Source organism: Streptomyces sp. NPDC029296, from assembly GCF_055569255.1.
In genome coordinates this window covers 57,672-115,342 of sequence record NZ_JBVHXT010000035.1, presented here as the reverse complement: position 1 = coordinate 115,342, position 57,671 = coordinate 57,672, and the positions used below count along the sequence as shown (strand labels likewise).

General features: G+C 72.9%; 44 protein-coding genes and 1 pseudogene (1 of these 45 only partly in view). 30 read left to right on the top strand and 15 right to left on the bottom strand.

Annotated features, from left to right (window positions below):
* Window positions 1-90 precede the first annotated feature (90 nt).
* The 4 genes from rlmN (at window position 91) to ACZ4W9_RS28140 (ending at window position 5,154) form a co-directional block, all read left to right on the top strand.
* Window positions 91-1,197, top strand: a complete 1,107-nt coding sequence (gene rlmN / locus ACZ4W9_RS28155) for a dual-specificity RNA methyltransferase RlmN (RefSeq protein ID WP_467940450.1) — start codon at window positions 91-93, stop codon at window positions 1,195-1,197.
* Window positions 1,198-1,411: 214 nt separating this feature from the next.
* Window positions 1,412-2,485, top strand: a complete 1,074-nt coding sequence (locus tag ACZ4W9_RS28150; protein WP_467940448.1) for a thiamine ABC transporter substrate-binding protein — start codon at window positions 1,412-1,414, stop codon at window positions 2,483-2,485.
* A gap of 47 nt (window positions 2,486-2,532) precedes the next feature.
* Window positions 2,533-4,134 (top strand): ABC transporter permease, encoded by a 1,602-nt coding sequence (locus ACZ4W9_RS28145; protein WP_467940464.1) that lies wholly within the window; start codon window positions 2,533-2,535, stop codon window positions 4,132-4,134.
* Window positions 4,135-5,154, top strand: a complete 1,020-nt coding sequence (locus ACZ4W9_RS28140; RefSeq protein ID WP_467940446.1) for an ABC transporter ATP-binding protein — start codon at window positions 4,135-4,137, stop codon at window positions 5,152-5,154.
* 60 nt (window positions 5,155-5,214) lie between these two features.
* Here the strand turns inward: ACZ4W9_RS28140 and ACZ4W9_RS28135 are convergent.
* The 5 genes and pseudogenes from ACZ4W9_RS28135 to ACZ4W9_RS28115 all read right to left on the bottom strand — a co-directional run bounded on the left by ACZ4W9_RS28135 (window position 5,215) and on the right by ACZ4W9_RS28115 (window position 10,340).
* Window positions 5,215-5,924 (bottom strand): annotated as a pseudogene (locus ACZ4W9_RS28135) (LAETG motif-containing sortase-dependent surface protein).
* Between the two features lie 233 nt (window positions 5,925-6,157).
* Window positions 6,158-7,522, bottom strand: coding sequence for a hypothetical protein (locus ACZ4W9_RS28130; RefSeq protein WP_467940445.1), 1,365 nt, complete (start codon window positions 7,520-7,522; stop codon window positions 6,158-6,160).
* The gene (locus ACZ4W9_RS28125) at window positions 7,504-8,244 is read right to left on the bottom strand and encodes an ABC transporter ATP-binding protein (protein WP_467940444.1); all 741 of its coding nucleotides are present in this window, start codon (window positions 8,242-8,244) and stop codon (window positions 7,504-7,506) included. The genes ACZ4W9_RS28130 and ACZ4W9_RS28125 overlap by 19 nt, the downstream gene beginning before the upstream one ends.
* A gap of 190 nt (window positions 8,245-8,434) precedes the next feature.
* Complete coding sequence (locus ACZ4W9_RS28120) at window positions 8,435-9,799, bottom strand: aspartate aminotransferase family protein (protein WP_467940442.1); 1,365 nt, start codon at window positions 9,797-9,799, stop codon at window positions 8,435-8,437.
* A gap of 19 nt (window positions 9,800-9,818) precedes the next feature.
* Entirely contained in the window at window positions 9,819-10,340 is a 522-nt protein-coding gene (locus ACZ4W9_RS28115; protein WP_185149123.1) for an Lrp/AsnC family transcriptional regulator, read from the bottom strand.
* A 170-nt stretch (window positions 10,341-10,510) separates the two neighbouring features.
* Here ACZ4W9_RS28115 and ACZ4W9_RS28110 point away from each other — a divergent pair, with 170 nt between their 5' ends.
* From ACZ4W9_RS28110 to ACZ4W9_RS28100, 3 genes are all read left to right on the top strand, one after another.
* Complete coding sequence (locus ACZ4W9_RS28110) at window positions 10,511-11,950, top strand: gamma-aminobutyraldehyde dehydrogenase (RefSeq protein WP_467940440.1); 1,440 nt, start codon at window positions 10,511-10,513, stop codon at window positions 11,948-11,950.
* A gap of 176 nt (window positions 11,951-12,126) precedes the next feature.
* Window positions 12,127-13,320, top strand: coding sequence for a polyamine ABC transporter substrate-binding protein (locus tag ACZ4W9_RS28105; protein WP_467940462.1), 1,194 nt, complete (start codon window positions 12,127-12,129; stop codon window positions 13,318-13,320).
* 48 nt (window positions 13,321-13,368) lie between these two features.
* Window positions 13,369-13,848: a hypothetical protein gene (locus ACZ4W9_RS28100; protein ID WP_467940438.1), complete on the top strand. Its 480-nt coding sequence runs from the start codon at window positions 13,369-13,371 to the stop codon at window positions 13,846-13,848.
* Between the two features lie 24 nt (window positions 13,849-13,872).
* Here ACZ4W9_RS28100 and ACZ4W9_RS28095 read toward each other — a convergent pair whose 3' ends face one another.
* Window positions 13,873-14,553 (bottom strand): IclR family transcriptional regulator, encoded by a 681-nt coding sequence (locus ACZ4W9_RS28095; RefSeq protein ID WP_467940436.1) that lies wholly within the window; start codon window positions 14,551-14,553, stop codon window positions 13,873-13,875.
* 85 nt (window positions 14,554-14,638) lie between these two features.
* On the opposite strand from ACZ4W9_RS28095, the gene ACZ4W9_RS28090 reads away from it, so the two are divergent.
* Complete coding sequence (locus ACZ4W9_RS28090; RefSeq protein WP_467940435.1) at window positions 14,639-15,283, top strand: nitroreductase family protein; 645 nt, start codon at window positions 14,639-14,641, stop codon at window positions 15,281-15,283.
* Between the two features lie 31 nt (window positions 15,284-15,314).
* The gene (locus ACZ4W9_RS28085) at window positions 15,315-15,848 is read left to right on the top strand and encodes a hypothetical protein (RefSeq protein WP_467940433.1); all 534 of its coding nucleotides are present in this window, start codon (window positions 15,315-15,317) and stop codon (window positions 15,846-15,848) included.
* On the opposite strand, the gene ACZ4W9_RS28080 is transcribed toward ACZ4W9_RS28085, so the two are convergent.
* The 3 genes from ACZ4W9_RS28080 to ACZ4W9_RS28070 form a co-directional block, all read right to left on the bottom strand.
* A complete protein-coding gene (locus tag ACZ4W9_RS28080) occupies window positions 15,838-17,037 on the bottom strand; it encodes a serine hydrolase domain-containing protein (protein ID WP_467940431.1) in 1,200 nt (399 codons plus the stop codon). The two genes, ACZ4W9_RS28085 and ACZ4W9_RS28080, sit on opposite strands and share 11 nt — an antisense overlap.
* Before the next feature lie 234 nt (window positions 17,038-17,271).
* A complete protein-coding gene (locus ACZ4W9_RS28075) occupies window positions 17,272-17,955 on the bottom strand; it encodes a glycerophosphodiester phosphodiesterase (RefSeq protein WP_467940429.1) in 684 nt (227 codons plus the stop codon).
* A gap of 115 nt (window positions 17,956-18,070) precedes the next feature.
* Window positions 18,071-19,276, bottom strand: a complete 1,206-nt coding sequence (locus ACZ4W9_RS28070) for an adenosine deaminase (RefSeq protein ID WP_467940461.1) — start codon at window positions 19,274-19,276, stop codon at window positions 18,071-18,073.
* Window positions 19,277-19,294: 18 nt separating this feature from the next.
* Here ACZ4W9_RS28070 and ACZ4W9_RS28065 point away from each other — a divergent pair, with 18 nt between their 5' ends.
* Window positions 19,295-20,380: a DUF4190 domain-containing protein gene (locus ACZ4W9_RS28065; protein WP_467940427.1), complete on the top strand. Its 1,086-nt coding sequence runs from the start codon at window positions 19,295-19,297 to the stop codon at window positions 20,378-20,380.
* Between the two features lie 234 nt (window positions 20,381-20,614).
* On the opposite strand, the gene ACZ4W9_RS28060 is transcribed toward ACZ4W9_RS28065, so the two are convergent.
* The gene (locus tag ACZ4W9_RS28060; protein ID WP_467940425.1) at window positions 20,615-21,178 is read right to left on the bottom strand and encodes an NADAR family protein; all 564 of its coding nucleotides are present in this window, start codon (window positions 21,176-21,178) and stop codon (window positions 20,615-20,617) included.
* Between the two features lie 206 nt (window positions 21,179-21,384).
* On the opposite strand from ACZ4W9_RS28060, the gene ACZ4W9_RS28055 reads away from it, so the two are divergent.
* The 8 genes from ACZ4W9_RS28055 to ACZ4W9_RS28020 all read left to right on the top strand — a co-directional run bounded on the left by ACZ4W9_RS28055 (window position 21,385) and on the right by ACZ4W9_RS28020 (window position 31,061).
* Entirely contained in the window at window positions 21,385-22,920 is a 1,536-nt protein-coding gene (locus ACZ4W9_RS28055) for a gamma-aminobutyraldehyde dehydrogenase (RefSeq protein ID WP_467940424.1), read from the top strand.
* A 53-nt stretch (window positions 22,921-22,973) separates the two neighbouring features.
* The gene (locus tag ACZ4W9_RS28050; protein WP_467940422.1) at window positions 22,974-24,221 is read left to right on the top strand and encodes a polyamine ABC transporter substrate-binding protein; all 1,248 of its coding nucleotides are present in this window, start codon (window positions 22,974-22,976) and stop codon (window positions 24,219-24,221) included.
* A gap of 5 nt (window positions 24,222-24,226) precedes the next feature.
* Window positions 24,227-25,378 carry an ABC transporter ATP-binding protein gene (locus ACZ4W9_RS28045; RefSeq protein WP_467940421.1) on the top strand — a complete coding sequence of 384 codons (1,152 nt, stop codon included), beginning with the start codon at window positions 24,227-24,229 and terminating at the stop codon, window positions 25,376-25,378.
* Complete coding sequence (locus ACZ4W9_RS28040) at window positions 25,378-26,307, top strand: ABC transporter permease (protein WP_467940419.1); 930 nt, start codon at window positions 25,378-25,380, stop codon at window positions 26,305-26,307. The genes ACZ4W9_RS28045 and ACZ4W9_RS28040 overlap by 1 nt, the downstream gene beginning before the upstream one ends.
* The gene (locus ACZ4W9_RS28035; protein WP_467940417.1) at window positions 26,308-27,108 is read left to right on the top strand and encodes an ABC transporter permease; all 801 of its coding nucleotides are present in this window, start codon (window positions 26,308-26,310) and stop codon (window positions 27,106-27,108) included.
* Between the two features lie 48 nt (window positions 27,109-27,156).
* Window positions 27,157-28,587: an NAD(P)/FAD-dependent oxidoreductase gene (locus tag ACZ4W9_RS28030; protein ID WP_467940416.1), complete on the top strand. Its 1,431-nt coding sequence runs from the start codon at window positions 27,157-27,159 to the stop codon at window positions 28,585-28,587.
* 111 nt (window positions 28,588-28,698) lie between these two features.
* Window positions 28,699-29,157: a hypothetical protein gene (locus ACZ4W9_RS28025; RefSeq protein WP_467940414.1), complete on the top strand. Its 459-nt coding sequence runs from the start codon at window positions 28,699-28,701 to the stop codon at window positions 29,155-29,157.
* Window positions 29,158-29,243: 86 nt separating this feature from the next.
* Complete coding sequence (locus tag ACZ4W9_RS28020) at window positions 29,244-31,061, top strand: chitinase (RefSeq protein WP_467940412.1); 1,818 nt, start codon at window positions 29,244-29,246, stop codon at window positions 31,059-31,061.
* Here ACZ4W9_RS28020 and ACZ4W9_RS28015 read toward each other — a convergent pair.
* Both ACZ4W9_RS28015 and gabT read right to left on the bottom strand, forming a co-directional pair.
* On the bottom strand, window positions 31,000-31,638 hold the full coding sequence (locus ACZ4W9_RS28015; RefSeq protein ID WP_467940410.1) for a phosphatase PAP2 family protein: 639 nt from the start codon (window positions 31,636-31,638) through the stop codon (window positions 31,000-31,002). The two genes, ACZ4W9_RS28020 and ACZ4W9_RS28015, sit on opposite strands and share 62 nt — an antisense overlap.
* Window positions 31,639-32,036: 398 nt before the next feature.
* Complete coding sequence (gene gabT, locus ACZ4W9_RS28010; protein WP_467940408.1) at window positions 32,037-33,371, bottom strand: 4-aminobutyrate--2-oxoglutarate transaminase; 1,335 nt, start codon at window positions 33,369-33,371, stop codon at window positions 32,037-32,039.
* A 314-nt stretch (window positions 33,372-33,685) separates the two neighbouring features.
* On the opposite strand from gabT, the gene ACZ4W9_RS28005 reads away from it, so the two are divergent.
* The 3 genes from ACZ4W9_RS28005 (at window position 33,686) to ACZ4W9_RS27995 (ending at window position 39,083) form a co-directional block, all read left to right on the top strand.
* A complete protein-coding gene (locus tag ACZ4W9_RS28005) occupies window positions 33,686-35,818 on the top strand; it encodes a type IV secretory system conjugative DNA transfer family protein (protein WP_467940407.1) in 2,133 nt (710 codons plus the stop codon).
* Between the two features lie 86 nt (window positions 35,819-35,904).
* Entirely contained in the window at window positions 35,905-37,482 is a 1,578-nt protein-coding gene (locus ACZ4W9_RS28000) for a PucR family transcriptional regulator (protein ID WP_467940405.1), read from the top strand.
* 155 nt (window positions 37,483-37,637) lie between these two features.
* Window positions 37,638-39,083 (top strand): aldehyde dehydrogenase family protein, encoded by a 1,446-nt coding sequence (locus ACZ4W9_RS27995; protein WP_467940403.1) that lies wholly within the window; start codon window positions 37,638-37,640, stop codon window positions 39,081-39,083.
* A gap of 183 nt (window positions 39,084-39,266) precedes the next feature.
* Here ACZ4W9_RS27995 and ACZ4W9_RS27990 read toward each other — a convergent pair whose 3' ends face one another.
* Window positions 39,267-42,101, bottom strand: a complete 2,835-nt coding sequence (locus ACZ4W9_RS27990) for a glycoside hydrolase family 3 C-terminal domain-containing protein (protein WP_467940402.1) — start codon at window positions 42,099-42,101, stop codon at window positions 39,267-39,269.
* Window positions 42,102-42,437: 336 nt separating this feature from the next.
* Between ACZ4W9_RS27990 and ACZ4W9_RS27985 the strand changes: the two genes are divergently transcribed.
* The 7 genes from ACZ4W9_RS27985 to ACZ4W9_RS27955 all read left to right on the top strand — a co-directional run bounded on the left by ACZ4W9_RS27985 (window position 42,438) and on the right by ACZ4W9_RS27955 (window position 53,399).
* Window positions 42,438-44,120, top strand: a complete 1,683-nt coding sequence (locus ACZ4W9_RS27985; RefSeq protein ID WP_467940401.1) for an extracellular solute-binding protein — start codon at window positions 42,438-42,440, stop codon at window positions 44,118-44,120.
* A complete protein-coding gene (locus ACZ4W9_RS27980; protein WP_467940399.1) occupies window positions 44,117-45,133 on the top strand; it encodes an ABC transporter permease in 1,017 nt (338 codons plus the stop codon). The genes ACZ4W9_RS27985 and ACZ4W9_RS27980 overlap by 4 nt, the downstream gene beginning before the upstream one ends.
* Window positions 45,130-46,077 (top strand): carbohydrate ABC transporter permease, encoded by a 948-nt coding sequence (locus ACZ4W9_RS27975; protein ID WP_467940397.1) that lies wholly within the window; start codon window positions 45,130-45,132, stop codon window positions 46,075-46,077. The genes ACZ4W9_RS27980 and ACZ4W9_RS27975 overlap by 4 nt, the downstream gene beginning before the upstream one ends.
* Before the next feature lie 237 nt (window positions 46,078-46,314).
* Entirely contained in the window at window positions 46,315-48,495 is a 2,181-nt protein-coding gene (locus tag ACZ4W9_RS27970) for a WD40/YVTN/BNR-like repeat-containing protein (protein ID WP_467940395.1), read from the top strand.
* On the top strand, window positions 48,492-50,462 hold the full coding sequence (locus ACZ4W9_RS27965) for a beta-galactosidase (protein ID WP_467940394.1): 1,971 nt from the start codon (window positions 48,492-48,494) through the stop codon (window positions 50,460-50,462). Before ACZ4W9_RS27970 ends, ACZ4W9_RS27965 begins: the two co-directional genes overlap by 4 nt.
* Window positions 50,459-52,651 (top strand): glycosyl hydrolase family 95 catalytic domain-containing protein, encoded by a 2,193-nt coding sequence (locus ACZ4W9_RS27960; protein ID WP_467940392.1) that lies wholly within the window; start codon window positions 50,459-50,461, stop codon window positions 52,649-52,651. The genes ACZ4W9_RS27965 and ACZ4W9_RS27960 overlap by 4 nt, the downstream gene beginning before the upstream one ends.
* Before the next feature lie 34 nt (window positions 52,652-52,685).
* The gene (locus tag ACZ4W9_RS27955; RefSeq protein ID WP_467940391.1) at window positions 52,686-53,399 is read left to right on the top strand and encodes a glycoside hydrolase family 12 protein; all 714 of its coding nucleotides are present in this window, start codon (window positions 52,686-52,688) and stop codon (window positions 53,397-53,399) included.
* A gap of 44 nt (window positions 53,400-53,443) precedes the next feature.
* On the opposite strand, the gene ACZ4W9_RS27950 is transcribed toward ACZ4W9_RS27955, so the two are convergent.
* A complete protein-coding gene (locus tag ACZ4W9_RS27950; protein ID WP_467940389.1) occupies window positions 53,444-54,457 on the bottom strand; it encodes a LacI family DNA-binding transcriptional regulator in 1,014 nt (337 codons plus the stop codon).
* 305 nt (window positions 54,458-54,762) lie between these two features.
* Between ACZ4W9_RS27950 and ACZ4W9_RS27945 the strand changes: the two genes are divergently transcribed.
* Window positions 54,763-56,700, top strand: a complete 1,938-nt coding sequence (locus ACZ4W9_RS27945; RefSeq protein WP_467940387.1) for an acyl-CoA dehydrogenase family protein — start codon at window positions 54,763-54,765, stop codon at window positions 56,698-56,700.
* Here ACZ4W9_RS27945 and ACZ4W9_RS27940 read toward each other — a convergent pair.
* Window positions 56,697-57,155, bottom strand: a complete 459-nt coding sequence (locus ACZ4W9_RS27940; RefSeq protein ID WP_467940386.1) for a lamin tail domain-containing protein — start codon at window positions 57,153-57,155, stop codon at window positions 56,697-56,699. The genes ACZ4W9_RS27945 and ACZ4W9_RS27940 overlap by 4 nt on opposite strands.
* Before the next feature lie 156 nt (window positions 57,156-57,311).
* Between ACZ4W9_RS27940 and dxr the strand changes: the two genes are divergently transcribed.
* Window positions 57,312-57,671, top strand: partial view of a 1-deoxy-D-xylulose-5-phosphate reductoisomerase gene (gene dxr, locus ACZ4W9_RS27935; protein ID WP_467940384.1) — the 5' portion only. The gene runs 909 nt beyond the window's last position; only the first 360 of its 1,269 coding nucleotides appear in the window; the start codon lies at window positions 57,312-57,314; its stop codon lies beyond the right edge, outside the window.

The following is a 57,671-nucleotide window of genomic DNA, read 5'->3' as shown; positions in this document are numbered from 1 at the left end:
CTCAACGACGACCGCTGATGACCACTGCCGACAGTCGTGACGGACGACAGCCGCAGGTCACGCGATTCGATCTGCGACACTGGTAACGCCATGCCTAAGCCCGGAGAACTCACTTTCGTCGCGCCGCGCGGAGCCAAGAAGCCGCCGCGGCATCTCGCCGACCTCACGCCCGCCCAGCGCAAGGACGCGGTGGCCGAGATCGGCGAGAAGCCGTTCCGTGCCAAGCAGCTCTCGCAGCACTACTTCGCGCGGTACGCGCACGACCCGGAGCAGTGGACCGACATCCCCGCCGGTTCGCGTGCCAAGCTCCAGGAAGCGCTGTTCCCGGAGCTGATGACCGTCGTCCGGCATCTGTCCACCGACGAGGGGACCACGCGCAAGACGCTGTGGCGGCTGTTCGACGGGACGCTGGTCGAGTCCGTGCTGATGCGCTACCCGGACCGGGTGACCATGTGCATCAGCTCGCAGGCCGGATGCGGGATGAACTGCCCGTTCTGCGCGACCGGGCAGGCGGGGCTGGACCGCAACCTGTCCACCGCGGAGATCGTCCACCAGATCGTGGACGGCATGCGGGCGCTGCGCGACGGCGAGGTGCCGGGCGGTCCGGCGCGGCTGTCGAACATCGTCTTCATGGGGATGGGCGAGCCGCTCGCCAACTACAACCGGGTCGTCGGGGCCATCCGGGCGCTCACCGACCCCGCCCCGGACGGACTCGGCCTCTCGCAGCGCGGGATCACCGTCTCCACCGTCGGTCTGGTGCCGGCCATCCACCGGTTCGCCGACGAGGGCTTCAAGTGCCGGCTGGCGATCTCCCTGCACGCCCCCGACGACGAGCTGCGCGACACCCTCGTCCCCGTGAACACGCGGTGGAAGGTGCGCGAGGTGCTGGACGCCGGCTTCGAGTACACCGAGAAGTCGGGCCGCCGGCTGTCCATCGAGTACGCGCTGATCCGGGACATCAACGACCAGGCATGGCGCGGCGACCGGCTCGGCCGGCTGCTCAGGGGCAAACCCGTGCACGTCAACCTCATCCCGCTCAACCCCACGCCGGGGTCGAAGTGGACCGCGTCGCGGCCGGAGGACGAGAAGGCGTTCGTGGAGGCCATCGCCGCCCACGGGGTGGCCGTGACCATCCGGGACACCCGCGGTCAGGAGATCGACGGAGCCTGCGGTCAGCTCGCGGCCACCGAGCGGTAATCTGACCACGTCCACATATCTTCATATTCCGACAGGGGAGCGCCACAGCGCTGAGAGTGCGGCGACCGGGCCGCAGACCCTCTGAACCTCGCCCAGGTCATTCTGGGTAGGAAGTTCGGTCATCACTCAAGCTGTTGCGCCCTGCCCGGGCCGCCCGCGCGGCGGTCCGGGCAGGGCCGCGTCTCTTCCTGGCCAACCCCCAGGAGGACATCCAGTGCACAACAAGACCCTCGTGGCCGTGGCGGCGGGGCTCGGCCTGGTCACGCTGTCCGCGTGCGGTGCGTCGGGGTCCGGGTCGTCCTCGGACTCCAAGACCGTCACCCTCGTCAGCCACGACTCGTGGAGCGTCTCCAAGAACGTCGTCGAGGACTTCGAGAAGCGGTCCGGGTACAAGCTCAGGGTCCTCAAGGACGGCGACGCCGGGCAGGCCGTCAACAAGGCGGTCCTGACCAAGGACAACCCGCAGGGCGACGTCTTCTTCGGCGTCGACAACACCCTGCTCTCCCGGGCCCTGGACAACGGGCTGTTCCAGTCCTACGAGCCGAAGGGCGCCGGCTCCGTCCGGCCGGAGAACCGCGTCGACCAGGACAGGCACCGCGTCACCCCCGTCGACACCGGCGACATCTGCGTCAACTACGACAAGGCCTGGTTCAGCGCGCACAAGCTGACCCCGCCGCGGTCCTTCGACGACCTCGCCAAGCCCGCGTACAAGAACCTCCTCGTCACCGAGAACGCGGCCACCTCCTCGCCCGGCCTCGGCTTCCTGCTCGGCAGCGCCGCGCGGTTCGGCGACAAGGGCTGGCCAGAGTACTGGAAGAAGCTCCGGGCCAACGGCGTCAAGGTCGTCAACGGCTGGGAGCAGGCCTACTACCAGGAGTTCTCCGGCTCTTCCGAGGGCAAGAAGGCCGGTGGCGACCGCCCGCTGGTGGTGTCGTACGCCTCCTCCCCGCCCGCCGAGGTGATCTACGCCAAGAAGCGGCCCGCGACCGCCCCGACCGGGGTGGCGTACGGCACCTGCTTCCGGCAGACCGAGTACGCCGGGCTGCTGAGCAACGCGAAGAACCCCGCGGGCGGCAAGGCGTTCCTCGACTTCCTGCTCACCCGGGAGTTCCAGCAGGACATGCCGCTGAACATGTTCGTCTACCCGGTCGTCGAGGGGGTCGCCGTGCCCGCCGACTTCACCGAGTACGGTCCGGCCGCCAAGGACCCCGAGACCCTGGCCCCCGGCAAGATCGCCGCCAACCGCGACCAGTGGGTCTCCGCGTGGACGTCGCTCGTACTGAAGTGACCGCCAAGGCGCGGGGCCGGCGCGGGAGCGCGGCGCGGCTCGGGCTGATGGCCCTGCCCGTCGCGTTCTTCGCGCTGTTCTTCGCCTGGCCCGTCGCCGCGATCGTCACGCGCGGGCTGCGGACGGACGGCACCTGGCGGTTCGGGCGGATCGTGGAGATCGCCACCCGCCCCGACATCCGGCACGTGCTGTGGTTCACCACGTGGCAGGCGCTCGCTTCCACCGCGCTCACCCTGCTGCTCGCCCTGCCCGCCGCGTATGTCTTCGCCCGCCTCGACTTCCCCGGCAGACAGGTGCTGCGGGCCGTCGTCACGGTGCCGTTCGTGCTGCCGACCGTCGTCGTCGGCAGCGCCTTCCTGGCGCTGGTCGGGCGGGGCGGCCTGCTGGACGAGCTGTGGGGGGTACGGCTGGACACCACGGTGTGGGCGATCCTGCTCGCCCATGTCTTCTTCAACTACGCGGTCGTCGTCCGCACCGTCGGCGGGCTGTGGGCCCAGCTCGACCCCCGGCAGGAGGAGGCCGCGCGCATGCTGGGCGCCTCCCCGCTGACGGCCTGGCGCCGGGTCACCCTCCCGGCGCTCGGGCCCGCCGTGGCAGCCGCCGCCCTGATGGTGTTCCTGTTCACCTTCACCTCCTTCGGCGTGGTCCAGATCCTCGGCGGCCCCGCCTTCTCCACCATCGAGGTGGAGATCTACCAGCAGACCTCCGAGGTCTTCGACCTGACCACGGCCGCCGTCCTCACCCTCGTCCAGTTCGCCGCCGTCGGCGCGATCCTCGCCGTGCACGCCTGGACGGTACGGCGGCGGGAGACCGCGCTGCGCCTGGTCGACGCCGCCGGGACCGCGCGCCGGCCGCGCGGGGCCGGACAGCGGGCGCTGCTGGCCGCCGTCCTCGCCACCGTCGCCCTGCTGCTGGTGCTGCCGCTCGGTGTCCTCGTCCGCCGCTCCCTCGACGCGCCCGGCCTCGGCTACTACCGGGCGCTGACCGACCCCGACGGCGGTACGTTCGTGGTGGCGCCCGTGCACGCGGTGTGGACCTCGCTCCAGTACGCCGCCGTCGCCACCGCCATCGCCGTCGTGATCGGTGCCCTCGCCGCCGCCGCGCTGGCCCGCCGGGACGCCGGACGGCTGGTCCGGGGCTTCGACGCGCTGCTGATGCTGCCGCTCGGCGTGTCCGCCGTGACCGTCGGGTTCGGTTTCCTGATCGCGCTCGACAAGCCGCCGCTCGATCTGCGCCAGTCCTGGATCCTGGTGCCGCTCGCCCAGGCGCTGGTCGGCGCCCCCTTCGTCGTACGGACCATGCTGCCCGTGCTGCGCGCGGTGGACGCGCGCCTCAGGGAGGCCGCCGCCGTGCTCGGGGCCTCCCCCTGGCGGGTGTGGCGGGAGGTGGACCTGCCGCTGGTGCGGCGGGCGCTGCTGATCGCGGCCGGCTTCGCGTTCGCCGTGTCGCTCGGCGAGTTCGGCGCGACCGTGTTCATCGCCCGGCCCGACAATCCCACGCTCCCGGTCGCCGTGGCCCGGCTGCTCAGCCGCCCCGGCGATCTCAACTACGGGCAGGCGATGGCCCTTTCGACCATTCTGATGGTGGTGTGCGCCGCCGCGCTGCTCGTCCTGGAGCGGCTGCGCACCGACCGGACGGGGGAGTTCTAGATGCTGCTCAGCCTGGATGCCGCGACCGTGCGCTTCGGCGGGCGGGCCGTCCTCGACCGGGTCGGCCTCGATGTCGCCGAGCACGAGGTGGTGTGCGTGCTCGGGCCCAGCGGCAGCGGGAAGTCGACCCTGCTCAGGGCCGTCGCCGGGTTGCAGCCCCTCGACTCCGGGCGGGTGGTGCTCGACGGCCGGGACCAGCGCGGGGTGCCCGCGCACAAGCGCGATGTCGGCCTGATGTTCCAGGACCACCAGCTGTTCCCGCAGCGGGACGTCGGCGCCAACGTGGCGTTCGGGCTGCGCATGCACGGTGTCGCCCGGCGCGAACGGGACGCCGAGGTGGGCCGGCTGCTCGACCTGGTCGGCCTGCCGGGGGCCGCGCGGCGGGCCGTGACCGCCCTGTCCGGCGGCGAGCAGCAGCGCGTGGCCCTCGCCCGGGCACTCGCGCCCCGGCCCCGGCTGCTCATGCTGGACGAGCCGCTCGGCCAGCTCGACCGCTCGCTGCGCGAACGCCTCGTGGTGGAACTGCGGGAGCTGTTCGGCCGTCTGGGCACGACCGTGCTCGCCGTGACCCACGACCAGGGCGAGGCGTTCGCGCTGGCCGACCGGGTGGTGGTGATGCGGGACGGACGGATCGCGCAGTCCGGGACGCCCATCGCGGTGTGGCAGCGGCCCGCCGACGCGTTCGTGGCCCGCTTCCTCGGCTTCGAGAACGTGGTCCCGGCGACGGTCGCCGGCACGGTCGCCGACAGCCCCTGGGGCAAGCTGCCCGTCCCCGACGGCTCGGCGCCGGGCAGCCGTACGGTCCTGGTCCGCCCGGCCGGGGTCCGGCTGGTGGCCGCCGGCCAGGGCCTGTCCTGCACGGTGACCGCCCGCACCTTCAAGGGCTCGCACGTGACCGTCCACCTCCAGCCGGCCGACGGGCCGCGGCTGGAGGCGGCCTGCGCGCTGCGCGACGCGCCCGAACCCGGCGCCTCGGTCGGCGTGGAGTTCGACGCGGCCGAGATCGCCGTCCTGGACTGATCGTCCGCCCCGGGGCGCGTTCGTTCCCGGGCCGGGCGGGCCACGCTCGGCCCCGGTCGCTCAGCCGTCGCGGCCCGGGCCGCGACGGCGCATGCCGAACCAGACCGCGCCCCCGCCGACCACGGCCAGGGCCGCCGCGAGGCCGGCGATCAGCGCGGTGTGGGAGTTCGCGCCGGTCTCGGCGAGGCCGGAGTCGCCGACCGCCGGGGGGACACGCCGGCCGGGATGCCCGCGGGGGCGGGGCTCGACGGGGAGGCCGACGGGGCCGGGGGAGCCGGCTCGGCCGGGGCGGACGCGGTGGTGGACGGCGTCGGCGTCGGGGCCGGGGAGTCCGGCGGTGTCGTGCCGGCGGCCGGCGTCGGGGCGCCGGTCGCGGTCGCGCAGGGGGTGGACGGTGTCACCAGGTCGGGCTGGACGTCCTGGTCGACCTGGAGGCCGGCCGTGACATGGACCCGGTACGTCGTGCCCGGCCTCCAGTTCGCCGGGAAGACGGTCCGGACGCCCTGCCCCGATCCCTTGACCGGCCGCTCGCCGGCCTTCGTCCCGACGCCTCCGGCGCTCTTGAGGAAGACGCCGACGGCGGCGTCGGTGGCGGAGGGGTCGGTGTCGGTGACGACGATGACACCCCTGCCGCCGTCGCGGCCGGCCGCGGCGGAGAAGTCCTCGATGGTGCACGCGAGAGCGGAACCGGCCGGGCCGAGTATCAGGGCCGCCGATCCGGTGGCGACGCCCAGAACGCTCGCGGAACGGCGGACGCTACGGCGAGTCATGGACAACGTTTGTCCTTTACAGAGAGCAAGTGCGGGGGGTGGAGGGGGAGCCGGGGGCGGCGGAACACGGTGTCCGGACCCCGGCTCCCCGGGAGGCTCACAGATCTATAAGCGCACCGCGAGAAGTGTCAACGCGCGGTCCCAGCACGGCCGTTGGCTTTGCCCGCTTATTGATCGCCCCGATGTTTGGGCGGGCCGCCGGAGGCGTACCCGCGCCCGGCGGTTCAGGGGCCTCAGCGGCTCAGGGGCAGGGCCGACAGCGCGGCGATCGCCAGGACGAGCGGGCCGCACAGGGCCGGCAGGGCGGCGGCGCGCAGGGCCGCGGCCCCGCGCAGCAGGGCGGGGCGGGCGCCCAGGCGGAGCAGCGCGGCGGTGGTGGCGGCGCGGTGCTGGCGGGCCTCGACGGCCACGGTGAACAGGGTGGCGAGCGTGGAGCCGCCGACGACGAGCGCGCCGAGGGCGGACAGCGGGCCGAAGGCCGGGGCCGGGCCGCCGGACAGCGCCATCAGGGCGCACCCGGCGGACGCCACCGCGCAGACCACGCCGAGGGGACGGCCGATCCGGGCGGCCTCCGCCATGAGGCCCCGGCCGGCCAGCAGCCGCAGCGCACCCGGCCGCCCGGCCTGGAGGAGCCGCCCGCACAGATGGGTGAGCCCGGGGCCGGCCAGCACCAGCCCGGCAGCGGTGAGGAGCCAGCCGAGGAGGACGGCGAGGGCGGGGGCCGGGGCGGAGCGGCCGGCGTAGGACTGCGCGGCCAGCCCGGCGGTGACGAGGGCCACGCCCCAGGGGAGACCGGCGGGGGACCGCACGTCGGTGTCCGGAAGCGGTGCCGGGGACTCGGGGCCGGCCGCGGTGTCCGGCGCCGGTCCACCGCCGTCCGCGCCCGCCCGTCCCCGCGGCTCGCCGGGGGCGGTCCCCGCCACCCCGGCGGTGGCACCGTCCGTGGCGCGCGGCTCGGCCGCGGCCCCTGCCCGGGCGGCGGCCCGCGCCCTGAAGCGTCCGTACGCCCCGAAGGTCTCCGTGCCCGGCGCGCCGCCAAAGGCCCCGAACCGGCCGAACCGCCGCGCCCCCCGGGCCGCCGGGCCGGGATCCCGCGGACGGAGCGCCACGGCCACCGCCGCCGTCGCGGTGACCGGGAGCACGGTCAGCAGGGTCATGGCCGCCGGGACCGGGAAGGGCAGGCCGGCGGCCAGGACCCCGGCCGCCGCCCCGTCGAACGGCAGGCCCGCCAGGTCGCCGCGCAGATGCAGGAAGAACAGCAGGGCCAGCAGCGAGCCCAGGGTGCAGGACAGGGCCGTCGTCAGCGCGGAGACGGCCATGAGCCGGGCCGGGCCGAGGCCCACGGCGGACAGGCCGGGGCGCGGCCGGGTGCCGGGGTCGGTGCGGGCCACCGCCAGCGCCAGGTACACCGTGGCGGCGAGCGGCACCGCGCACCAGGCCAGGCGCAGCGCGGCGGCGTCCGCGGCCTCCGGGTGCTCCAGCGCGTGGGCGAGGCTGGACAGCAGCAGCAGGCCGGTGCCCGCCGAGGCCGCGGCCACCAGCAGGCGGCGCAGCTGGACGGCGGGCCGGGCGGCGCGGGTCAGGCGGAGAGCGAGCACGCCGCCCGGCCTTCCGCGTCGGGAGCTTCCGGCAGGTGCACGGTGTGCACCCGGCGCCCGTCCAGCAGGGCCACCGTGCGGTCGGCGAGGGCGGCGGTGTCGGGGTCGTGCGTGGCGAGGACGACCGTGATGCCGTGCGAGCGGGCCGCCGTGGTCAGGGTGCGCAGCACATGGGCGCGGTCGGCGCGGTGCAGCGGTGCCGTCGGCTCGTCGGCGAACAGCACCTGCGGCCCGCCGGCGAGCGCGCGGGCGATGGCGACGCGCTGGCGCTCGGCGTGCCGCAGCGCACGCGGGCGGCAGCGGGCCCGGTCGCCGACGTCGAGGCGCTCCAGCCACTCCAGCGCGCACACCTTGGCCCGGCGGCGGGGGGTGCCGCGCAGCATCAGCGGGAGCGCGGCGTTCTCCCAGACGTTCAGCTCGGGGACGAGGACGGGCTCGGGGTCGATCCACCCGAAGCGCTCCCGGCGCAGCCGCTCGCGGGCCGTGGGGCCGAGGGTGTGCACGGGGGAGCTGTTGAACCAGACCTCGCCGGTGCACACCGGCACCAGACCGGACAGGCAGCGCAGCAGGGTCGTCTTGCCGCTGCCGCGCGGTCCGCTGACGGCGAGGATCTCGCCCTGCCGCACGCCGATCGAGACCCCGGCCAGCCCGGGGGAGCCGTCGCGGTGCGTGAAGTGCAGGGAGCGTGCCCAGAGCACGTCGTTGTCCGGTGGGGCCTCCATGGCGTACACCTCGGTTCTGATCCGTTTCCCTGTGCCCGCCCCGCCATGTGGGGGAACGAAGGCTGGGCCGATCGGTCACTGGCACGCTAGGCAGGTCCCGGACGGGAGCCCGGACAGCACGCGGCCCCGGGCCGCCGTTCTCACTCGAACGGACGGCGCCGGGGCCGCGTGCTGTCATCCGGTCGGATGATCAGAGCTTGGTCCACGCCTCCGTGAGGGTGGCCCGCAGGATCTGCTCGATCTCGTCGAAGGTCTCCTGGGTGGAGATCAGCGGCGGAGCGAGCTGGACGACCGGGTCGCCGCGGTCGTCGGCACGGCAGTACAGGCCGTTGTCGAACAGCGCCTTGGAGAGGAAGCCGTACAGGACGCGCTCGGTCTCCTCCTCGTTGAAGGACTCCCTGGTGTTCTTGTCCTTCACCAGCTCGATGCCGTAGAAGAAGCCGTTGCCGCGGACGTCGCCGACGATCGGCAGGTCGTGCAGCTTCTGCAGGGTCTGCAGGAAGGCGCCCTCGTTGTCCAGCACGTGCTGGTTGAGGCCCTCCCGCTCGAACAGGTCGAGGTTGGCGAGGCCCACCGCGGCGGAGACCGGGTGGCCGCCGAAGGTGTAGCCGTGCAGGAAGGTGTTGTCGCCCTTGTAGAACGGCTCGGCGAGCTTGTCGGAGATGATGCAGGCGCCGATCGGGGAGTAGCCCGAGGTCATGCCCTTGGCGCAGGTGATCATGTCCGGGACGTAGCCGAACTTGTCGCAGGCGAATGTCGTGCCGAGGCGGCCGAAGGCGCAGATGACCTCGTCCGACACGAGCAGGACGTCGTACTTGTCGCAGATCTCGCGCACGCGCTGGAAGTAGCCGGGCGGCGGCGGGAAGCAGCCGCCGGCGTTCTGCACCGGCTCCAGGAAGACCGCGGCGACGGTGTCGGGGCCCTCGAAGAGGATCTGCTGCTCGATCTGGTCGGCGGCCCAGCGGCCGAAGGCGACCGGGTCGTCGCCGAAGAGCGGCGCGCGGTAGATGTTGGTGTTCGGCACCTTGTGCGCGCCCGGCACCAGCGGCTCGAAGGGGGCCTTCAGGCCCGGCAGCCCGGTGATGGACAGGGCGCCCTGCGGGGTGCCGTGGTAGGCGACCGCGCGGGAGATGACCTTGTACTTGGTGGGCTTGCCGGTCAGCTTGAAGTACTGCTTGGCGAGCTTCCAGGCGGTCTCGACGGCCTCGCCGCCACCGGTGGTGAAGAAGACCTTGTTCAGGTCGCCGGGGGCTTCGTTGGCCAGGCGCTCGGCCAGCTCGACGGCCTTGGGGTGGGCGTAGGACCACACCGGGAAGAAGGCCAGCTCCTGCGCCTGCTTGGCGGCGGTCTCGGCGAGTTCCGTGCGGCCGTGACCGGCCTGGACCACGAACAGACCCGCGAGACCGTCGAGGTAGCGCTTGCCCTTGTCGTCGTAGATGTAGGTGCCCTCACCCCGGACGATGGTCGGGACGGGGGAGTTCTCGTACGAGGACATGCGGGTGAAGTGCATCCACAGGTGGTCGTACGCGGTGCGGCTGAGGTCCTTGGTGCTCACGGTTATCGGGTCCTCACGGTTATCGGGTTCCCCACATGTAGGTCTGCTTCTTGAGCTTCAGATAGACGAAGCTCTCGGTGGAGCGCACGCCGGGCAGGGCCCGGATGCGTTTGTTGATGACGTCCAGCAGGTGGTCGTCGTCCTCGCAGACGATCTCGGCGAGGATGTCGAACGAGCCCGCGGTCATCACCACGTACTCGACTTCCGACATGCCGGTCAGCGCGTCCGCGATCGACTCGACATCGCCCTCGACGTTGATCCCGACCATCGCCTGCCGGCGGAAGCCCACGGTCAGCGGGTCCGTCACGGCGACGATCTGCATCACGCCCTGGTCCAGCAGCTTCTGCACGCGCTGGCGCACGGCCGCCTCGGACAGGCCGACGGCCTTGCCGATCGCGGCGTACGGCCGGCGGCCGTCCTCCTGGAGCTGCTGGATGATGGCGAGGGAGACGGCGTCCAGCTGGGGACTGTTGCCGTTCCTGGACTCGCGGGACGAGTCCCTCTGGTCTGCGCTTCGACTGGCCACGACCTCACTGTGCACCAGGTCTCGACAGTTTTGCAAGGTCTGAGCGATGAAATCCGTTGTTTCGGAGACTCGACCTTGCGGATTTCGCAGATGAAGCGCCGGTGGGGGTGTTGAAAACGTGGGTGCGGCGATTAGGGTGGGTGTCTCAGCGAGTGGACAGCCAGAACCAGATCAGGAGGCCGGCAGTGAGCACCGAGCTGCGTCGTCTGCGCAACTACATCGACGGTGAGTTCCGGGACGCCGCCGACGGACGGACCACCGAGGTGGTCAACCCCGCGACGGGCGAGGCGTACGCGACCGCGCCGCTGTCCGGGCAGGCGGACGTCGACGCCGCCATGGAAGCCGCCGCCCGCGCCTTCCCCGCCTGGCGCGACACCACCCCCGCCGAGCGGCAGAAGGCCCTCCTGAAGATCGCCGACGCGTTCGAGGAGCGCGCCGAGGAACTGATCGCGGCCGAGGTGGAGAACACGGGCAAGCCCGTCGGGCTGACCCGCTCCGAGGAGATCCCGCCGATGGTCGACCAGATCCGCTTCTTCGCGGGCGCCGCCCGGATGCTGGAGGGCCGCTCGGCCGGCGAGTACATGGAGGGGCTGACCTCGATCATCCGCCGTGAGCCGGTCGGTGTCTGCGCGCAGGTCGCGCCGTGGAACTACCCGATGATGATGGCCGTGTGGAAGTTCGCCCCGGCCATCGCGGCGGGCAACACGGTCGTGCTCAAGCCGTCGGACACCACCCCCGCCTCCACGGTGCTGATCGCCGACATCATCGGCTCGATCCTGCCCAAGGGCGTCTTCAACGTCATCTGCGGCGACCGCGACACCGGCCGGATGATGGTCGAGCACCCCGTGCCCGCGATGGCGTCGATCACCGGCTCCGTGCGCGCCGGCATGTCCGTCGCCGAGTCCGCCTCCAAGGACGTCAAGCGGGTCCACCTGGAGCTGGGCGGCAAGGCCCCGGTCGTGGTCTTCGAGGACACCGACATCGCCAAGGCCGCCGAGGACATCTCCATGGCGGGCTTCTTCAACGCCGGCCAGGACTGTACGGCCGCCACCCGCGTCCTCGTCCACGAGGCGATCCACGACGAGTTCGTGGCCGCGCTGGCCAAGGCCGCGGCCGAGACCAGGACCGGGCAGCCGGACGACGAGGACGTCCTCTTCGGCCCGCTGAACAACCCCAACCAGCTGAAGCAGGTCGCGGGCTTCATCGAGCGCCTGCCGGCCCACGCCAAGGTCGAGGCGGGCGGCCACCGGGTCGGCGACAAGGGCTACTTCTACGCCCCGACCGTCGTCTCCGGCCTCAAGCAGGACGACGAGATCGTCCAGAACGAGGTCTTCGGCCCGGTCATCACCGTGCAGTCCTTCACCGACGAGGACCAGGCCGTCGAGTACGCCAACGGCGTCGAGTACGCCCTCGCGTCCTCGGTGTGGACCAAGGACCACGCCCGCGCGATGCGCCTGTCCAAGAAGCTTGACTTCGGCTGCGTGTGGATCAACACGCACATCCCGCTGGTCGCCGAGATGCCGCACGGCGGCTTCAAGAAGTCCGGCTACGGCAAGGACCTGTCGGCCTACGGCTTCGAGGACTACACGCGCATCAAGCACGTGATGACGTCTCTGGACGCGTAGGCACCGCGAACGGCGGCACGGCCCCGGACGGGTCTCACCTTCCCGTCCGGGGCCGTGCCGTGTCGTTGCCCCGGCGGGGTGATCGACAAGGTGTCGGACCGGCGTCCGAGCGCTCGACGCAGCGTCGATTGCCGCTCCGGGCGGCGGAACGGCATCCTTCCGGGGTGTCCCAGACTGTGTCCCAGACTTCCTCCCGCACGTCCGCGCCGTCCCGCCGTTCCCTCCTCGCCGCCCTCGGCACCGCCGCCGCGCTCGGCGCGCTGGCCGGGTGCGGGGTGCCCGCCGCCTACGTCAGGCCCGGTGACCGCTCCGCGGCCGACGAGTCCGCGGCCGACAAGAGGCTGACCTGGGCCAACTGGCCGCTGTACATCGACACCGACGACGACGACCCGGGCCGGCGGCCCACCCTGGACGGGTTCGGCAAGCGCACGGGGATCTCCGTCGACTACGTCGAGGAGATCAACGACAACGACGAGTTCTTCGGCAAGATCAGCCCCTCGCTGATGAGCCACCGGTCCACCGGCCGCGACCTGATCGTCATCAGCGACTGGATGTGCGCCCGGTACGTCCGGCTGGGCTGGGTCCAGGAGATGGACCGCGCCCACCAGCCGAACGTCGCGCGCCACCTGGACCCGCTGCTGCGCTCGCCCGCCTTCGACCGGGGCCGCCGGTTCACCGTGCCGTGGCAGTCCGGGATCACCGGCATCGCCTACAACCGTCGCAAGCTCGGCCGGGACATCCGGCACGTCGAGGACCTCTGGGCGCCCGACCTCAAGGGACGGGTGACCCTGCTGTCCGGCCTGGACGAGGCGTTCGCGCTGCTCATGCAGGGCGACGGAGTCGACATCACCCGCTGGACCACGGACGACTTCCACCGGATGTGCGACCGGATCGAGCGGGAGGTGCACCGGGGCCAGATCCGCCGCTTCACCGGCAACGACTACACCAAGGACCTGGTCAGCGGGGACGTACTGGCCTGCCAGGCGTACTCCGGCGACGTCATCCAGCTCCAGGCGGACAACCCCGACATCCGCTTCGTCGTCCCCGAGGAGGGCGCCGAGCTGTGGTCGGACTCGCTGATGATCCCCGACCGGGCCCGGCACAAGGCCAACGCCGAGCGGCTGATCGACTACTACTACCAGCCCGAGGTCGCCGCGAAGCTCGCCGCCTGGGTCAACTACGTCTGCCCGGTCCCGGCCGCCCGGGAGGTGCTGGCCGCCGACGCGGACAAGGAGACCGCGGCCCTCGCCGACAACCCCCTGATCTTCCCGGACCCCGTCATGCGCGAGCGTCTGGCCGTCGCCCGGGACATCGCCTCCACGGAACGCCCGGAGTTCACCCGGCGCTGGAACGGCATCGTGGGCCTGTGAGCCGACGGCCGGCCGCCGCACCGCGCCGTCACCGGGCAGGATGAGCCCATGGTCACGGACAAGGACAAGGGTTTCCCGCTGCCGCGCGGGGCGACGGGTCTCCTCGGCCCGAAGGACGCCGGTCCGCTTCCCCGGACCGACCCTCGGACGTTCCGCACGGCTCTGTACGCGGCCGCCCGGATCGCCGGGGGCACGGTGGGCGAGGTGGAGGAACAGAGCCGTCCCCGCAGCTTCCACACCGCCTCGGTCCTCGACGGCGCGGGCGAGACCGTCGTCCTGTGCCACGCCCACCACCCGTGGATCGCGTTCGCCCCGGAACGCCGGAACTGGTACGACGAGGAGTTCCTCGCACCGCCCTCCTGGGCCCCCGTCTTCGCCGACGCGGGCTTCACGGTGCTGGACCGCGAGCGGCTCACCACACCGCTGTCCGCCGTGGACACCTCGGCCCTGACCCGGGACGAGTGGCGCCACATCCGCCTCTACCACCTCACCACGCTGGGCGGGGTGCTCTTCAACGCCTGGGACTGACGCCCCGCGACCGCCTCGCCGCCGTCACCCCCGCTCGTCCAGCGCGCGGCCCACCGTGGCCGCCGCCAGCCGGACGGCCGGGGCGAGGCGGGCGGAGCGGATGGCCGATGGGGTGGTCAGGGCCACCGCCGCCACGGGTGTGCCGGCCCGGAACACCGGGGCCGCGAAGGAGAGTTCACCCAGGCGGTGTTCCTCGTGGGCCTCGGCCAGGCCGGTCGCGCGGACGCGGGTGAGCTGGGCGCCGAGCGCCCCGGGGGCGGTGACGGTGTGCCGGGTGTGCCGCTCCGCGCCGGCGGGGACGGGGAGCAGGCCGTGGGCCAGCAGGACCTTGCCCGCGGCCGTGGCGTGCGGCGGGAGCCGGGCGCCGGTCACCAGGCACAGGGCCGTGCCGTCGGCGGGGATCACCACGTCCGCGTGCCCTCCGGTGCGCGCGGTCAGGATGCGCAGCGCCGGCAGCGCGGTCTCCAGCAGACCGCGCGGGCAGGGGGCGGCGGCACCGAGCGCCCGGATCCGGGTGCCGAGGCGGTAGGAGCCGTCCGCCCCCCGCTCCAGCCCGCCCCAGGCCACCAGTTCCCGGACCATGCGCAGCGCGGTCGGCACGGGCAGGCCCGTGCGGTGGGCGATCTCCGTCAGCCGCAGCGTGACCGGCGCGTCCGCGAACGCGTCCAGCACGGAGAAGACCCGCCCCGCGACGCTCTCGGCCATCCGTCCTCCGCCCGTCCCGCCCGCGTTTTCGCTCAGTGAAAGCCGGGCGTTGCCGCCGTCCGGCGCCGCCCGCCAGGGTCAACGCATGACCCTCGATCTCTCTTCCGACGACCTGCTGTCCACCACCCGCGCCGTCCGCCACCGCCTCGACCTCACCCGTCCGGTGTCGCGCCGGCTGCTGGAGGAGTGCGTGGACCTCGCCGTGCAGGCGCCGTCCGGACGCAACCGGCAGCGCTGGCACTTCGTCATCGTCACCGACCCCGCGCGGCGGGCCGCCCTGGCCGACGTGTGGCGCGCCGGGGTGGCCACGCCCGGCACCGCCGAGCCGTTGCCGGAGCGGGACGTGCGACGGGCGTCCGTGGCCCGGATGGACCGGGTCTACTCCGGCACCGCGCACCTGTACGCCCACCTGCACGAGGTTCCGGCGCTCGTCGTGCCGTGCGTGGAGGGCCGTACCGACCACGCCCCGGTCCTGCGCCAGGCCGGCACCTGGGGCTCCATCCTGCCGGCCGTGTGGAGCTTCATGCTCGCCGCGCGGGCCCGGGGCCTGGGCACCTGCTGGACCACCGGCAACCTCGTCGACGAGCGGGAGTCGGCCCGGGTGCTCGGCATCCCGTACGACGACGTGATGCAGGCGGCGCTCATCCCCGTCGCCCACACCCTCGGCACCGACTTCCGGCCGGCTCCCCGCATCCCCCGGGACCGGGTGCTGCACTGGGACCATTTTTGAACATGTTCAATTCCAGGCGTACCCTCCTGTCATGAGCGAGAGAGCCGCCCTGCTCAAGGGCATCCGCGCCTGGTTGGTCCTCTTCGTCGTGTGCCTCGTGCTCAGCGGGGCCACCGCCTTCCCGCTGGTGCACGAACTGCGCTGGACCGAGAGCGCGTTGCGTGCGCTGTCCGTGCCGGAGCACCTGCCCGGGGCGATGGAGTGGATCGTCCGGGTGCGGCAGGGGCTGGACACCGCCGACGCCGAGTACCCCTTTGTCCTGTACGGCACCGACTGGCTGGCCTTCGCCCACCTCGTCATCGCGGTCGCGTTCTACGGCCCGTACCGCGACCCCGTCCGCAACATCTGGGTGATCGAGTTCGGGATGATCGCCTGTGCCGGGATCATCCCGCTCGCCCTCGCCTGCGGACCCGTCCGGGGCATCCCCTTCTGGTGGAGCCTGATCGACATGTCCTTCGGGGTCTTCGGCGTCGTTCCGCTCCTCCTCGTCCGGAAGAAGATCAAGCGGCTGGAGGCGCTCGGCACCCCGCCCGCGCCGTCGGCCGCGGCGCCCGTCAGCGGTTGAAGGCGGGGAGCGCGAAGCGCTCGGTGGCGGCCTGCTGGCCGGGGCCCTTGGCGTCCGTGGAGTTCACCGAGCAGACGAGGGTGCGGGACAGGTCCCTGGTCGCGGCGATCACCGTGACGTAGCCCGGCCGCGCACCGGTCTTGCCCCAGACCTCCTCGCCGTTGATCTCGACCCGCTCCAGTGCCGCGCCGTACCGGGCGCCGGGCAGCTTGGCGGGCGGGGTGAACATCTCCCGCAACTGCGGCTCGGGCACCACCCGGCCGCGGAACAGGCCCACCAGCAGGCGCTCCAGGTCGGCGGTGGTCGAGACGAGGTCGCCGGCCGCGAACCGGTCGGTCATGTTCCACTCGGTCACATCGACCAGCTTGCCGTCGATCCAGTCGTAACCCCGGTTGTGCGGCCCGTGGATCTTGGTGTCCCCGGCGGCGGGGAAGGAACTGTGCCGCATGCCCAGCGGCCGGAAGATCCGCACCTCGGCCTGGTGGGCGTACGAGTCACCGGTCACCTTCTCGATGAGCAGGCCGAGCACGGTGTAGTGGATGTTGCCGTAGGTCTGCCGTGTCCCCGGTGTGTACGCGGGACCCTGGGCCACGGCCTGGGCCACGACCTGCCGGGGCGTCAGCGTCTCGAAGCGGTGCGAGTAGCCCGCCCCGGCCGTGTCGTCGAGGGACGCCCCCGGCTGGAGGCCGCTGGTGTAGTCCAGCAACTGCCGTACGGTGACGGGTTCCGCGAACTTCTCGGTGAGCAGGCCCGGCAGATAGCGCTGCACGGTGCCGTCGAGGTCGATCCGGCCCTCCGCGACCAGTTGCAGCACGATCGCGGCGGTGACCACCTTCGTCACCGAACCCGCCCGGAACCGCCCGTTCTCCAGGGCGGGCGCCCCCGTGCGGGCGTCCCGCACACCGGCCGTGCCCCGCCAGCGGCCGTCGCCGCCCACGCGGAGCAGTGCCGCCGTGGCGTCGTGGTCGGGCAGCCCGGCGAGCGCGGCGGACAGGGCCTCTTCGTCCGGGCCGGGCCTGGTGTCCGGGGCGGGTGTGCCCTCGGCGGAGGCGGAGGCGGAGGCGGTGGCGGGAGCGGCGAACGCGGGCGCGGCCGGCGAACCGGCGACCAGCATGGCGACGAGTCCGGCGGCCACGAGGGCGGTACGGCGGGCAGGGCTGGACGTGCTGGTACCGCTGGTGCGGCGCATGGGGGCTCCTCGAGGAGATCGGGTCCGGCTTCCTGATCATCCTCGGACGGTGGACCGCCGCCCGGATCCTCATCAAGGAGGGGGCGGACCCTTGCGTGACCCCGAACAAACAGCGGGGCAGGTGCGGGAGTTGTCGGGGACGACCCCTACGGGAGGAGGTCCCGAACGGTGTGCCGAGGGCGCGGACGCGCAGGCGATCGCGCCGCCGCCGGAGTCCGCCGGAGTCCGCCGGGGTCAGCGGGAGCGCAGGGTGTGCAGGAGGCCGATCCGGTTCGTCGTGATCGAGTCCACGCCCAGGTCCAGCAGCCTGCCGAGGGAGCGGCGGGTGTCCGGGGTCCACACGGACAGCAGACAGCCGTCGCGGTGCACGCGGGCGGTCAGGTCCCGGTCGACCAGGGAGAAGCGGTAGTTGAGCCAGCGCGGGCGCACGGCGGCGAGCAGCGCCGGGCGGGGCGGGGCCAGGGTCGTCCAGGTCAGGGCGATCTCGGCGGCCGGGTCGGCGGCCCGGAGGGCGAGCGTCGCCTCGGCGCCCGCGCTGTAGTAGACGCGGTCCCGGGCCCCGCTCTGCCGGACCACGTCCAGCGTCCGGGCCACCGTCCGGCGCCCGACCGGCCCGCACAGGTCCACCATCACCCGGCTGTCACCGGTCGCGGCCAGCGCCTGGGCCAGCGTCGGCACCCCGCCGGCCGTCAGCCCGCGCAGCTCCTCGGCGGACAGCGCGGCCAGCGGCCGGTCGACCCCCCACAGCCGGCGCGGCGTCTCGTCGTGCAGCAGCACGGGGACGCCGTCCCGGGTGAGCCGTACGTCGATCTCGACGGCGTCCGCGCCCTGGCCGAGCGCGGACCGCAGCGAGTCGAGGGTGTTCTCACGGAAGCGGTAGGGGTCACCGCGGTGGGCCACGGCGGTCACGGTCTGCATGGGCCCATTGTGTCCGGGCCGTGAGCGGCTTCGGCCTCGGGGCCCGGCGGGAGGCCCGGCGGCAGGCCGATCGGCCCGGGCCCCGGTGCGGGGAGCTCGCGACGGGCGCGGTGGGTCAGCCGGCGAGCCAGGCGGTGGTGTAGTCGTCGATCTCCCGGGCGAGCCGGGCCTTGCCCGCGGTGTCCAGGAAGGAGGCGTCCACCGCGTTCTTCGCGAGCGCGGCGAGGCCCCGCTCGTCCAGTTCCAGCAGCCGGGCGGCCACCGCGTACTCGTTGTTCAGGTCGGTGCCGAACATCGGCGGGTCGTCGGAGTTGACCGTCACCAGCACCCCGGCCCGGGTGAACTCCTTGATCGGGTGCTCCTCCAGGGTGCGGACCGCGCGGGTGGCGATGTTGGAGGTCGGGCACACCTCCAAGGGGATGCGGTGCTCGGCGAGGTACGCCAGCAGCTCCGGGTCCCGGGCGGAGCTGGTGCCGTGCCCGATGCGCTCGGCCCGCAGGTCGCGCAGCGCGTCCCACACCGTCTCCGGACCGGTCGTCTCCCCGGCGTGCGGCACGGAGCGCAGCCCGGCGGCGATGGCCCGGTCGAAGTACGGCTTGAACTGCGGCCGGGGCACCCCGATCTCCGGCCCGCCGAGCCCGAACGACACCAGGCCCTCCGGGCGGACCCGGTCCTCCGTGGCCAGCCGCGTGGTCTCCTCGGCCGCCTCCAGACCCGCCTCGCCGGGGATGTCGAAGCACCAGCGCAGCACGGTCCCGAACTCCGCCTCGGCGGCCTTGCGGGCGTCCTCGATCGCGTCCATGAAGGCCCGCTCGTCGATGCCGCGCCGGGTGGAGGAGAAGGGGGTGATGGTCAGCTCCGCGTACCGCACCTGCTGCCGGGCCAGGTCGCGGGCCACCTCGTAGGTGAGCAGCCGGACGTCCTCCGGGGTGCGGATGAGGTCCACGACCGACAAGTACACCTCGATGAAGTGCGCGAAGTCGGTGAAGGTGAAGTACTCGGCCAGCGCCTCGGGGTCGGTGGGGACCTTGGAGTCGCGGTGGCGCGCGGACAGTTCCGAGACGATGCGGGGGGAGGCGGAGCCGACGTGGTGGACGTGCAGCTCGGCCTTGGGCAGCCCCGCGATGAAGGCGCGCAGGTCGCGGTCGGCGGTGCCGGCGGCGGGTACGGAGGTGGCGGTCAAGGGTTCCTCCCCGGGAACGGCGCCCGTGGACCGCGGTACACGGCCCGGGCGCGGTGATCGGCTGATCGGTGGCGCGGGTTCATCGTAGGCCCCGGGCCGCGGTGTCCCGAGCGGCCCGTAGCATGACGGGACGTCCAGGAGAGGGGTCCCTTCACCATGTCCGACGACGCGCCGCAGACCACGCCGGGGGAGCGGACCGCCGCCCCCGCGCCCGCGACACCGCCGGGCCCGGAGGACTCCGCGACACCCCCGGTGTCCCTGGAGAAGGGGGCGGCGGCGTCGACGGCGGACCGGATACCGGAGCCGACGGCAGCCATGGCGGGCCGAATACCCGAGCCCGCGGAACCCCGGGCGGACCAGGCACCGGCGTCCGCGGCACCGGGCGCGGATGGGACGCCGGTCCGGGACGCGCCCTGGGCCCCCGCCTCCGTCCACGACCAGCGGACCCTCACCTCACCGCCGACGGCCCCGACGGCCCTCGCCGGCACCGCGCCCGCCCCCTGGGCCGGCCCCGCCGACGGCACCGCGTCACCGGCCCCCGCGCCGCACCCCGCCGCGCCCCAGGCCCCCGTCCCGCAGCCGAACCCCTTCGCGCCGCCCACGCCCACGCCGCCTCCGCCGAACCCCTTCGCCCCCCGGAACGCGAGCCCCGCCCCCGGCCCGTTCGCCCCGCCGGCCCCCGAGGCGACGCCCCAGGCGCATCCCTTTGCGTGCCCCGCCCCGAACCCGGCCCCCAACCCCTTCGCACCCCCCGCCTCCTACGCGACCCCCCACCCGTACGCACCCCCCACCCCCCAAGCCCACGCCTTCCCCCCGCCCGCGGGGCCGGGCCCGGTGCCCCCGCCGCCCATCGCCCCCGACGGTCCCGGACAGGTGCCGTACGGCTACCCGGGCACCCTGCCCGCCTACGGCCACCCCGGCCCGCCGCACGCCCCGTACGCCGACGCCGCCTACCTGGTCGGCAACGGCTACGGCTGGCCCGGCATGCAGCCCGCCCCGAGCAACGGCATGGGGACGGCCTCCCTGGTGCTGGGCATCATCTCGGTGATCGGCTTCCTCGCGTGGCCGCTCGCCCTGGTGCTGGGCGTCCTGGCCGTCATCTTCGGAGCGCTCGGCCGGGGGAAGGCGAAGCGCGGCGAGGCCACGAACCCCGGGGTGGCCCTGGCCGGTCTCATCTGCGGGGCGACGGGCATCGTCCTGGTGCTGGGCCTGTTCGCCGTGATCATCGCGGTGTACGGCTGAACTTGCCGGCCCGCCGGTCCTGTGCGCCCCGCGCCGTGCGGCGCACGCGCAAGGGCCCGCCGGTCGCGCACGGGGCAGGCCCGCACCGGAAGTCGCCCCCGCTCGGTGCCGTGCGGTGACTTTCCGGCCCGCAAGCCGGTACCGGCGGCGCGGACCGACACTGCCGGCCGGCCCGAGCCGATCACGGCCGGTCCGAGCCGTCCCGGCCGGTCATGCCACGCCGTTCGCAGTCGTTCAGGCCCCCGCCCCCGCCAACCGCTCCCGCGTCTCCATCAGGGCGAAGCCCAGCAGGTTCAGGCCCTGCCACCGCTCCGGGTCCGCGGCCGCCTCGTCGTCCGCCGCCAGACCTATGCCCCACACGCGGTCCAGGGGGCTCGCCTCCACCAGCACCCGGTCCCCGGTGTTCAGCAGGAAGTCCCGGAGTCCGTCGTCGGCCGCGAACTTGTGCACGCTGCCCTCGACCACGATCCGGAACCGCTCCCGCTCCCAGGTCTCCTCGTCGAAGCCCCGGACCAGCCGCCCCGCCGTCTTCGCCGCCGCGGGATGCTCCGCGGCCAGCACCCGGCGCTCCGCCTCCGCGTCACCGAACAGCCGGGCCTTGCCGGCCATCATCCAGTGCTCGGCCGTCGCGTACTCCACCCCGTCGACCACGAACGGTGACGGCCACCACTGGCTCAGACAGCTCGCGCCGATCCGCCCGTCCGGCCGCGGCCGGTGCCCCCAGAAGCAGAGGTACTTCAGCCGGCGGCCCGCGCGGACCTCCCTGATCAGCGAATCCACCCCGTCGATCCTTCCCATGCACGCGAGTCTGGCACGCACCACTGACACTCCGTCCGTCCTTTCGCCCCCCGACTCGACACCTGGTCGACAGATTCCGTCGCGTAACCAAAAGGCAACAACGGAATCACTTGTTGGTGCCCTATGGCTCTGTCAGGATCGGCACTCAAATCGAGCTGGAGCTACGCCACCCCCCCGGGAGGGGGCGTACGGCGGAGGAGAGCGACATGCACAACCCGGGCACCGCCACCCCGGAACGATTCCCCGCACAGGACCGGTTCGCGGACGGCGCGCAGTTCATCGCCGGCCGGCCGGCCCAGGGCACCTCGGGCCGCCACCACGCCGTGGTCGACCCCGCCACGGGCCGGGAGGTGTACCGCTACGAACTGGCCGGCCCCGACGACGTCGACGCGGCCGTCGCCGCCGCGCACGCGGCGTTCCCGGGCTGGGCCGCCGCCACCCCGGGCGAGCGCTCGGACGCCCTGCACCGGTTCGCCGGGGTGCTCGCCGAGCGCGCCGAGGATCTCGCCCGCGCCGAATCCCTCCAGTGCGGCAAGCCGCTCAAGCTCACCCGCGAGTTCGACGTGCCGGGCACCGTCGACAACACCGCCTTCTTCGCGGGCGCCGCCCGGCACCTCCAGGGGCAGTCCGCCGGCGAGTACTCCGGGGACCACACGTCGTACGTCCGGCGTGAGCCCATCGGGGTGGTCGGGTCCGTCGCGCCCTGGAACTACCCCCTCCAGATGGCCGCCTGGAAGATCCTCCCGGCGATCGCCGCGGGCAACACCATCGTGCTCAAGCCCGCCGAGATCACCCCGCTGACCTCGCTGATGTTCGCCCGGGCGGCCACGGACGCGGGCATCCCGGACGGGGTGGTCAACATCGTCACCGGGACCGGGAAGGAGGCCGGCGAGCACCTGGTCGGGCACCCGGACGTGGCCATGACCTCCTTCACCGGGTCCACCGCCGTCGGCAGGCGCGTCGCCGAGATCGCCACCGCCACCGTCAAGCGGCTCCACCTGGAACTGGGCGGCAAGGCGCCCTTCGTCGTCTTCGACGACGCCGACCTGGAGGCCGCCGCGCACGGCGCGGTCGCGGGCTCGCTCATCAACAGCGGGCAGGACTGCACGGCCGCCACCCGCGCGTACGTGCAGCGTCCGCTGTACGAGGCGTTCGTGGAGCGGACGGCGGCGCTGATGGAGACCGTCCGGCTCGGCGACCCCTTCGCGCCCGGCACCGACCTCGGGCCGCTGATCTCCCATGCGCAGCGCGACCGGGTGGCCGCGTTCGTGGACCGGGCGCGCGCCCACGCGTGCGTGGTCACCGGCGGCGAGGCACCCGGGGGCGAGCTGGCGGACGGTGCCTACTACCGGCCCACCCTGATCGCCGGCGCGGCCCAGGACAGCGAGATCGTCCAGGCGGAGATCTTCGGACCCGTCCTGGTCGTCCTGCCCTTCGACAGCGACGAGGAGGGCCTGCGGCTGGCCAACGACACCCCCTACGGGCTCGCCGCCTCCGCGTGGACGCGCGACGTCTACCGCGCCAACCGGGCCACCCGCGAGATCGAGGCGGGCTGCGTCTGGGTCAACGACCACATCCCGATCATCAGCGAGATGCCGCACGGCGGTTACAAGGCATCGGGCTTCGGCAAGGACATGTCCGCCTACTCCTTCGAGGAGTACACGCAGATCAAGCACGTCATGTTCGACAACACCGCGGTGGCCGCCAAGGACTGGCACCGCACCGTCTTCGGGGACCGCTAGAGACCGACCAGGCCGTCGACCAGGCCGATCCCTCCCGAAAGGGCACCACGCGCATGGAGCAGTACGAGCCCGACCGCCTGACCCCGCCCCAAGCGGCCGCCCTGCGGCGCAGCCTGAGGGGCGGCAGGGCCGCCCTGACCCGCCGGTCCCTGCTGCGGGCCGCCACGGGCGGCGCCCTCGCGGCCGGCGGCCTCGGGACGCTCGCCGCCTGCGGCATCCCGGCCGCGGGCAGGAGCCAGGGCGGCACCTCCGCCCAGGACCACTCGGCCACGGAGAAGGTGGTCAACTTCTCCAACTGGACCGAGTACCTCGACGTCGACGACAGCGGCAAGCACCACCCGACCCTGGAGACCTTCCGCGAGCGGACCGGGATCACGGTCGACTACACCGAGGACATCAACGACAACAACGAGTTCTTCGGCAAGATCAAGCCGCAGCTCGCCGCGGGCCAGGACACCGGCCGGGACATCATCGTCCTCACCGACTGGCTGGCCGCCCGGCTGATCCGCCTCGGCTGGGTCCAGAAACTCGACCCCTCCCACCTGCCGCACGCCTACACCCACCTCTCGGCCCAGTTCCGCGACCCGGACTGGGACCCCGGGCGTGCGTACTCGTACCCCTGGCAGGGCATCTCCACCGTCATCGCCTTCAACAAGAAGGCGCTGGACGGCATCGAGGTGCGCTCGGTCTCCGACCTGCTCGACAACCCGGGGCTCAAGGGGCGCGTCGGCTTCCTGTCGGAGATGCGCGACAGCGTGGGCATGACCCTGCTCGACATGGGCAAGGACCCGGCGAAGTTCACCGACGACGACTACGACGCGGCGATCGCCCGCCTCCAGAAGGCCGTCGACAAGGGCCAGATCCGCCGCTTCACCGGCAACGACTACACCTCCGACCTGGCCAAGGGCGACCTCGCCGCCTGTATCGCCTGGGCGGGTGACGTCGTCCAGCTCAAGGCGGACAGCCCGCACATCGACTTCGTCATCCCCGACAGCGGTTACGTGACGTCGACCGACAACCTGTGCGTCCCCAACAAGGCGCGCCACAAGACGAACGCCGAACGGCTGATCGACTTCTACTACGAGCCGCGGCAGGCCGCCGCGCTCGCCGCGTACATCAACTACGTGACACCGGTCGACGGGGTGAAGCCCTACCTTGCGAAGATCGACCGGGACGCGGCGGACAATCCGCTGATCGTCCCCGACCGGGCCATGCAGGCGAAGTCCCATGCCTTCCGCTCCCTGAGCCAGAAGGAAGAGACGGCCTACGAAGGAAAGTTCGCGAAGCTCACAGGGGCGTGACGACGATGAAGACGACACCAGACAACAGCGGCGACGTCCGCCTCTCCGGTATCTCCAAGACCTACGGCTCCTTCACCGCCGTACACCCGCTGGACCTGACCGTGCCCGAGGGCTCCTTCTTCGCCCTGCTCGGCGCCTCCGGCTGCGGCAAGACCACCACCCTGCGCATGATCGCCGGCCTGGAGGAGCCCACCACGGGCACGATCCGGCTCGGCGACCAGGACGTCACCCACCTGGCACCGTACAAGCGGCCGGTCAACACGGTCTTCCAGTCCTACGCCCTCTTCCCGCACCTCGACATCTTCGAGAACGTCGCCTTCGGTCTGCGCCGGCGCGGCATCAAGAGCGTGAAGAAGCAGGTCGAGGAGATGCTGGAGCTGGTCCAGCTGGGCGAGCAGGCGCGCAAGAAGCCGCACCAGCTCTCCGGCGGCCAGCAGCAGCGGGTCGCCGTGGCCCGCGCCCTGATCAACCACCCCCGGGTGCTCCTGCTGGACGAGCCGCTCGGCGCCCTGGACCTGAAGCTGCGCCGCCAGATGCAGCTGGAGCTCAAGCGCATCCAGACCGAGGTCGGCATCACCTTCGTCCATGTCACGCACGACCAGGAGGAGGCCATGACCATGGCCGACACGGTCGCCGTGATGAACGGCGGCCGGGTCGAGCAGCTCGGCGCGCCGGCCGACCTGTACGAGAACCCGCGGACCACGTTCGTCGCGAACTTCCTCGGCACCTCCAACCTGCTCGAGGCCGAGGTCGACTCCCGCAGCGGCGACGACATCGTGCTCAAGGCGGGCGGCGGCAAGCTGGTGCTGCCCGGCGCCCGGTGTACCGCCCCGGCGACGGCCGGCGGCAAGGTGCTGGTCGGGATCCGCCCGGAGAAGATCTCGCTCACGCACGCCGACGACGCGGGGAGCATCCCGGCCGGCCGCAACCGCCTCACCGGGAAGATCGCCGACGCCAGTTTCATCGGCGTCTCCACGCAGTACGTCATCGACAGCCCGGTCTGCCCGGACCTGTCGGTGTACGTGCAGAACGTCGAGCGCGACGGCCGGCTGGTGCCCGGTGCCGACGTGGTCCTGCACTGGAGCCCGGCCCACACCTTCGCCCTGGACGCGGCCCAGGCCATCGACGCGGGCACCGAGGAAGAGGTCGCCGCCTGATGTCCACGCTCACCGAGGCGCCCCCGCCGCTCAGCCCCGCCCCGCCCGGGGAGAAGCCTCCGCGCCGGCGCGGCCGGCTCACCCCGTACTGGCTGCTGCTGCCCGGCATGCTGTGGCTGATCGTCTTCTTCGCGCTGCCGATGATCTACCAGGCCTCCACCTCCGTGCAGCAGGGCTCCCTGGAGCAGGGCTACAAGGTCACCTGGCACTTCGCGACCTACTGGGACGCGCTGTCCGCGTACTGGCCGCAGTTCCTGCGCTCCGTCGGCTACGCCGCCGCCGCGACCGTGCTGTGCCTGCTGCTCGGCTATCCGCTGGCGTACCTCATCGCCTTCCGCGCCGGCCGCTGGCGCAACCTGATCATGATCCTGGTGATCGCGCCGTTCTTCACCAGCTTCCTGATCCGCACCCTGGCCTGGAAGACGATCCTCGCCGACGGCGGCCCGGTCGTGCACGCGCTGAACACGCTGCACGTCCTGGACGTCACCGGCTGGCTCGGCTGGACGGAGGGCGACCGGGTGCTGGCCACCCCGCTGGCCGTGGTGTGCGGGCTGACGTACAACTTCCTGCCGTTCATGATCCTGCCGCTGTACACGTCGCTGGAGCGGATCGACGGACGGCTGCACGAGGCGGCCGGTGATCTGTACGCCAGGCCCTGGACCACCTTCCGCAAGGTCACCTTCCCGCTGTCCATGCCGGGCGTGGTCTCCGGGACGCTGCTGACCTTCATCCCGGCCACCGGCGACTACGTCAACGCCGAACTCCTCGGCTCCACCGACACGCGCATGATCGGCAATGTCATCCAGACGCAGTTCCTGCGCGTCCTGGACTATCCGACGGCCGCCGCGCTCTCCTTCATCCTCATGGCCGCCATCCTGGCCATGGTCACCCTCTACATCCGCCGGTCGGGGACGGAGGACCTGGTCTGAATGCCCTTCCTCAACTGGCTCAAGCGCCGACTCGTCGTCATCGCGGGACTGCTGACGCTCGCCTATCTGCTGCTGCCGAACGTCATCGTCACGGTGTTCTCCTTCAACAAACCGAAGGGGCGCTTCAATTACGAATGGCAGCGATTTTCCACGGACGCCTGGAAGGACCCGTGCGGGGTCGCCGACATGTGCGGCTCGCTGTCGCTCAGCCTCCAGATCGCCGTCTGGGCGACGGTCGGCGCCACGGCCCTCGGCACGATGATCTCCTTCGCGCTGGTCCGCTACCGCTTCCGCGCACGCGGCGCCGTCAACTCGCTGATCTTCCTGCCGATGGCGATGCCCGAGGTGGTCATGGCCGCCTCGCTGCTCACCCTCTTCCTCAACATGGGCGCCCAGCTGGGCTTCTGGACGATCCTGATCGCCCACATCATGTTCTGCCTGAGCTTCGTCGTCACCGCGGTCAAGGCGCGCGTGATGTCGATGGACCCGCGCCTGGAGGAGGCCGCCCGGGACCTGTACGCCGGTCCCGTGCAGACCTTCTGGCGGGTCACCCTGCCCATCGCGGCACCCGGAATCGCCGCGGGCGCGCTGCTGTCGTTCGCGCTCTCCTTCGACGATTTCATCATCACCAATTTCAACGCCGGCTCGACGGTCACCTTCCCGATGTTCGTGTGGGGTTCGGCGCAGCGCGGAACGCCCGTGCAGATCAACGTGATCGGCACGGCCATGTTCCTCCTCGCCGTCCTGTTCGTCCTGGTCGCGATGGCCGCCGGAAACCGCCGGAACAAGCACAAGGCATAGGCCGTTCTCCTAGGCCCTTTCGGAAAGCCTCTGTAGGGAGTTGAAATCATGGCCCCAAGCGCCATGAGCCGTGGGAAAGACAACTGGATCGCCTCTCTCTCCGAAGCCCAGCCGGTCCCGTACTGGCTGGAAGACCCCGGCAAGCCGGCCGCCGAGCCCGCCCTCACCACCGCCGAGACCTGCGACCTGCTGGTGGTCGGCGGCGGCTACAGCGGGCTGTGGACGGCCCTGAACGCCAAGGAGCGCGACCCCGGGCGCGAGGTCGTCCTGCTGGAAGGCCGCGAGGTGGGCTGGGCCGCCTCCGGCCGCAACGGCGGCTTCTGCGCCGCCTCCCTCACGCACGGCCTGCCCAACGGCCTGACCCGCTGGCCCGGCGAGATCCACAGGCTGGAGGAGCTGGGCCGGCGCAACCTCGACGGGATCGAGGCCGCGATCGCCCGGTACGGCATCGACTGCGACTTCGAACGCACCGGCGAGATCGACGTGGCCACCGAGCCCTACCAGGCCCGGGAGCTGAGGGACTGGCACCGGGAACTCCAGGACGAGGGCCTCGCCGACGGCATCGAGTTCCTGGACGCCGACGCCGTGCGCGCCGAGGTGAACTCGCCCACCTTCCAGGCGGGCCTGTGGGACCGCCGGGGCGTGGCCATGCTGCACCCGGCCAAGCTCGCCTGGGGCCTGAAGCGGGCCTGCCTGAGCCTCGGGGTGCGGGTGTACGAGCACACGCCCGCCCTCACCCTGAAGACCTACGGCGCCGGGATGGCCGTACGCACCCCGTACGGCGCCGTCCGCGCCCGCAAGGTCGCGCTCGCCACCAACATCTTCCCGAACCTGGTGCGGCGCGTGCGCTCGTACACCGTCCCGGTTTACGACTACGCCCTGATGACCGAGCCGCTGACCGCCGAGCAGCTCGCCTCGGTCGGCTGGCGGCGCCGGCAGGGCCTCGGGGACAGCGCCAACCAGTTCCACTACTTCCGGCTCTCCGCCGACAACCGCGTCCTGTGGGGCGGCTACGACGCGGTCTACCCCTACGGCGGCCGGGTGCGCGCCGAGTACGACGACCGGCCCGAGACGTACGCCAAGCTGGCCGGCCACTTCTTCACCTGCTTCCCCCAGTTGGAGGGCGTCCGCTTCACCCACGCCTGGGGCGGGGCGATCGACACCTGCTCCCGGTTCTCCGCGTTCTTCGGCACCGCCCACCAGGGCCGGGTGGCCTACGCGGCCGGCTACACGGGCCTCGGTGTCGGCGCCACCCGGTTCGGCGCGGACGTGATGCTGGACCTGCTGGACGGGGAGCGCAGCGAGCGGACCGAACTGGAGATGGTCCGCAGGAAGCCGCTGCCGTTCCCGCCGGAGCCGTTCGCCTGGACCGGGATCGCCCTCACCAAGTGGTCCCTGGCCCGCGCGGACGCGCACGGCGGCCGGCGGAACCTGTGGCTGCGGACGATGGACCGGCTGGGGCTGGGCTTCGACAGCTGACGTGACGCACGTCACTCGGCGGGCCGGGCGGACCCGCGTAATGCCGGCGGGCGGCCTCCCTCTCACCTCGTGACGCACCCGCGTCCACGAGAGAGAGGGAGGCTTTTTTCGATGACTGGGGCGAAGACGGCCGTGACATGGCTCGCATCCGTCGCACCGGATCCCGAGGCCTGCCGCCGGGAGTGGGAACGCAACCCCCTGGGGGTCGCCCTGCTGCCCGCCGGCAAGGCCTGGGACGTCCTGATCCTGCCGGGTGACCTCGGTCATCCGACCCTGGACGTGCTCACCCGCATGCCGGCCCGGCCCGGCCCGGTGCTCGCCGGCCCCGGCGACAGCCGGATCGGGTTCCTGGTGCCCGCGGGCACCGCGGCCCGCTGGCTCGGCACCGGCATCCGCGCCGCCGGGGCCGGCACCTGGATCGTCGTGCCGTATCCGGGCCGGACGGCCCGGGGCGTGCGCTGGCTGGTGCCGCCGGACGGTTCGGGCACGCTGACCGATCCGGCGCTGCTGGAACTGGCGATGCACGAGGCGGTGGCGGAGCGGGCCCGGCGCGGTCACGGGCACGGGTAACGGCCGGACACCTTGACAGCAGGATTGGTCTGGACCAAATTGTGTGCGCTCCCGCTCCTCCAACTCCCCCGACCCCGGAGGCCCTTGTGGAACGCGCCAGACGCACCGGACCCGTCCTCGCCGCGCTCACGGCCGTGAGCCTGGCCGTGCCCGGCATCACCGCGCTCTCGTCGGCCGCCCGTGCGGCCGACGCGGACGTCGCCGTCAACGGCGGCTTCGAGTCCGGCCTGACCGGCTGGACCTGCACCACCGGCACGACGGTGAACTCGCCCGTGCACAGCGGCACGTCCGCCCTCCAGGCCACCCCGGCCGGCGGCGACAACGCCCAGTGCTCGCAGACGGTGACCGTCCAGCCAGGCGCCCAGTACACGCTGTCCGGATACGTCCGCGGCTCCTACGCCTACCTCGGCGCGAGCGGCACCGGCACCACCGACGTCTCCACCTGGACCCAGTCCGCCCCCGACTGGCAGAAGCTGAGCACCACCTTCCGCACCGGGGCCGCCACCACCAAGGTCACCATCTACACCCACGGCTGGTACGGCACCGGCACCTACCAGGCCGACGACATCACCCTCGTCGGCCCCGGCGGCGGCACCACCCAGCCGCCCGCCGCCCCGGCCGGGCTGAAGACCACCACCGTGACCTCCTCCTCCGTCGGCCTGTCCTGGTCGGCGGTGACCGGCGCGACGAGCTACGCCGTCTACCGCGACGGGGTCAAGGTCCAGACGGCGACCGGCACCTCGGCGACCGTCTCCGGACTCACCGCCGCCACGGCGTACGGCTTCCAGGTCACCGCCGTGAACGAGGCCGGCGAGTCCGCGAAGTCCGCCGTCGTCACCGCCACGACCAGCCCCGGCGGCGGTGGCGGGGACGGCGGCGGCTCGTCCGGCCTGCCCGCCCACGCCCTCGTCGGCTATCTGCACGCCAGCTTCGCCAACGGCGCCGGCTACACCCGGCTCGCCGACGTCCCCGACAGCTGGGACGTCATCGACCTGGCCTTCGGCGAGCCCACCTCGGTCACCTCCGGGGACATCCGCTTCAACCGCTGCCCGGTCACCGAGTGCCCGAACGTGGAGAGCGACGCCGAGTTCAAGGCGGCGATCAAGGCCAAGCAGGCGGCCGGCAAGAAGGTGCTGATCTCCATCGGCGGCCAGAACGGCCAGGTCCAGCTGACCACCGCCGCGGCCCGCGACACCTTCGTCTCCTCGGTCTCGCACATCATCGACACCTACGGCCTGGACGGCCTCGACGTCGACTTCGAGGGCCACTCGCTGTCCCTGAACACGGGCGACACGGACTTCAAGAACCCCGCCACGCCCGTGATCGTCAACCTGATCTCGGCACTGAAGACCCTGAAGGCCAAGTACGGATCCAAGTTCGTCCTCACCATGGCCCCGGAGACGTTCTTCGTGCAGAACGGCTACCAGTACTACGGCAGCGGCAAGTGGGGCGGCCAGGACCCGCGCTGCGGCGCCTACCTCCCGGTGATCCACGCCCTGCGCGACGACCTGACCCTGCTGCACGTCCAGGACTACAACTCGGGACCGATCATGGGCCTGGACAACCAGTACCACTCCATGGGCGGCGCCGACTTCCACATCGCCATGACCGACATGCTGCTCACCGGCTTCCCGGTCGCCGGCGACCAGAACAACGTCTTCCCGCCGCTGCGCCCCGACCAGGTCGCCATCGGCATGCCGGCGTCCACGAACGCGGGCAACGGCCACGTCTCCCCGGCCGAGGTCACCAAGGCCCTGGACTGCCTGACGAAGAAGACGAACTGCGGCTCGTACGCCACCCACGGGACCTGGCCCGCCCTGCGCGGCCTGATGACGTGGTCGGTCAACTGGGACCGGTACGCGAACTGGGAGTTCCAGAAGAACTTCGACGCGTACTTCGGCTGACCACCCGGGCGAGGACGGCCAGCGGCACGGCGCCCACGCACCAGCCGGCCACCACGTCCAGCGGCCAGTGGTAGCCGTGGCGGACCAGGCCGTAGGACACCCCGAGGACCAGGACCCCGCAGCCGGCCGTCAGCGCGCGGCGGGCGGCGGGGGAGCGGAGCCGGGGAAGCAGGAGCAGGGCCGCCGAACCGTAGGCGACCACCGCCGTCGCCGTGTGACCGGACGGGAAGTAGCCCGTCGCCGGGGGCACCGCCGGTGTCCCCGGCCGGTCGGTCCACTCCTTCAGCGGCACGACGACCGCCGGGACCAGCGCCATCAGCACGGCGGCGGTCAGCGGCGCCGGCCACCAGTGGCGGACGCCGTGGACCCGGCCGAGCCACAGGGCGGCGGCCAGGGCGAGGACCAGTGCCGGGACGGCGACCTGGACGTTGCCGAGGTCGGAGAGGAATTGGGAGAAGCCGTCCGGATGGACCAGGGCCCGGCTCGCCTCCGCGTCCGGCCGCAGCAGCGGCCCGTCGGTGACGACCTGCCAGGTGAGAAGGGCGAGGACGACCACCGGGAGGACCAGGAGAAGCATGCGCCCAGCTTCGCAGGTCCGCTCACGGGAAGCGCCGGGGGAGGAGGTCGGCCGCCCCGGAACAGGGGGGGTGGTTCCGAGGCGGCCGTCCGGACCGGAACGCCGCGCGCCCCGGGGGGTTTGGGGCGGCGACCGTCCGATCGGTGAGGAGATCCCGGAGCCGCGAGGCCCCGGTGGTGTGCGCGAGGGCACGACCGGACCGAAGCTGGGGAGGCCTCGTCCCGGATCCGTCCACGGTCCCCCGTGGACGGGGTGTATCTCTCATCCGGAGAGAACCTACGGCAGGCCGGGGCGGTTGGGCAGACGGATTCCCCTCCCGTCATCCACCCCGCACACGTTCTTCACACCGCCTGCCGCAGGCCCTCCACGGGTACGGACCTGCCGGTCCGGCGCGCGGGTCAGACGCGCGCGAACGCCTGCTCGATGATGTCGAGGCCCTCGTTCAGCAGGTCCTCGCCGATGACCAGCGGGGGCAGGAAGCGGAGCACGTTGCCGTAGGTGCCACAGGTCAGGACCAGCAGGCCCTCGGCGTGGCAGGCCTTGGCGAGCGCGGCGGTGGCCTCCGGGTTCGGCTCCTTGGTGGCCCGGTCCTTGACCAGCTCGATGGCGATCATCGCGCCGCGCCCGCGCACGTCGCCGATGATGTCGAACTTCTCGGCCATGGCGGTGAGGCGGCCCTTCATGACCTCCTCGATGCGCTTGGCCTTGCCGTTGAGGTCCTGCTCCTTCATCGTCTCGATGGCGCCGAGCGCACCGGCGCAGGCGACGGGGTTGCCGCCGTAGGTGCCGCCGAGGCCGCCGGCGTGCGCGGCGTCCATGATCTCCGCGCGCCCGGTCACGGCGGCGAGCGGCAGACCGCCGGCGATGCCCTTGGCGGTCGTGATCAGGTCGGGGACGATGCCCTCGTCCTCGCACGCGAACCACTGGCCGGTCCGGCAGAAGCCGGACTGGATCTCGTCGGCGACGAAGACGATCCCGTTGTCGGCGGCGAACTGGCGGATCGCGGGCAGGAAGCCCTTGGCGGGCTCGATGAAGCCGCCCTCGCCCAGCACCGGCTCGATGATGATCGCGGCGACGTTGTCCGGGCCGACCTGCTTGGTGATCTGCTCGATGGCCTGCTTGGCGGCCTCCGGGCCCGCGTTCTCCGGGCCGGTCGGCCAGCGGTAGCCGTACGCCACCGGCACGCGGTAGACCTCGGGGGCGAACGGGCCGAAGCCGTGCTTGTACGGCATGTTCTTCGCGGTCAGCGCCATGGTCAGGTTGGTCCGGCCGTGGTAACCGTGGTCGAACACGACGACGGCCTGCCGCTTGGTGTACGCACGCGCGATCTTGACGGCGTTCTCGACGGCCTCGGCGCCGGAGTTGAACAGCGCGGACTTCTTGGCGTGGTCGCCCGGGGTCAGCTCGGCGAGCGCCTCCGCGACCGCCACGTAGCCCTCGTAGGGGGTGACCATGAAACAGGTGTGGGTGAAGTCGGCGAGCTGGGCGCTCGCGCGGCGCACCACGGCCTCGGCGGAGGCGCCGACGGAGGTCACGGCGATGCCGGAACCGAAGTCGATGAGGCTGTTGCCGTCCACGTCCTCGATGACGCCGCCGCCGGCACGGGTGACGAAGACCGGCAGCGTGGAGCCCACGCCCTGGGCGACCACGGCGGTACGGCGGGCCTGAAGCTCCTGCGACTTCGGGCCGGGGATGGCGGTGACGACGCGGCGCTCCTGCGGAAGTGCGGTCATGGGGGCTCCCTGATGATCTTGCGTACCGGGCGGTCCCGGGCGGTTCCGGGCGGTGCGTTTACGGACGCATACCTTCTTTTCTCGCAGGCTAAGACCGGTTCCGGGGGGTGGGCATGCTCCATGTGGGCGTTGTCGGCGCGCCCCCTTGTCCGCGGTGGACATAGCCCGCCCGGACGGCCCTTTCCCGCTTCGGCCGCGTAAGCGGTGAACTCCCCTTGCCGGAGCGTTAGATTGGCTCGCTAGATTGGCTCGCTGACAGTGGACGCGACGGGGACACGATGGCGGACGGAACGGCTGGTCAGGGGGCAGGGTCGATGGACACCGACGGCACGGGGGCCACACACGAAACCCCTACGACACCGGTACCCCACCCGACGGCACCGCCGGAGGGGGTGCCGCCCATGCCGCCGGGGCTGCCGCCGACGCTGCCCGGCGTGCCCCCGAAACCGGAGACGTCCCCTTTCCTGACCTGGCTGCGGGCTCCCCGCCCGGAGGCGGCGCCCGGCATCTGGCGCTTCGGACACAGTCCCCGTCCCGAGCAGGAGCCCGAGCAGATCCCGACCCGGCAGCTGCTCAGCGGGGCCCTGATCGCCTTCCTCGTGGGCTGGCTGGTGTGGTCCCTGCTGTGGAACGGCTATTTCGGCACCTGGTGGGTGCTGCCGCTGGACCTGTTCACTCCCGACTCCTGGCGCCAGAGTGACGACCGCGTCGGCAGCGCGATCCTCTGGTACTCGTACTACGCCGTCATCGCTCTCGCCATCCTGCTGGTGGTCGGCCGCCTCGGCCGCTGGGGTGAGGTCTGGCGCCGTTACGGACCGCGTACCTGGGGTGCGGCCGCACCCGCGGCGGTGCCCCAGCCCACCCCCGACCAGGACCCCGCCGAGTGGCCCCAGTTGCGGCAGGTCGGGGCGTACGAGGCTGCGGAGCGGCTTGCGGTGGAGGCGAAGGCCGGGCTCATGCGGGACGTGGACCACGCCCGGCTCAGCCGGGCGTGGCAGGGCGTGCGGTCCGGCCGGCACAGCCTCGCCGCCTTCACCGGCGCCGTACTGAAGGACGGCGCCGCCGCCTGCCCGCACCCCTCCGGCGCCCGCGACCTGCCCGCCCGGCACGCCCGGCACGACCTGCTCACCGGCCAGGTCCGCCTCGGCACCACCGCCGACGACCCCCGCAACCCCTACCACTACCGCGGCGCCGGCCTCGCCCTCGGCCCCGACCTGCTCGGCACCTCCCTGCTCGCCGTCGGCCCGGCCGGCTCCGGCAAGACCGGCGCCCTGCTGCGACCGCTCGCCGAGTCCCTGTGCCTGCAAGCCCTGGCCGGCCGCACGTCGGTCGTGGTGGTCGGCGCGGCGGGCGCCGGACTGGGCCCGGCGGAGGCCTACGACGTCGTCGTCCGCGTCGGCCACCCCGACTCCGTCTACGACCTCGACCTCTACGGCGGCACCACCGACCCCGACGAGGCCGCCGCCATACTCGCCGAGGCCCTCGTCGGCGACCTCGCCGACCCGCACCCCGGCAGCGACAGCCGTCGTTCCACCACCGTCCTCGCCCAGCTGCTCGGTCCCTTCCGCGCCGTCCACGACCGCTTCCCCTCCGTGCCGGAGCTGCGGCAGCTGCTCGACGGGGCGCCCGGACCGCTGGCCGCGCTGCGCAAGGCACTGACCGACACCGGCCACGCCTCCCTGCTCCGCGAGCTGGACGCCCGGGAACGGCAGCTCGCCCACCCCGGTGACGTCGGCTCCGTGCTCGCCGACCGGATCGCCCTGCTCGACCGGCCCGCCTTCGCCGCCTTCTTCGACACCTCCGGACAGAGCCGGCCGTTCTCGCTGCGGGCCCTCGACCACCCGGTCCGGGTCCGCATCGACCTGCCCCAGCGCGGCCATGCCGACGCCTCGCGCATCCTGGCCCGGCTGGTGCTCGCCCAGTTCACCGCCTCGGTGACGGTGCGGGAGGACCGCTCGCTCTTCGCCTGCCTGCTGCTCGACGACGCCTCCGGGGTCGTCACCCCGGAGGCCGTGCGCGGCATCCAGCGGCTGCGCAGCGCCAACGCCGGTACCGTGCTCACCCTGCGCACCCTGGACGACGTCCCCCGGCCGCTGCGCGGTCCGCTGCTCGGTGCCACGGGCTGCAGGATGGCGCTGTCCGGGCTCACCCCCTGGGACGGACAGGACTTCGCCGAGGTGTGGGGCAAGGAGTGGACCGAGACCCGGGACGTCACCGACCGGCAGATCATCGCGGAGACCCCGGCCGGCAAGGCCGTGCACATGCTGCGCCGGGTCATCACCGGCCAGGCGCCCACCGCCCGCGCCGTCACCGTCCGTCAAGTCGAGCGGGAGCGGTGGTCCGCGTCCGAGTTGGCTCATGGGGTGCCGCCGGGGCACGCGGTGTTGTCGTTGACCACCGTGCAGGGGGAGCACGCGCCGCCGTTGCTGGTCGATCTGCGGGGGTGAGCGGTCGTACGGTGAGGCAGAATCGGGATGGGCCGTTCATACACCTCGGCCAAAAGATCACCGGCTCCCCTCACCGTGAAGGCCCCATGCCCCCGACTCTCGCCTCGCTCGTCCAGCACTCCGCGCTCAAACTCACCGTGCGCGCGGGCGAGGGCCGTCTCGACGTGCCGGTCCGCTGGGCGCACGTCAGCGAGCTGGCCGACCCCGTCCCCTACATGGAGGGCGGCGAGCTGCTGCTGATCACCGCGCTCAAGCTGGACGCGGACGACCCGGAGGCCATGCGGCGGTACGTGCGCCGGCTGGTCGGCGCCGGCGTCGTCGGGCTCGGGTTCGCCGTCGGCGTGAACTACGACGAGACGCCCGGCCCGCTCGTCGACGCCTGCGCCGAGGAGGGCCTGCCGCTGCTGGAGGTGCCCCGCCGCACCCCGTTCCTCGCCATCAGCAAGGCCGTCTCCGCGGCCATCGCCGCCGACCAGTACCGCGCCGTCACGGCCGGCTTCGCCGCCCAGCGCGAGCTGACCAGACAGGCCCTCGGCGCCGGCCCCGAGGGACTGCTCGGCGCGCTCGCCGCCCAGGTCGACGGCTGGGCGGCGCTCTACGACGCCTCGGGCGCCGTCGTCGCCGCCGCCCCGGACTGGGCCGGCCGCCGCGCCGCCCGGCTCACCACCGAGGTCGAGCGGCTGCGCGAGCGGCCCGCCCCCGCCTCCTCCGTGGTCGGCGGACCCGACCACGAGGACCGGGTGGAGCTGCACAGCCTCGGCACCGGCCGCCGCCCCCGCGCCGCGCTCGCCGTGGGCACCGCCGCCGCCCTCGGCACCGCCGAGCGCTACGCCGTGCACTCCGCCATCGCCCTGCTCACCCTCACCACCGAACGCTCCCGCTCCCTGCGCGCGGCCGAGCAGCGCGTGGGCACGGCGGTGCTGCGCATGCTGCTGGCCGGGGAACCGGACCACGCCCGGGCCGTCGCCGGCGATCTCTATGGCGCGCTGCTGGACGCCCCGTTCCGGATGGCCGTCGCCGAGTCCGGGACGGGCCCGGCGGGCGAGCACCTCGGCGAACTCGCGGAGACCGTGGAGTCCGCCGCGGCCCGGGCCGGCGAGGCCGTGCTGGTCGTGCCCGAGGGGGAGCGGCTGGTGGTGCTGGCCGCCGACGAGGGCGCGGCGGTCGCCGCGTGCACCGCGTACGCCGCCGCGCGCGAGGCCGGGCGGGCGCGGCCGGAGCAGGGGCGCGCGGACGAGGCCGACCTGGTCGTCGGCCTCTCGGCGCCCACCGGGCCGACCGCGGCGTCGGCGGCGTACCGGCAGGCCGAACAGGCGCTGTCGGTGGCGCGGCGGCGGGGCCGGGTGTTCGTGGAGCACGAGCAGCTCGCGGCCGGGTCGGTGCTGCCGCTGCTGGCCGACGACGCGGTGAAGGCGTTCGCCGACGGGCTGCTGCGGGCGCTGCACGAGCACGACGCCACCGGGCGGGGCGACCTCGTCGCCTCGCTGCGGGCCTGGCTGTCCCGGCACGGGCAGTGGGACGCCGCCGCGGCCGACCTGGGCGTCCACCGGCACACCCTGCGGTACCGGATGCGGCGGGTCGAGGAGATACTCGGCCGCAGCCTGGACGATCCCGACGTCCGCATGGAGCTGTGGCTCGCCCTGAAGGCGACGGCGGCGGAGTGACCGAGGGGCCCCCGCCCGGCCGGCCACCTCGCCAAACCGGCGCAGCCCCCGCCCCGACTGCTACGACTCGGACAAACGACCCCCGGCCGCCGCCGCCCTACCGTGGACCACGCAAGCCAAGCACACCCCCAACGCGGAAGGGCCGGGACTCGTACATGACTTCCACCCATGCCTTCTGGCTCGCCGGCCGCCAGGTCACCGGCGAGGACAGCTTCGACGTCACCTCCCCGTGGGACGGCCGGCTCGTCGCCTCGGTCGGCGTGCCGACCGAGGCGCAGGTCGAGGAGGCCGTGGCCGCCGCGTACGCCGTGCGGGACGAGTTCGCCGCCACCCCGGCGCACGTGCGCGCCGCCGCCCTCGACCACGTCAGCAAGCGGCTGGCCGAGCGCACCGAGGAGATCGCCCAGCTGATCTCCGCCGAGAACGGCAAGCCGTCCAAGTGGGCCCGGGGCGAGGTCGGCCGCGCGGTCTCGGTGTTCCGGTTCGCCGCCGAGGAGGCCCGCCGGTTCAACGGCGGCGAGGCCCAGCGGCTCGACACGGACGCCGGCGGCCAGGGCCGGCTGGCGCTCACCCGCCGCTTCCCGAAGGGTGTCGTGCTCGGCATCGCGCCGTTCAACTTCCCGCTGAACCTGTGCGCCCACAAGGTCGCCCCGGCGATCGCCGCCGGCGCCCCGATCATCCTGAAGCCGGCCCCGGCCACCCCGCTGTCCGGCCTGATCCTCGGTGACCTGCTCGCCGAGACCGAGCTGCCGGCCGGCTCCTGGTCGATCCTCCCGGTCCCGAACGACCGCATGCCCGCCCTGGTCCGGGACGAGCGCCTGCCGGTCATCTCCTTCACCGGATCCGACAAGGTCGGCTACGCGATCATGGACTCGGTGCCGCGCAAGCACTGCACGCTGGAGCTGGGCGGCAACGGCGCCGCGGTCGTCCTCGGCGACTTCTCCTCCGACGCCGACCTGGACTGGGCCGCGACCCGCATCGCGACCTTCTCCAACTACCAGGGCGGCCAGTCCTGCATCTCGGTGCAGCGGGTGATCGCCGACGCGTCCGTGTACGACCGGCTGCTGCCGCGCATCGTCGCCGCCGTCGAGGCCCAGGCCACCGGCGACCCGTCCGACCCGAAGACCGATGTCGGCCCGCTGGTCAGCGAGGACGCCGCCAAGCGCGTGGAGTCCTGGGTGGACGAGGCGGTCGCGGCCGGCGCGGCCCTGCTCACCGGCGGCAAGCGGGACGGCGCCTCGTACGCGCCGACCGTCCTCGCCGACGTGCCGGCGGACGTCACGATCGCCTGCGAGGAGGTCTTCGGCCCCGTCCTCACCGTACGCAAGGTGAACGGCGAGGAGGAGGCGTTCGCCGCGGTCAACGACTCCAAGTTCGGCCTCCAGGCGGGCGTGTTCACCCACGACCTCCAGGCCGCCTTCCGTGCCCACCGCGCCCTCGAGGTCGGCGGTGTGGTGATCGGCGACGTCCCGTCCTACCGCGCCGACCAGATGCCGTACGGCGGCGCCAAGCAGTCCGGTGTCGGCCGTGAAGGCGTCCGGTACGCGATGGAGGACTACACCTACGAGCGCGTACTGGTCCTGACCGGCGTCGCGCTCTGACCTGCCACGGACAGGTCGGAAACCGGACGGCCGCAGCCCACTGTGCGGGGGCTGCGGCCGTCCGCGTGTCCGGGCACCGGACCCTGGTTGACGGGAACCGATTTCAGCCGGCCTGGCGAAGGGGCCCGGCACCGCTGCCTTCCGGTGCCGGGCCCCTTCCTGGTGCCGGACTCCTCCGGACCCTCAACCGGAGAAGCCGACGTGCGCGAGCCGGACGGGGCCGCGCAGCCCGAGGCGGACGTCGTGGACGCCCTCGGCGGTGAGACCGGCCGTGAGGGTGGTGTAGGCGTACGGGCCCGCCGTGGGGGCGTCCAGGGTGAGCGCCGTGAGCGCCGGGCCGCCGTCCAGGGAGACCTCCACCGTGCCCTCGCCCGCCACCCGCACGGACACCTCCCGCACGCCGGTGCCGAAGTCGCAGGCGTGGTAGACCAGTTCGGCGGCCGTGGCGTGGGCCGGGGTCACCGCGTCGCCCGCCGTCTTCGTGCGGTCCACGATCGCCGCGCCGGACTGCTCGTCGAAGTCCGCGGCGGGCAGGCCGTGTTCGCGCACCGCGCGCGGGGCCGGCGGTTCGCCGTCGAGGCGCACGGTCGTGCGCAGCCGCACGTCCTCGCTGGACGCGCCCAGCAGCAGTTCGTACGGGCCCTCCTCCAGCCGCCACGCGCCCCGCCGCACGTCCCAGAACTCCAGTGCCGACAGCGGGACTTCGAAGGAGACGGCGGCCGTCTCGCCGGGGGTGAGGGTGACCCTGCGGTGCGCCAGCAGCTCGCGGCGCGGACGGGGCACCGACCCCTCGACCGCCCGGCCGTAGAGCTGGACCACCTCGTCCGCCGTGCGGTCCCCGGTGTGGGTGACCGTGCAGTCGACGCGCACCGTACCGTCCGTCACGCGGGCGTCCAGGCCGGCGTAGGCGAAGGACGCGTACGACAGGCCGTGGCCGAAGGGGAAGAGCGGGGTGCCCTCGAAGTACAGATAGGTCTGGCGGCCGCCGATCACGTCGTAGTCCAGCAGGTCGGGCAGGTCGGCGTCGGCGGCGTACCAGGTCTGGGGCAGCCGGCCGGCCGGGCAGACGTCGCCGGCCAGCACCCGGGCCAGGGCCGTGCCCGCCGCCTGCCCGCCGTGCGCCGTCCAGAGCACCGCCGGCAGCCGGGCCGTGTCCACCGCGTACGGGTACGACGACACCAGCGCCAGCACCGTGCGCGTCCCCGCGGCGCGGGCCGCGTCGAGCAGCCGCCGCTGGTGCTCCGGCAGCAGCAGGGTGGTGCGGTCCTCGGTCTCCCGGCCGTTGATGTGCGGGTCGTTGCCCGCCACCACCACGACGACGTCCGCCCCGGCCGCCACCCGGGCCACGGCCTCCTCGCCCCGCTCGACGGTCACCACCTCGAAGACATCGCCCTCCTCGGCAACCTTCACGCCGTCGGCGGCGACTCGTACCCGCAGACCCGTGCCGAGGTGCGCAAGGAGGTGACCACCGGCGTGCGGTACGAGGCGGAACGTCTCCTGCACGACCCAGCCGCCGGGCTGGTCGGCGGAGGCGCGTACGAAGCCGTCCTCGGCGACCGAGAGGTAGCGGCCGTCGGGGGCGCGCAGGGTCAGCACCCCCTCGCCCCAGTCGGTCAGCGCGAACTCGCTGCCCGTCGCGTCGGCGGTGAGCGGCGGCAGATCGGTGCGCCCGGACAGCAGCGCGGGGTCCAGCGCGCCCTCGGCGCCGTGCGCCCGGTCCGGCACCGTCGCCCGCGGCACGGACAGGAACGCGCCGGACGCCGTCCGCAGCCGGATCCGGTCCACGCCCTCCGCGAACTCCACCCGCTGCGCGCCGAACCGCTCGTACAGCCCCTCCAGCGGGGTGGAGCGGTGGATGAGGCTGCCGCTGTACCAGTCGAGCTTGCACTCGTCGGCGAGCGAGCCGACGACCGCGATCCGGGTGTCCGGGGCCAGCGGCAGCAGGTCGCCGTCGTTCTTCAGCAGCACGATCGCCTGCTCGGCGGCCTCCTGGGCGAGTGCCCGGTGCGCCGGGGTGTCGAACGCGCCGGTGTCCGCGTGCGGATCGTGGCGCGGGTCGAACTCGCCGAGCCGGAACCGGACCGAGAGCTGGCGGCGCACGGCGGCGTCGACGTCCGCCTCCGTCAGCAGGCCCCGCTCCACGGCCCCCTTGACCCGTGCGGTGATCGTCGAGCCGTCGGTGCCGTGGTCGGTGAAGCTGTCCACGCCGGCCAGCAGGGCCGCCGCGGTGGCCTCCTCGTGGGTGTCGAAGTAGTGCTCCGCGTCGACCAGGTTGGACGGCGCGCCCGCGTCCGAGCAGACGAGCAGGTCCTCCCCGGTCCAGGTGCGCAGGTGCTCGCGCAGGTACGGGGAGACGTGGTTGGGGCGGCCGTTGACCAGGTTGTAGGCCGGCATCACCCCGGCCACCGCGCCCGCCTCGACCGTCTCCCGGAAGGCGCGCAGGTCGTACTCGTGCAGCACGCGCGGGCGCACGGAGGCCGACGAAGTGGCCCGGTCCGTCTCGTTGTTGTGCGCGAGCCAGTGCTTGAGCACGGGCGCGGTACGCCAGTACAGGGGGTGGTCGCCGCGCAGGCCCCGGGTGTACGCCGTGGCGACGGCGCCGGTCAGCCGGGGATCCTCCGCGTAGCCCTCCTCGTTGCGGCCCCACAGCGGGTGGCGCAGCAGGTTGACCGTGGGGGCCCAGACGTTCAGGCCGACGCGGGCGTCCCGGGCGCGCATCGCGCGGATCTCCCGGCCGACCGCCTCGCCGACGCGCCGGACCAGCTCCGGGTTCCAGGTCGCGCCGAGCCCCACGGCCTGCGGGAACACGGTGGCCGGGCCCATCCACGCCACCCCGTGCAGCGCCTCCTGGCCGGTGCGCCAGGCGGCGACGCCGAGGCGCTCCACGGCGGGCGCGAACTGGTGCAGGAAGGAGATCTTCTCGTCCGGGGTGAGCCGTGCCAGCAGATCGTCGACGCGCTTCGCGAACGGCAGACGCGGATCGCGGAACGGCGGGGTGGGCGGCGAGTCAACGGTCACGAGAGGGTCCCCTTGCGCATGGAGCGGCTGACGCTTTCGAAGCGCTTCGATGCTCGATGCGCGGCAGCCGGAGTGTCAAGGTGCCGGGCGCAAACGGGGCCGACATCCCCGCGACACGACGAGGCGCGACCACGGGTTCGGGGCGCCCCGGACATCCGAGGAAACTTGGAATCGGCCCTTGTGTACCCCCAAGTGTTCACTTAACCTCGCAGCAACATCGAAGCGCTTCGACTGCTGCCCACGCACCACAGCGCTTCCGCTCAGCCGAACCACTGAAGACACCGCAGCCGACGGCCCACCGCCGGGTGTCCTGGTGCGCCATGAAGGGTTGACGCAATGACGCCGAACGCCGCCTCCTCCGCCCCCAGCAGGAGAAGCTTCCTCGCCTCCACCGCGGTCGCCGCCGCGGCGGTGGCCGGCGGACTGCCACTGCTCACCGCCTGCGGTGGCGGGCAGGAGGGACGCAAGGAAGGCACCACCTCGGGCAAGGCGGCCCAGAAGCTGCTCCCCGCGTACGTGGCATCGAGCGTCGTCGCCCCCGACATCCCCGCGAAGAACGGCTCCGCCGCCGGCTTCACCAAGGCCATCGCCCCGGACCGGCTCAAGACCTCCGTGCCGGAGAAGCTCGGCAGCGGCGGCGAGCTGACGATCATGGCACCGCTGTGGGGCACCCCGCCGGACAACGGCAACCCGTACTACAAGGCCATGAACGAGGCCATCGGCGTCCAGGCCAGGTGGCAGAACCAGGACGGCAACACCTACGACGAGAAGCTCGGCGCGATCCTCGCCTCCAGCGACATCCCGGACGTCGTGGTCGTCCCCGGCTGGAACCTGATGGGCAAGATCCCCAGCGCCGTCAACGCCAAGTTCGCCGACCTCGGCCCGTACCTGTCCGGTGACAAGGTCAAGGACTACCCCAACCTCGCCGCCGTCCCCACCGACGCCTGGCAGCGCTCCCTCTTCGGCGGCCGGCTGCGGGCCGTCCCGCTGCCCGCCCCCTACGTCACCAACATCGCGCCCTTCTACCGCAAGGACGTCTTCGACAAGCACGGCTGGCAGCCGCCCAGGACCACCGACGAGTTCCTGGCCTGGGCGAAGGAGGCCACCGACGCCAAGGGCGGGGTGTGGGCCTGCTCCGACATGAAGTGGACGGCGTTCAACGCCTTCGGCGTCTTCAACGGCAGCGACAAGGCGCTGTGGTGGAACCTCCGGGGCGGCAAGCTGGTCAACCGCGTCGAGACCGAGGAGTACCTCGAAGCCCTGGAGTGGGCCCGCAAGCTGTTCGCCGCCGGTGTGGTCCACCCCGACGACAAGGCCGGCAAGACCACCAACCCGGCCGGCACCCGCTTCACCGCCGGCAAACTCCTCGTCTACAACCAGGACCTGTCCGACTGGTTCGGCAAGACCTCCGAACAGCGCGCGCAGAACCCGGACTTCGAGATGGCCGCGATGGACGTCTTCACCCACGACGGCGGCGACCCCCTGCTGTGGGCCGTCCAGCCCTCCAACATCTTCACCTTCGTCAACAAGAAGGCGTCCGAGCAGAAGATCAAGGACTTCCTCGCCATCGCCAACTTCTGCGCCGCGCCCTACGGCACGAAGGAGCGCCTGCTCGCCGAGTACGGCGTCGAGGGCACCGACTTCACCCTGGACAAGGGCGTGCCCACCAAGACCACCAAGGGTGTCAACGAGGTCCTCGGCGCCTTCGACTACACCGGCAAACCCGCCGCGTACGTCGCCCACCCCGACTTCCCCGAGGTCACCCGGGGCATGGTCGAGTGGCAGCAGCGCATGGGCGCCTTCACCAGGAAGTCCTCCTTCTACGGCCTGACGATCACGGAACCCGGCCGCTGGTCCAACCTCGCCGACGACTTCGAGCAGCTGGAGGACGACGTCGTACGCGGCCGGAAGAAGATCGGCGACGTGCAGCAGGCGGTCTCCGAATGGAGGAAGCGGGGCGGCGACGACCTGCGCGACTGGTACCGCGAGCTGCTCGACGACACCGGATCGGCGAAGTGACCAGCACCGTGCCCCGCAGCAGGGCCGGCGCGAAGCGCACCCCGGCGGCGTCCGGGGGCGCCACCGGACGCCGCGAGCGCACCCGGGGACTCGGTCTGCGGAACAGGTTCCGGCGCGACCGCACCCTGATCCTGATGACCCTGCCCGTGGTGCTGCTGCTCCTGCTCTTCAACTACGTGCCGATCCTCGGCAACGTCGTCGCCTTCCAGGACTACGACCCCTACCTCAGCGACAACGGCTTCGTCGCCGTCTTCCAGAGCCCCTGGGTCGGCTTCGAGCAGTTCCAGCGCGTCTTCGAGGACTCCGGGTTCTGGCACGCCGTGCAGAACACGTTCGTCCTGTTCTTCCTCCAGCTGGTGCTGTTCTTCCCCATCCCCATCGCGCTGGCCCTGCTGATCAACAGCGTGATCCGGCCCCGGGTCCGCGCGGTCGCCCAGGCGATCATGTATCTGCCGCACTTCTTCTCCTGGGTGCTGGTCGTCACCGTCTTCCAGCAGATCTTCGGCGGCGCCGGCGTCCTCGCGCAGACCCTGCGCGAACACGGGCACCCGGGCTTCGACATCATGACCGACCCGTCGGTCTTCAAGTACCTGGTGACCGCCGAGATGGTCTGGAAGGACGCGGGCTGGGGCGTCATCGTCTTCCTCGCGGCCCTCGCCGCCGTCTCCCACGACCTGTACGAGGCCGCCGCGATGGACGGCGCCGGGCGCTGGCGCCGCATGTGGCACATCACGCTGCCCGCGCTGCGGCCGGTGATCGCCCTGCTGCTCGTGCTGCGCGTCGGCGACGCCCTCACCGTCGGCTTCGAGCAGTTCCTGCTCCAGCGGCAGGCGGTCGGCCCGGACGCCTCCGAGGTGCTCGACACGTACGTGTGGTGGAACGGCATCCGCAACCAGGACTTCAGCTACGCGGCGGCGGCCGGCCTGATCAAGGGCGTCGTCGGACTGACCCTCGTCCTCGTGGCGAACAAGGTGGCCCACCTGATGGGCGAGCAGGGGGTGTACGAGAAGTGAGCGCCGTGGTCGACCGGCCGGCGCCGGAGGGCGTGCGCGAGCGGAACCGGTGGGCCGCGCCGCCCCGGCCGGTCTGGGAGGAGGAGCCGGCGAAGGCCGGGCTCGCCGGGAAGGGACTGGTCCTCGGGATCGCGTGCTTCGCCGTGCTGTTCCCGCTGTGGATCGTGGTCGTCACCAGCCTGTCCCCGAAGAAGGTCATCGACGAGACGGGCGGACTCGTGGTGGTCCCCAAGGGCATCACGTTCGTCGCCTACCAGGAACTGCTCGGCGGCGGCCAGGTGCAGCGGGCCGCGCTGGTCAGCATCGGGGTGACCCTCGTCGGCACGCTGTTCAGCATGACGGTGTCGGTGCTGTGCGCGTACGGCCTGTCCCGGCGGGACTCGCTGGGCCACCGGTGGATCCTCATGGCCCTGCTCGCCACGATGTTCTTCGGCGCCGGGCTCATCCCGACGTACCTGCTGGTGCAGGCGCTCGGGCTCACCGACACCTATCTGGCGCTGATCCTGCCGAGCGCGGTGAGCGTGTTCAACATCCTGGTGCTGCGCGGGTTCTTCATGGGCATCTCGCCCGAACTCGTCGACAGCGCGCGGATCGACGGGGCGGGGGACTGGCGGATCCTGTGGCGGATCGTGCTGCCGCTGTCCCGGGCCGTGCTGGCGGTGATCACGCTGTTCTACGCGGTCGGGTACTGGAGTGCCTGGTTCAACGCGTCGATCTATCTGACCGACCAGAAGAAGATGCCGCTGCAGAACGTGATGATCCAGCTGGTGCAGAAGCAGGAACGGCCGGTGGGGCTGTCGGCCCAGATCAACACCGGGCAGCTGTCGCCGCTGGCCATCCAGATGGCGGTGATGGTGCTGGCCCTGCTGCCGGTGGCCGTCCTCTCCCCGTTCGTCCAGAAGCATTTCCGCAAGGGGATGCTGACGGGAGCGGTGAAGGGGTAACCGGGGCGCCTATGGAAGGGGGCGGTGCGGTGCGTCGGCGACTGCGGGTCCGTCGTGGCTGATCGCGCGGTTCCCCGCGCCCCTTACGGGGCACGGCCCCACTTGGCTGCGGGCAGCCGTGCCGCTAGGGGCGGCACGGGTGGGCGCAGCGGACCCCGCCAGCGCCGGTAAGCGTCCCACCCCCACCCCAGCCCCCGTACCGGACCACCCACCAAGACTCCCCAGCCGAGGTATCCCATGCCCACCCGCAGAACCGTCCTCGCCGCGGCGGCGGCCGCCGCCGCACTGGCAGGCATGCCCACCCACGTACACGCGGCCGAGCCCAAGAGGCACACGTACCGCTGGCGCACCGCGGTGATCGGCGGCACGGGATTCGTCACCGGCCTCCTCTTCCACCCCACCACCCCCGGCCTGGCCTACGCCCGCACCGACATCGGCGGTGCCTACCGCTGGGACCGGGACACCGACCGCTGGACCCCCCTGACCGACCACCTCGGCTGGGACGACTGGAACCTGCTCGGCGTGGAGGCCCTGGCCGTCGACCCGGCCCACCCCGGCCGGCTGTACCTGGCGCTCGGCACGTACACCCAGCCCTGGGCCGGCAACGGAGCCCTCCTGCGCTCCGAGGACCGCGGCCGCACCTGGCACCGCGCCGGCCTCCCCGTCCCGCTCGGCGCCAACGAGGACGGCCGCGGCACCGGCGAACGGCTCCTCGTCGACCCCCGCGACAGCGACACCCTGTGGCTCGGCACCCGCCATGACGGCCTGCTCAAGTCGACCGACAGGGGCGAGTCCTGGCAGAGGCAGTCCGGGTTCCCCGGCACGCCGAGCGGCAGCGGCCAGGGCGTCACCCTGCTCGTCGCCGCCGGCCGTACCCTCTACGCCGGCTGGGGCGACGGCGACGGCACCCCCGCGCACCCGAACCTGTACCGCACCACCGACGGCACCACCTGGGAGGCCGTCCCCGGACAGCCCGCCGGCGCCTCCGCCAGGATCCCCGTCCGCGCCGCCCACGACGCCCGCGCCCACGCGCTGTACGTCACCTACGCCGACGCGGCCGGCCCCAACGGGCAGAGCACCGGCAGCGTGCACAGGCTGGACACGGCCACCGGCGCCTGGACCGACGTCACCCCGGTCGTCCCGGGCCCCACCGACACCTTCGGCTACGGCGGCATCGCCGTGGCCGCCGGCCGGCCGGGCACGGTCGTCGTGTCCACCAACAACCGCTGGTCGGCGGTCGACACCCTGTACCGCAGCACCGACGGCGGCCGCAGCTGGGTCTCCCTGAAGGACACCGCCGTCGTCGACGTGTCCGAGACGCCGTACCTCGACTGGGGCGCGGACGAGCCGAAGTTCGGGTGGTGGATCCAGGCCGTCGCCGTGGACCCGCACGACGGCGCGCACATCCTCTACGGCACCGGCGCCACCGTCTTCGGCACCCGCGACCTCGTCCACTGGGCGCCCCGGGTGCGCGGCCTGGAGGAGACCTCGGTCCGGCAGCTGATCTCGCCGCCCGCCGGCCAGGCCCACCTGATCAGCGGCAACGGGGACATCGGGGTGCTGTACCACGAACGGCTGACCGCGTCCCCGAGGACCGGCATGGCCACGAACCCCGTCTTCGGCACGGCGACCGGACTCGCGCTGGCCGCGGCGAAACCGTCGTACGTCGTGCGCACCGGATGGGGCGACCACGGCAACGGCGCCTCCTCCACCGACGGCGGACGCACCTGGACGCCCTTCCCGGCCCAGCCCGCCCCCGCCAAGGACGCCCCCGGCCCCATCGCCGTCGGTGCCGACGGCAGCGTGCTGCTGTGGACCTTCGTGCACGGGGACGGGACCACGTATCCGGCCCACCGGTCGGCGGACGGCGGGCGCACCTGGGCCGAGGTGCCCTCCTTCCCCAAGGGCGCCACCCCGGTCGCCGACCCCGTCGACCCGGCCGCCTTCTACGCCTACGACACCGCCACCGGCACCCTGTACGGCAGTACCGACCACGGACGTACCTTCACCGCCCGGTACGGGCGACTGCCGTCCGGGGACAGCCAGTTCCAGCTGGCCGTGGCGCCGGGGCGGACGGGCGACCTGTGGGTGAGCGGCAAGGAGAACGGGCTGTACCGGTCCACCGACGCGGGGACGGCCTTCACCAAGGCCGAGGGGATCCGCGCCTCGTACACCGTCGGGTTCGGCAAGGCCGCCCCCGGCGCCCGCCACCCGGCCGTCTACCACGTGGGCGCGCCGACCGGCTCCGGCGTGGCCGTCCTGCGCTCCGACGACGGCGGCCGCACCTGGGTCCGCATCAACGACGACGCCCACCAGTGGGGCTGGACCGGACAGGCCGTCACCGGCGACCCGCGCCGGTACGGCCGGGTCTACCTCGCCACCAACGGGCGGGGCATCCAGTACGGGGAGCCCGCATGAAGCCGACCCTCGCCGACGCGACCCGGGGCCGCATCCTCTTCGGCGGCGACTACAACCCCGAGCAGTGGCCGGAGGAGACCTGGCACGAGGACGTCCGGCTGATGAAGGAGGCCGGGGTCAACTCCGCGACGGTCGGGGTGTTCTCCTGGTCCCGGCTCGAACCGGAACCGGGCGCCAGGGAGTTCGGCTGGCTCGACCGGCTGATGGACCTCCTGCACGAGCACGGCGTCGGGGTCGTCCTCGCCACGCCCACCTCCGCCCCGCCGCCCTGGCTGGGCCGGCTGCACCCGGACACCCTGCCCCGGGACGCCGACGGGCGGACCGAATGGTGGGGCGGGCGGCAGCACTTCTCGCACTCCAGCGCCACCTACCGCCGGTACGCCGCCGCCATCACCGAGGACCTGGCCGCCCGCTACGGCGGCCACCCGGCGCTCACCCTGTGGCACATCAACAACGAGTACTGCACCTTCGACTACGGCGACGAGGCCGCCGCCGCCTTCCGCCGCTGGCTGCGGGAGAAGTACGGCTCCCTGGACGCCCTCAACGCGGCCTGGGGCACCGACTTCTGGAGCCAGGGCTACGACACGTGGGACGGCATCCTGCCGCCGCGCCGGCCGCACTACCTGAAGAACCCCGGCCAGGTGCTGGACTTCCGGCGGTTCACCTCCGACATGCTCCTGGAGTGCTGCACCGCCGAACGGGACATCATCCGCCGGCACACCCCGCACCTGCCGGTGACCACCAACTTCATGCCGCTGTGGACCGGGCAGGACGGCTGGCGCTGGGCCCGCGAGGAGGACGTCGTCTCCGTCGACCTGTACCCCGACCCGCGCGACCCGCTGGGCGCGCAGGCCGGCGCGCTGGTGCAGGACCTCACCCGGTCGCAGGCGCGCGGGCCGTGGATGCTGATGGAACAGGCGGCCGGGCCGGTCAACTGGCGCGGGGTGAACCACCCCAAGCCGCACGGCCTGAACCGGCTGTGGTCCCTCCAGGCCGTCGCCCGCGGCGCGGACGCCGTCTGCTACTTCCAGTGGCGCCAGTCCCGGCAGGGCGCCGAGAAGTTCCACTCCGGGATGGTCAGCCACGCGGGACCCGAGGGGCGTACGTTCCAGGAGGTCAAGCGGCTCGGCGCCGACCTCGCCCGCATCGCGGACCAGGTGTCCGGCACCCGGATCACCGCCGACGTGGCGATCCTGCACGACTGGCACTCCTGGTGGGCCGGGGACCACGAAGGGCGCCTGTCGACGCGGGGCGACCTGCCCGAGGTGCTCACCGCCTGGCACCGCGCCCTGTGGGAGGCCCACCTCACCGCCGACTTCGCCCACCCGGAGGACGACCTGTCGGGCTACCGGCTCGTCGTCGCCCCGCAGCTGTACCTCCTCACCGACTCCGCCGTGGCGAACCTCCTCGCGTACACCGCTGAGGGCGGCACCCTCGTCTGCGGCTTCCTCACCGGGATCGTCGACGAGGACGACCGGGTCCGCCCCGGCGGTATGGACGCCCGGCTGCGCGAGCTGTTCGGCATCCGCACCCTGCACGAGTGGTGGCCGCTCCAGGCGGGGGAGACCGTCGAGTGCGAGGGCTTCCGCGGCACGCTGTGGTCGGAGGAGATCGAGCCGGAGCCCGGCGCCGCCGAGACCGTGCCCTACCGGGGCGGGGAACTCGACGGGCTGCCCGCCGTGCTGCGCCGCAACCGCGCCTGGTACCTGTCCACGCTGCCCGAACCGGAGGCGCTGCGCTCCCTGCTGGCCGGCATCGCCGCCGGGGCCGGGGTCCGGCCGGTGCTGGACGGGCTGCCGCGGGGGGTGGAGGCGGTGCGCCGGGGCGACCTGCTGTTCCTGCTGAACCACGGGCGGGAACCGGTCACCGTCCCGGTCCCGGGCACCCACCGCGACCTGCTCGGCGACGCGGATGTCACGGACACGGTCACCCTCGGCCGCTACGGCGTGGCGGTGCTGCGGTCATGAGCGCCACCCCGGTCCACGGCACCTGGGAGCCGGCTCCGGCCGCGCGCTGGGAGGACGCCTTCCTGAGCGGCAACGGCCACCACGGCGCCCTCGTGTCCGGTGATCCGGCCGATGAGCGGGTCATCGTCACCCAGCACACCCTGGTGCGGCCCAACGGCGGCGAACACGCCCGGCCGCCCCGGCTGGCCGCCGCCCTCCCGGAGGTCCAGGACCGGCTGCTCGCCGGGCACCTCACCGCCGCCGAGGCGCTCACCGACGGCCGCCCGCTCCAGTGGGTGCAGCCCTTCCACCCCGCCTTCCAGGTCCGGGTGCGCCGGCCGGCGGGCCGTGGCCGCGAGGTGCGCCGGGCCGTCGACTTCGCCAGCGGCGAGGTCACGGCGGCGGGACGCGGCGCCGTGAGCCGCGTCTTCGTCTCCCGCGCCGACGACGTGATCGTGCACGAGGTCAGCGCCGGCGACCTCCACCTCACCCTGGACCACCGGCTGCCGGGCGCCCCGGCCGGGCTGCGGGTCGGGCACGGCGTGCTGCTCACCCCCGAGGGCGCCGTGCTCAGCCTGCGCGTCAGGTACCCGGACAGCGACCGCGCCTACACCGGCGTCACCCTCGTCGCCGTCACCGGCGGCCGGACGGAACTCACCCCGCCCGGCGTCCGCGTCACCGGCTGCCGCTCCGCACTCCTGCTCACCAGGGTGCTGCGGCACACCGGCGAGGCGGACGTCGGCGCCGAGTCCCGGCACCTCCAGGACCTGCTCGACGGCACCGAACGCCCCTACGACGGCCTGCTCGCCCGCCACCTGGACCGGCACCGCGCCGCCTACCTGCGGGTCACCCTGGACCTCGGCGCCGACCCGGACGAACGCGCCCTGCCCGGCTCCGAGCTGCTGCGGCGCCCGCACAGCCCGGCCCTGCTGGAGCGGCTGTTCGCGGCCGGCCGCTACCACCTGCTCTCCAGCAGCGGCCACCACCCGCCCCGGCTCACCGGACTGTGGACCGGCGACTGGGACACCGCCTGGTCCGGCGCGTTCACCACCAACGCCAACCTCAATCTCCAGACCGCCGCCGCGCCCGCCGCCGCCCTGCCCGAGGTCACCGAGGCGCTGGCCGGCTTCGTCGCCCGGCAGCTGCCGGACTGGCGGGCCAACGCCCGCGCGGTCTTCGGCACCCGAGGCGCGGTCGCGCCCGCGCACAGCGACGGCGAGTCCGGGCTGACGTACCACTTCAGCCGCGAGTACCCGCTGCACCTGTGGACCGCCGGCGCCGACTGGCTGCTCAAGCCGCTGGTCGACCACGACGAGATCCAGGGCACGCGGGACCCGCGCACCGCCGCCGCCCTCGCCGAGGCCGCCCTCTTCTACGAGGACTTCCTCACCCGCACCGACGCCGACGGCCACCTGGCGATCGTGCCCTCCTACTCGCCGGAGAACCGCCCCGCGAACGGCAGCTGGGGCGCGGTCAACGCGGCCATGGACCTCTCCGCCGCCCGCCACACCCTGCACACCGCCGCCCGCTACCACCCCGAACGGGCGGACGGCTGGCGGGCGTTGGCCGACCGGCTGCCCTCGCACCGGATCAACGCCGACGGCGCCCTCGCCGAATGGGCCTGGCCCGGCCTGCACGACCGTTACGACCACCGCCACCTCAGCCACCTGTACGGCGTCTGGCCCCTGGAGGAGATCACCCCGTACGACACCCCGCGCCTGGCCGCCGCCGCCCACCGGGCGCTTCAGCTGCGCGGCGCGGAGAACGACTCCGCCCACGGCCATCTCCACCACGCCCTGATCGCCGCCCGGCTCCGCGACCCCGAGCGCGCCGGACACGCCCTGCGCCGGGTCCTCGACGGCGACTTCTTCCACGCCTCCCTGATGAGCGCCCACTACCCCCGCCGCGACGTCTACAACGCGGACGCCGCGCACACCCTCCCCGGCGTGCTCATCGAGACGCTCGTCCAGTCCACCCCGGACCGCCTGATCCTGCTCCCGGCGGTCCCGGACAGCTGCCCGCGCGGCGAACTGCGCGGCGTCCGCACCCGGTTCGGCGCCGAGGTCGACCTCGCCTGGGGCCCGGACGGTGCCCGGGCGGTCGTCCGGCCCGGCCGCACCCACCGCGTCGAACTGCGGACTTCCTCCGGCACCGAACCCCTCGACCTGGTCGCCGGAGAAGCCCGCGTCCTCACCCTGAGGACGCGGTGAACCTCCCCACACCCCCACCCATGGAAGGGACACCATGGCAACGAGCACCATCGGCAGGGTCGCCAAGGCCCTGCTCGCCCCCGCACTCGCCCTCGGCGCCACCGTCGGCCTGGCCTCGGCGCCCGCCTCCGCCGCCGTCTGGAGCACCTGCGACCAGTGGGGCAACACCACGCTGAACGGCTACACCCTCTACAACAACATCTGGGGATCCGGCGCCGGCGGCCAGTGCGTCTGGGCCAACTCCGGCACCAACTGGGGCGTGCACGCCGACCACCCCAACACCGGCGGCATCAAGTCCTACCCCAACGCCAAGAAGGTGATCAACAAGCCGATCACCTCCCTGACCTCGCTCACCAGCGCCTACAACGTCACCGTTCCGGCGTCCGGCGCGTACAACACGTCGTACGACATCTGGGACACGGACTACGACTACGAGATCATGCTCTGGGTCAACAAGACCGGCCCCGTCGGCCCCCTCGGCACCTCGCAGGGCAACGTCACCCTGGGCGGTCACACCTGGACCGTCTACAAGGGCAGCAACGGCGCCAACGAGGTCTTCTCCTTCATCCGCACCTCCAACTCCAGCTCGGGCACGGTCAACATCCTCCCGATCCTGAAGTGGATCAAGGACACCAAGGGCTGGTTCGGCAACGAGACCATCGGCGATGTCCAGTTCGGCTACGAGATCACGTCCTCGTCCGGCGGCCTGGACTTCACCACCAACAACCTGACCGTCAGCGGCGGCTGAGCGGCCGGGGCCGGCCCCTCCGGCGGGGGCCGGCCCCCTCGGCGTCAGGGCGCGGCCGGGGCCGGTCCCGAACTCGCCCGGCGCGTCAGCTCGGGCGCGAGCAGCACGACCTCGTCGCCGCCGCGCCCGTCCAGCTTGGCCACCAGGTGCTCCACGGCCCGCCGGCCCATCTCCTGGGCGGGGATGGCCACCGAGGTCAGCCGCACCGAGGCCTGCACGGCGACCTGGTCCGGGCAGACGGCCACCACGGACACGTCCTCCGGGACGGCCCGGCCCTGCTGGCGCAGCAGCGCGAGCAGCGGCTCCACCGCCGACTCGTTCTGCACCACGAACCCGGTCGTCGCCGGGCGCTCGTCGAAGACCCGGGCCAGGGTGAGGGCCATCGCGTCGTACCCGCCCTCGCACGGCCGGTGCAGCAGCCGCACGCCCGCCCGGCGGGCCCCGGAGCGCAGCCCGTCCAGGGTGCGTTCGGCGAAGCCGGTGTGCCGTTCGTAGACCGCCGGGGCCTCGCCGATGACGGCGACGTCACGGTGCCCGAGGCCGGCCAGATGCTCCACGCACAGCGCGCCGGTCGCGCTCCAGTCCAGGTCCACGCAGGTCAGACCGCCCGCGTCGGCGGGCAGGCCGATCAGCACGGACGGCTGGTCGGTGCCCCTGAGCAGCGGCAGCCGCTCGTCCTCCAGCTCCACGTCCATCAGGATCATCGCGTCGGCCAGCCCGCTGCCGGTGACCCGGCGCACCGCGTCGGGGCCCTCCTCGCCGGTGAGCAGCAGGACGTCGTAGCCGTGCGTGCGGGCGGTGGTGGCCACCGCGATGGCGATCTCCATCATCACCGGTACGTACATGTCGGTGCGCAGCGGGATCATGAGGGCGATGATGTTCGACCGTTTGCCGGCCAGGGCGCGGGCGCCGGCGTTCGGGTGGTAGCCGAGTTCCCGGATGCTCTGCTCGACCCGGTGCCGGGTGGTGGCGGAGATGGACCGCTTGCCGCTGAGGACATAGCTCACCGTGCTCGCCGAGACTCCGGCGTGCTGGGCGACCTCGGCGAGGGTGACCATCCGCTCTCCAAGCTTTGTGAAGCGCTTCGACACTGCGCCATTGCCGACAGGGTGGGTGAGGGTGCGATCGACCCTAGCTTCAGGGAACCCGGGGTGTCCAGAGGCTGTCGAAGCGCTTCGACAGCGTTTCCCGGCCATGGGGCGGTCGCCGCCGCGCCGGGCGACGGCCACCGGGGCTCCACGCTAACGCCGGGCGACCCCCGCCCCGGTGGCGGGGGCCGCCCGTTTCGGGTACCAACGATCCAAGGGCACCGGTCGGTGCCGAACGGTCCCGGCCGTCCCTCTTCGCGGCGAGGTGAGCCTCGATGTCCGCCACCACCACCCCACGCACCACCGTCACCGAGCGCGAGGCCCGCCAGGTGGCGGAGGCCGCCCGGCAGCGGGACTGGCGGGGCCCCAGCTTCGCCAAGGAGCTGTTCCTCGGGCGCTTCCGGCTCGACCTCATCCACCCCCACCCGCTGCCCGACGAGGAGTCCGTCCGGCGCGGCGAGGAGTTCCTGGCGAGACTGCGCGCCTTCTGCGAGACGGTGATCGACCCCGCCCGCATCGAGCGCGAGGCCCGCATCCCCGACGAGGTCGTGGCGGGCCTGAGGGAACTCGGCGCCCTCGGCATGAAGATCGGCCCCGAGTACGGCGGTCTCGGCCTCTCCCAGCTGTACTACAACAAGGCCCTCGCCCTGGTCGGCTCCGTCAGCCCCGCCGTCGGCGCGCTGCTCTCCGCCCACCAGTCGATCGGTGTGCCGCAGCCGCTGAAGCTCTTCGGCACGCGGGAGCAGAAGGAGGCCTTCCTGCCCCGCTGCGCCCGCACCGACATCTCCGCGTTCCTGCTCACCGAGCCGGACGTGGGCTCCGACCCGGCCCGCCTCGCCACCACGGCCGTGCCCGAGGGCGACGCGTACGTCCTCGACGGGGTGAAGCTGTGGACCACCAACGGGGTGGTCGCCGATCTGCTGGTCGTGATGGCACGGGTGCCGAAGTCCGAGGGGCATCCGGGCGGCATCACCGCGTTCGTGGTGGAGGCCGCCTCCGAGGGCGTCACCGTGGAGCACCGCAATGCCTTCATGGGCCTGCGCGGCATAGAGAACGGCGTCACCCGCTTCCACCGCGTCAGGGTCCCGGCGGCGAACCGGATCGGCCCCGAGGGCACCGGTCTGAAGATCGCGCTCACCACGCTCAACACCGGCCGGCTGTCCCTGCCCGCGATGTGCGCGGGCGCCGGCAAGTGGTGTCTGAAGATCGCCCGCGAGTGGGCGGCGGAGCGCGAGCAGTGGGGCAAGCCGGTGGCGCTGCACGAGGCCGTCGGCTCGAAGATCGCGTTCATCGCGGCGACCACGTTCGCCCTGGAGGCCGTCCTCGACCTCTCCTCGCAGATGGCCGACGAGGACCGCCGCGACATCCGCATCGAGGCCGCCCTCGCCAAGCTCTACGGCTCCGAGATGGCCTGGAAGATGGCCGACGAACTGGTCCAGATCCGCGGCGGACGCGGCTACGAGACCGCCGAGTCCCTGCGGGCGCGCGGCGAACGCCCGGTCCCGGCCGAGCAGATCCTGCGCGACCTGCGCATCAACCGCATCTTCGAGGGCTCCACGGAGATCATGCACCTGCTGATCGCCCGGGAGGCCGTGGACGCCCACCTCTCGGTCGCCGGTGATCTGATCGACCCGGACACGTCCCTGGCCGACAAGGCGCGGGCCGGCGCGCACGCGGGCGTTTTCTACGCCGGATGGCTCCCGAGACTCCTCGCGGGGCCCGGCCAGCTACCCCGGTCGTACGGCGAGTTCCGGCACGGCACGGACCTGTCCGGGCACCTGCGCTACGTCGAGCGCACCGCCCGCAGACTCGCCCGCTCCACCTTCTACGGCATGTCCCGCTGGCAGGGCCGGCTGGAGTCCAGGCAGGGCTTCCTCGGCCGGATCGTGGACATCGGCGCCGAGCTGTTCGCGATGAGCGCGGCCTGCGTGCGCGCGGAGCGGCTGCGCGCCGAGGGCCCGCACGGCCGCGAGGCCTACCAGCTCGCCGACGCCTTCTGCCGCCAGGCCCGCATCCGCGTCGGCGAACTGTTCACCCGGCTGTGGACCAACACCGACGACCCGGACCGAAGGCTGGTCGGAGCGGTCCTCGCCGGCTCCCACACCTGGCTGGAGGAGGGCGTCCTCGACCCGTCGGGCGAGGGCCCGTGGATCGCCAGCGCGACCCCCGGACCCTCGGAACACGAGAACGCCCGCCGTCCGTACGGGAGTTAGCAGTACTTGTCGCTCGGGTCCCGGGTCGTCCAGGAGCAGGAGGCGACCTTGCCGCCGTTCGCCTTGGTCAGGGTGGCCGTGTCCTTGTCGTTGTTCCAGACGTAGGCGCGGCGGCCCTGGTACTTGTCGGAGGCGGTGTCCGAGCCGCTGCCGGTGTGGATCTTCAGGTACTTCCCGGCGCCGATCTTGACGTTCGGGAAGACGTACTTGTGGTTGGAGGCGTCCTTCAGCACCCAGCCCTTGAGCGAGACGGCCCGCCCGCCGGTGTTCTTCAGCTGCACCCACTCGCCGTTCAGGCTCTTGTTGGAGCGGTTGTCCTTGCCGGGGCTGTCGAACCACACGTGGTGGATCTTCACGCCCCCGGCGGCCTCGGCCGGGGTGCTGAGCAGGGTGCCGGTGAGCAGGGCCGCGCCGGCGAGCGCGGGCAGGGCGGCGCGGAGGCGCACAGTGCGCATGGAGATATCCCCCCAGGATGTCGTCCGTGAAGTCATGCGGAACGAAGTGTTTATCACATGATCTTCATGGCGGTTTCACAAGGGGAATCCCGGCCGGCGCACCCACCCGGGGGACGCGCTGTCCGGGCCGCCGCCGCTTGCCGCAACAATGGGAGGATGACCGACAGTCCCGCCCATCCGGCACCCCTCGCCGACCCGCACCTCGTCTACGACCCCGCCGCCGGCGACGGACCCAAGGACGTGGTGATCCTCGGCTCCACCGGATCCATCGGCACCCAGGCCATCGACCTCGTGCTGCGCAACCCCGACCGCTTCCGGGTCACCGCCCTGTCCGCGAACGGCGGGCGGGTGGCCCGCCTGGCCGAGCAGGCGCACCGGCTGCGGGTGCGGACCGTGGCGGTCGCCCGCGAGGACGTCGTACCCGCGCTGCGCGAGGCGCTCACCGCCGCGTACGGCACCGAGCCGCTGCCCGAGATACTCGCCGGGCCCGACGCGGCCACCCAGGTCGCCGCCTCC

Excerpts from the sequence above, each read along its gene's own strand:
- rlmN (WP_467940450.1), top strand. The coding sequence starts at position 91 with ATGCCTAAGCCCGGAGAACTCACTTTCGTCGCGCCGCGCGGAGCCAAG.
- ACZ4W9_RS28145 (WP_467940464.1), top strand. The coding sequence starts at position 2,533 with ATGGCCCTGCCCGTCGCGTTCTTCGCGCTGTTCTTCGCCTGGCCCGTC.
- ACZ4W9_RS28140 (WP_467940446.1), top strand. The coding sequence starts at position 4,135 with ATGCTGCTCAGCCTGGATGCCGCGACCGTGCGCTTCGGCGGGCGGGCC.
- ACZ4W9_RS28125 (WP_467940444.1), bottom strand. The coding sequence starts at position 8,244 with ATGGAGGCCCCACCGGACAACGACGTGCTCTGGGCACGCTCCCTGCAC.
- ACZ4W9_RS28100 (WP_467940438.1), top strand. The coding sequence starts at position 13,369 with ATGGTCACGGACAAGGACAAGGGTTTCCCGCTGCCGCGCGGGGCGACG.
- ACZ4W9_RS28095 (WP_467940436.1), bottom strand. The coding sequence starts at position 14,553 with ATGGCCGAGAGCGTCGCGGGGCGGGTCTTCTCCGTGCTGGACGCGTTC.
- ACZ4W9_RS28090 (WP_467940435.1), top strand. The coding sequence starts at position 14,639 with ATGACCCTCGATCTCTCTTCCGACGACCTGCTGTCCACCACCCGCGCC.
- ACZ4W9_RS28085 (WP_467940433.1), top strand. The coding sequence starts at position 15,315 with ATGAGCGAGAGAGCCGCCCTGCTCAAGGGCATCCGCGCCTGGTTGGTC.
- ACZ4W9_RS28080 (WP_467940431.1), bottom strand. The coding sequence starts at position 17,037 with ATGCGCCGCACCAGCGGTACCAGCACGTCCAGCCCTGCCCGCCGTACC.
- ACZ4W9_RS28075 (WP_467940429.1), bottom strand. The coding sequence starts at position 17,955 with ATGCAGACCGTGACCGCCGTGGCCCACCGCGGTGACCCCTACCGCTTC.
- ACZ4W9_RS28065 (WP_467940427.1), top strand. The coding sequence starts at position 19,295 with ATGTCCGACGACGCGCCGCAGACCACGCCGGGGGAGCGGACCGCCGCC.
- ACZ4W9_RS28060 (WP_467940425.1), bottom strand. The coding sequence starts at position 21,178 with ATGGGAAGGATCGACGGGGTGGATTCGCTGATCAGGGAGGTCCGCGCG.
- ACZ4W9_RS28055 (WP_467940424.1), top strand. The coding sequence starts at position 21,385 with ATGCACAACCCGGGCACCGCCACCCCGGAACGATTCCCCGCACAGGAC.
- ACZ4W9_RS28050 (WP_467940422.1), top strand. The coding sequence starts at position 22,974 with ATGGAGCAGTACGAGCCCGACCGCCTGACCCCGCCCCAAGCGGCCGCC.
- ACZ4W9_RS28045 (WP_467940421.1), top strand. The coding sequence starts at position 24,227 with ATGAAGACGACACCAGACAACAGCGGCGACGTCCGCCTCTCCGGTATC.
- ACZ4W9_RS28040 (WP_467940419.1), top strand. The coding sequence starts at position 25,378 with ATGTCCACGCTCACCGAGGCGCCCCCGCCGCTCAGCCCCGCCCCGCCC.
- ACZ4W9_RS28035 (WP_467940417.1), top strand. The coding sequence starts at position 26,308 with ATGCCCTTCCTCAACTGGCTCAAGCGCCGACTCGTCGTCATCGCGGGA.
- ACZ4W9_RS28030 (WP_467940416.1), top strand. The coding sequence starts at position 27,157 with ATGGCCCCAAGCGCCATGAGCCGTGGGAAAGACAACTGGATCGCCTCT.
- ACZ4W9_RS28025 (WP_467940414.1), top strand. The coding sequence starts at position 28,699 with ATGACTGGGGCGAAGACGGCCGTGACATGGCTCGCATCCGTCGCACCG.
- ACZ4W9_RS28015 (WP_467940410.1), bottom strand. The coding sequence starts at position 31,638 with ATGCTTCTCCTGGTCCTCCCGGTGGTCGTCCTCGCCCTTCTCACCTGG.
- gabT (WP_467940408.1), bottom strand. The coding sequence starts at position 33,371 with ATGACCGCACTTCCGCAGGAGCGCCGCGTCGTCACCGCCATCCCCGGC.
- ACZ4W9_RS28005 (WP_467940407.1), top strand. The coding sequence starts at position 33,686 with ATGGACACCGACGGCACGGGGGCCACACACGAAACCCCTACGACACCG.
- ACZ4W9_RS28000 (WP_467940405.1), top strand. The coding sequence starts at position 35,905 with ATGCCCCCGACTCTCGCCTCGCTCGTCCAGCACTCCGCGCTCAAACTC.
- ACZ4W9_RS27995 (WP_467940403.1), top strand. The coding sequence starts at position 37,638 with ATGACTTCCACCCATGCCTTCTGGCTCGCCGGCCGCCAGGTCACCGGC.
- ACZ4W9_RS27985 (WP_467940401.1), top strand. The coding sequence starts at position 42,438 with ATGACGCCGAACGCCGCCTCCTCCGCCCCCAGCAGGAGAAGCTTCCTC.
- ACZ4W9_RS27970 (WP_467940395.1), top strand. The coding sequence starts at position 46,315 with ATGCCCACCCGCAGAACCGTCCTCGCCGCGGCGGCGGCCGCCGCCGCA.
- ACZ4W9_RS27965 (WP_467940394.1), top strand. The coding sequence starts at position 48,492 with ATGAAGCCGACCCTCGCCGACGCGACCCGGGGCCGCATCCTCTTCGGC.
- ACZ4W9_RS27960 (WP_467940392.1), top strand. The coding sequence starts at position 50,459 with ATGAGCGCCACCCCGGTCCACGGCACCTGGGAGCCGGCTCCGGCCGCG.
- ACZ4W9_RS27955 (WP_467940391.1), top strand. The coding sequence starts at position 52,686 with ATGGCAACGAGCACCATCGGCAGGGTCGCCAAGGCCCTGCTCGCCCCC.
- ACZ4W9_RS27950 (WP_467940389.1), bottom strand. The coding sequence starts at position 54,457 with ATGGTCACCCTCGCCGAGGTCGCCCAGCACGCCGGAGTCTCGGCGAGC.
- ACZ4W9_RS27945 (WP_467940387.1), top strand. The coding sequence starts at position 54,763 with ATGTCCGCCACCACCACCCCACGCACCACCGTCACCGAGCGCGAGGCC.
- ACZ4W9_RS27940 (WP_467940386.1), bottom strand. The coding sequence starts at position 57,155 with ATGCGCACTGTGCGCCTCCGCGCCGCCCTGCCCGCGCTCGCCGGCGCG.